This window comes from Nocardia sp. bgisy118, assembly GCF_057708605.1.
Genome location: NZ_JBYISM010000003.1, coordinates 1 through 57239, shown reverse-complemented (window position 1 = coordinate 57239; position 57239 = coordinate 1). Strand labels below are relative to the sequence as shown.

The following is a 57239-nucleotide window of genomic DNA, read 5'->3' as shown; positions in this document are numbered from 1 at the left end:
CGCGCCTGGTGAGCCACAGTCCGGCGAGCACCAGCAGCATCGAGCCCGCGGCGAGACCGATCATGGCGCGGAACGACCAGTAGGTGACGAAGAGGTTGGGCCGGTAGTCGCCGGGGCCGAACTTCTCGATGTAGGCCTTCTGCAGATCTTGCACGCCGTCGAGGGTGACGTCGGTGAACTCGCCCTCGGCCAGGTACGGCAGCACGTACGGCACCTCGATCACATGGGTGACGCTGTCGCAGTTGTTGTGCGTGCCGACGGTGAGCACCGAGAAATGCGGATCGGTCGCGGTGTGGCAGAGCGATTCGGCCGAGGCCATCTTCATCGGCTGCTGCTCGAACATCAGCTTGCCCTGGACGTCGCCGGTGAGCACCAGCGCGATGCCGGAGACCACGATCACCCACATGCCCGCGCGTCCGCCGGAGCGCCACATGGTGCGCGCCTCGGCGACCTTGGCCGGATCCCCGCTGCGCGCGTTGCGCACCATCCACCAGCCCGCGATGCCCGCCACGAAGGTGCCCGCGGTGAGGAACGCGCCCGCGACCACGTGGGGGAACGCCGCCAGCGTCGTGTTGTTGGTCAGCACCTCCCAGATGCTGGTGAGCTCGGCGCGCCCGCGCTCCGGGTTGTACCTCGCACCGACCGGGTGCTGCATGAACGAATTGGCGGCGACGATGAAGTAGGCGGAGGCGTTCACGCCGATCGCGACCATCCAGATCGCGCCCAGGTGAAGCAGTTTCGGCAATCGCGTCCAGCCGAAGATCCACAGGCCGATGAAGGTCGACTCGAGGAAGAAGGCGACCAGCGCCTCCAGCGCCAGCGGCGCGCCGAACACGTCGCCGACGAAGCGGGAGTACTCGCTCCAGTTCATGCCGAACTGGAATTCCTGCACGATGCCGGTGGCGACGCCGAGGGCGAAATTGATCAGGAACAATTTGCCGAAGAACTTCGTCAGCCGGTACCAATGGTCCTTGCCGGTGATCACCCACGCGGTCTGCATGCCCGCTACGAGCGGGGCGAGACCGATGGTGAGCGGGACGAACACGAAGTGGTAGACGGTCGTGATGCCGAACTGCCAACGTGAGATGTCCAGAACACTCATCCGACCCTCCAGCCTTACTACGACGTGTCGTAGTAAATGCTACGCGGCAAGGTCTGGCAATCAACGTGCGTTAGGACACGACACGCATGGGGAACCGGCGGGTGTCCGCCCCGAAGAGGCGGACGTCACGTCACCAATCGCCGATGGCGCCTGCCCGATCGATACCGCGGTCTACCAGTTCGATGATCTCCTGCGCGTTGTCCGGCGCGGACATACGCAAACCGTCCAGCGAATTCACCCGCGCGGCAAGGCTGATGCTGGAGACCAGCCAGATGCTGTCGCACGTCAGCAAATCCGCGGTGAAGAGCAGTTCGTAGCTGCACGTCCACCCGGCCTTCTGCGCCTCGCTGAACAGCGCGCGCTGGGTGACGCCGGGCAGCACACCGTTCTTCGCGGGCGGCGTGATCAGCTTCTTGTCGCGCGCGATCACCACCGTGGAGCGCGGACCCTCCAGCACCCGGTTCTCGGTGCTGGTGAAGATCACGTCGTCGGCGCCCATCCGGTGCGCGAAACGCAGTGCGGCCATGTTCGTCGCGTAGGAGAGCGTCTTGGCGCCGAGCAGCTGCCACGGCGCGGCCTGGGCCAGATCGATCGAGATGCCGCGCGGCAGCGTCACCACCGAGATGCCCTCGGTGCGCGCCTTGGCCACCCGATCGGGCACCGGCACCACCAGCACGTAGCAGGTCGGCACCGGCACCGCCGCGGCCAGATCGCCCGAGGTGACACTGGATCGCGCGCCGGATAGTTCGGAGTCCCGGCCGCGGGTCAGCACCAGGCGCATCATGCCCTCGCGCTCGCTGCCCCACTCCTTCGCGGCGGTCTCGACGGCCTCGCGCCAGCGGCCCAGCTCGGGCTCCGGTAGTTCGAGCGCCTGCGCCGAGCGCCGTAGCCTGCCGAGGTGGAATTCGAGGGCGGCCGCGGTCCCACCGCGCACCAGCACCGTTTCGAAGACGCCGTCGCCGCGCAGCACCCCGATGTCGTCGGCGAACAACAACGGCGCGTCCGCATCCTGGACGACGCCGTCGAGTGTGACAAGAACCCGATCTACCATGCGTCGAGCGTAGGCGGTATGCACTGCCCTTGCCTATGTTTGCCACGCCGCCCCGCACGCGTCCGCGAGTCATCGGCGGCTTGCCCGCGCGCCGCGTCGTTCCGGCGTCGCCGCGGCGGCCGCGAGCGGGCTCTCGGCGGACCGTGTCCGGCACTGCCACTACAGTGGAAGACGTGTCCGTGGTCGATGCACCCAGCCCCCTGCTTTCCGTTCCGGGCGCCGTCGCGGGTCCGCCCGGCGCTCCGGACGCCACCGTGGCGTGGCATTACGGCAATCCCTTCGGCGAGCAACGCGCCGCGGCGGAACGCGTCGCGGTCATCGATCGCTCGCACCGCTTCGTCCTGAGCATCACCGGAGCCGAGCGGCTGAGCTGGCTGCACACCATCTCCAGCCAGCACGTGGCCGACCTCGCCGACGGGCGGTCCGCGGAGAATCTGGATCTCGATCTCAACGGCCGCGTGCAGCACCACTTCGTGCTCACCGACCTGGACGGCACGGTCTGGGCCGACACCGAGGCCGACCATGGTCCGGCCCTGCTCGATTTCCTGCGCAAGATGGTGTTCTGGGCCGACGCCCAACCACGTGAGGCCACCGACCACGCGGTGCTGAGCCTGCTCGGACCTCGGGTGCGCGAACTGACCGCCGTGCTCGGCGTGGCCGATCTGCCCGACATCTACGCGGCCGTGCCGCTGCCCGGCGGCGGCTTCCTGCGCCGCATGCCATGGCCGACCGCCGACTCCTTCGACCTGGTGATACCCCGCGAGCGGCTGTCCGAGTGGTGGTCCAAGATCACCGAAGCGGGCGCCGAACCCGCGGGCATGTGGGCTTTCGAGGCGCTGCGGGTGGCCGCGCTGCGCCCGCGCATCGGCCTCGACACCGACGAACGCACCATCCCGCACGAGGCCCGCTGGATCGGCGGCGTCGACGAACACGGCGCCGTGCACCTGGACAAGGGCTGCTATCGCGGCCAGGAGACCGTGGCCAGGGTGCACAACCTGGGCAAGCCACCGCGCCACCTGGTCCTCCTGCACTTGGACGGTTCCGCCGACGAGCGCCCCACACCGGGCGAGGACGTCACCGCGGGCGGTCGCACCGTGGGCAGGCTCGGCACCGTCATCGACCACTACGAGCTCGGCCCGATCGCGCTTGCCCTGATCAAGCGCACGATTCCGGCCGACACCGCGCTCGTCGCCGGACCGTGCGCCGCCGCCATCGATCCCGACTCGGTCCCCGCCGACGACGAGCCGCAAGCAGGCCGTCTCGCCGTCGACCGGCTGCGCGGACGGTGATCCACCCGACCTCGCTCGACGCCGAGTCTCGCGATTCCCACCCACTCGACGAAGGGAGCGGCGCCGATGCGCAGCGATGACACCGCCCGCGTGCTTGCGGTCTGCGTGGTGCACGCCGATCTGGAAGTGCCGACCAGGGTCGGCCGCACCGCCATCGACAAGCGACCTGTCGCGGGTCGAGTCGGCGTGCGCGCCCTCGGACTCGACGGCGACCACGTCTGCGACACCAAGCACCACGGCGGCGTGCACCAAGCGGTCTACGCCTACGCCGAGCACGACGCGCAGCACTGGGCCGACGAACTCGGCAGGGAGCTGCCCGCGGGCTGGTTCGGCGAGAACCTGCGCATCAGCGGCCTCGAGGTGAGCGACGCCGTGGTCGGCGCCCGCTGGGCGATCGGCGACACCCTGCTCGAGGTGAGCGCGCCGCGGGTGCCGTGCGCGACCTTCCAGCACTGGTCCGGCGAGGCGCAGTGGGTCAAGCGCTTCACGCTGCGTAGCAATACCGGCGCCTACCTGCGCGTCCTCACCGAGGGAACGATCGGCGCGGGCGATGCCGTCGAAGTGGTGCACGTCCCTGACCACGGCGTCACCGTGCGCGATGTGTTCACCGGCGCCGACGCGGATCGCCTGGCCACCCTGCTCGAGCACGAGTCGACCATCTCCGACGACATCCGGATGCAGATCGACCGGCACGCCCGCCGGTCCGCCAACGCCGCCCGCGCAGCCGAACGCCGCGGGGATCTCCCGGCGGGAGCCGCGCGATGAGTGAGCGGAGCGAGCGAATCATGTGCCAGCGTGCATCGCGCATGCCGGAGCCGAGCGTCAGCGAGGTGCAGGCATGAGTGAGCGGAGCGAGCGAATCATGTGCCAGCGTGCATCGCGCATGCCGGAGCCGAGCGTCAGCGAGGCGCAGGCATGAGTGTCGAACTGGTCGAGGTCGTCCGCTCCGGATTCCGCGAATGCGTGCACCGCGGTTCCCTGGTGATCCTCGGCGCCGACGGCGAGCCGACGCATCAGCTCGGCGAAGTACACGTGCCGATCTTCCCGCGTTCGACCAACAAACCCCTGCAGGCGATCACGCTGTTGCGCAACGGTTTCGAGCCGGTCGACGACGCCGAGCTGGCCATCGCAACCGCCTCGCACTTCGGCGAACCCGACCACGTCGCTCTGGTCGAGCGGCTGCTCGCGCGGTTCGGTTTCCCCGAGAAGGCGCTGGAGTGCCCGCCCGATCTGCCCTTCGAGGAGCGGGCTCGCGCCGCCGCGCTGACCGGTGACGAACCGCGCCGGATCTACATGAATTGCTCCGGCAAGCACGCCGCCATGCTGGCGACCTGCGCGATCAACGGCTGGCCGACCGAGGGCTACCTCGACGAGGCGCACCCCTTGCAACGGGCGGTGGTCACGAACGTCACCGAGTTCACCGGCGAACCGGAGACCGACCTGGGCATCGACGGCTGCGGCCTGCCCATTGTTCCTGTCTCGCTGATGAACCTGGCCCGCGCCTTCGCGACCATGGCCACCGGCGAGCCCGGTACCCCGCCGCGCCGGGTCGCCGACGCGATTCGCGCGAACCCGCGAGTGATTTCGGGCACGAACGCACCCGATTTGCTGGCCATGGCCGCGGCTCCCGGCCTGGTGTGCAAGATCGGCGCCGACGGTGTGCACGCGGGTGCGTTGCCCGACGGGAGGGCTTTCGCGTACAAGATCGACGACGGGCACGACCGCGCGCGGATGCCCCTGACGCTGGCGATTCTGCAACGGATGGGCGTCGAGTGGACCGAGGCGCATACCGACCTCGCGGCCCAGCCGGTGCTCGGCGGCGGCACCCGAGTCGGGGTGATCCGGACAATTCCCGGCGTACTCTAAGAGCCAGGACACACGGCGACAACCGGGCAAACGGGCTCCGTTCGGGAGTTCTTCCCCCACTCCTGGAAGCGCGACCGCCGGACACACGCTAAAGTGTCTGTCAGGAAGAGTATTAATTCGAACGGGGCCGCCAACAAACCCCAGGCCGCCCCGCAGTGACGCGAGGGGGTCAGCCATGGGCCGTGGCCGGGCTAAGGCAAAGCAGACCAAGGTCGCACGCGAGCTGAAGTACAGCTCAGCGCCGACCGACTTCGCGAGCCTTCAGCGCGAGCTCTCGGGAAGCCCCACCACCCAACAACGCAGTGGCGGTGTGCTGTCCGATGAGCATGACGCGGACGCGTCCTCATCCCGCTGGGACGAGGACGACGACTACGACGACTGGCGCCGCTGACTCGGATAAAACATGACGAAGGGGGAGGCCATCCGGGCCTCCCCCTTCGAACGTTGACACCGGGGCAGGGACATCGCCTTAGAGGCTTGCCATACAACGAGATCAGCGTCCCGCATCCGATGATGCGGGACGCTGATGTCGTGTGAGCGGGTACTACCGACCGCCGACCCGAGGACGGCGCCGGCGACCCGAGCCGGCTGCCGAAGCCACGGAGAGACGCGCGTTCTGGCGACAGTCGGCGGCTACGGTCAGAAGCGCGGGTGCTCGCCGAGCAGCACGGCGCGGGCGGCGTCGGACTCCTTGGCCTTCTTCACGGTGCCGAGGGTCCAGCATTCGATGTGCCGGGCGGTGAGCACCGCGAGGGCGCGATCGACGTCTTCCGGAGCGACCACGGCGACCATGCCGACGCCCATGTTGAACGTCTTCTCCATCTCGGCCCGCTCCACCCGGCCGCGCTGGGCGATCATCTTGAACACCGGCGCCGGATTCCAGGTGCCTCGGTCCAGCTCGGCCACCATGCCCGCCGGGATGACGCGGGCCAGGTTGGCCGCCAGTCCGCCGCCGGTGACGTGCGAGAAGGTGCGCACATCGGTCTCGGCGATCAGCGCGAGGCAATCCTTGGCGTAGATGCGGGTCGGCTCGAGCAGTTCCTCGCCGAGGGTCCGGCCGAACTCCTCGACGTGCCCGGTCAGCGACATCCGGTCGATGTCGAGCAGCACCTTGCGCGCCAGGCTGTAGCCGTTGGAGTGCAGACCCGAGGAACCCATCGCGATCACCACGTCGCCGGGACGCACCCGGTCGGGGCCGAGCACCGCGTCGGCCTCGACCACGCCGACACCGGTCGCGGACAGGTCGTAGTCGTCGGGATCCATCAGGCCGGGGTGTTCCGCGGTCTCGCCGCCGAGCAGCGCGCAGCCCGCCCGCACGCAGCCCTCGGCGATGCCGGACACCAGCTCGGCGACCTTCTCCGGGACGACCTTGCCGATGGCGATGTAGTCCTGGAGGAACAGCGGCTCCGCGCCGCAGACGACGAGGTCGTCGACGACCATCGCGACCAGGTCGAGGCCGACGGTGTCGTGCTTGTCCAACGCCTGCGCGACCGCGATCTTGGTGCCGACGCCGTCGGTGGAGGCAGCGAGCAGGGGCTCGCGGTAGCCGCCCTTGAGCGCGAACAACCCGGCGAAGCCGCCGAGCCCACCCTGGACCTCGGGTCGGGTGGCCTTCTTCGCCAATGGCCCGAACAACTCGACTGCGCGGTCACCGGCCTCGATGTCCACGCCTGCCGCGGCGTACGAGGCACCACCAGTGGGGGTCTGTTCAGTCATTTTCGGGGAAAGCTCCAAACCGAATCGGCGGATAGATGCCTGCTCACGCTAGCTCATCCGCCTCTCCGCGTTTCTTGCCGGTCGTAAGTGCCGCGAGACTGTGACGCCGGGCCGACGGTTGGTCGAGTGGCCGAGTTCTGGGCGTGCCCGAGGAGTTACCCGGATCCTTGCGAGATCAGTTGTCGCGTTTTCGTTGCTGTTCACCGCTGATCATTGTGCCCGGTCTTCGGGAAAAAGGGGGGTGTGTTGGGCACGGATCGGCGTCAGGTGGCCGACTCGACAGGGCCCGCGGCGAACCGTGCGTCCGAGATAGGTCCGATGACGGGCAGTCCGTCCCATCGGGTCGGGGCGAGCAGCCTGTCGGGGGCGCGTCCTGAGAGTCCGACGGGCGCGCCATCGGGGTGGCGCGGTTCAGTCCGGCGGCCCCTGGGCGAACAGCGCGGCGGTCTCGGCCCTGCGTCGGCGTTGCTCGACCGGATCGGGCACCGGAACGGCGGCGACCAACCGCCGGGTGTACTCCTGCCGCGGGGATCGCAGGATCGCGTCCCGGTCGCCCTGTTCGACCACCGCACCGTCGCGCAGCACCACGATGCGGTCGGCGAGCTGGTCGACCACGGCCAGATCGTGACTGATGAACAGGCATGCCCACCCGCACTCGCGCTGGAGCTGGGCGAAGAGCTCCAGCACCGCGGCCTGCACCGAGACGTCCAGCGCGCTCGTCGGTTCGTCGGCGACGAGCAGGTCGGGGTCGAGCGCCAGCGCACGCGCCAGGCTGGCCCGCTGACGCTGGCCGCCGGACAGTTCGTGCGGGTAGCGCCGTTCCACGCCCGCGGGCAGGCGCACGTCGTCGAGCAGCGTGCGCACTCTGGCGCGGATCACCGCCGAGGTGCCGATCTTGTGCACGATCATCGGTTCGGCGACGCAATCGCCCACGGTCATCCGGGGATTCAGCGAACTGGCCGGATCCTGGAACACGAAACCGAACCGCCGCCGAATCGGGCGCAGCCGCCGCTGCGAGAGGCCCGCGATGTCCTGGCCCCGCACCCGCACCACTCCCGACGTGGGCCGCTGCAATGCCGCGACGCACCGGCCGATGGTGGACTTACCGGAACCCGACTCCCCCACCAGGCCCAACGTCTCCCCGGCGGCGATGGACAGATTCACCCCGTCCACCGCCCGGAATCGCGGACGACCGAAGGGGCCTGGGAACTCCACCACCAGATCGGAGACCTCGAGCACCGGCAGGTTTGCACCGGCGCTGGTTGCCCCGGCCCCGGCACCCGCGCCGTGCCTTGCGTCCGCGACCGCTTCCGACGAATGCCGTTCCGTACCGACCTGCGTATCGGTACTTTTCACCCGCCGCGCGCCCAAATGCGGCACCGCCGCGAGCAACGCGCGGGTGTAGTCCGCCTTCGGCTCGGCGAACAGTTCGTGCACCGAAGCCTGTTCCACGACCCGTCCCTCGCGCATCACCACCACCCGGTCCGCGAGATCCGCCACCACGCCCATGTTGTGCGTGATGAGGACGATCGCGCTGCCGATGCGGTCGCGCAGATCGCGCAGCAGGTTCAGGATCTCGGCCTGCACGGTGACGTCGAGCGCCGTGGTCGGCTCGTCGGCGATGATCACCTTGGGCTCGCAGGCGATGGCGATGGCGATCACCACGCGCTGCTTCTGCCCGCCGGAGAGTTGGTGCGGGTAGTAGTCGACGCGGTGCTCGGGATCGGGCAGACCGACCAGCCGCAGCAACTCCACGGCCCGCGCCTTGGCCGCCTTCCGCGACAGCTCGGTGTGCGCCCGCAGCGCCTCGGCGATCTGGAAGCCCACCGTGAACAGCGGGTCCAGCGCCAACCCCGGCTCCTGGAACACCATGGCGATCGCCCCGCCGCGCAGCGCGGTGAGCTGGCGTTCGGACATCGCGGTGACCTGCTGCGCGCCGAGGGTCACCAGTCCGCGCACGTGCGCGGTCGACGGCAGCAGTCCCATGGCGGTGCGCGAGCTCACCGACTTGCCCGACCCCGACTCCCCCACGATGGCGAGCACCTCGCCGGGGAACACTTCGTAGGACACGTCGGTCACCGCGTGCACCGGACCCGCGTCGGTGGCGAAGGTGACCGACAGCGCCTCGATGGACAGCGCGGGTCGCCGCTCCTCGGTCACGTCAGGCATGGCCGCCCTCCCGTCTGTTCGAATCATCTATCACAGCAACGGATTCCGCGCCGCCGTCCGAGATCGCCGCAGCCGGACCGTCATCGTCCGCCGCGGGTTCGCCTCCACCGTCCGGCTTCGTCCGACCGCCTGCACCGGTCGACCGCTCGGCACCGGCGCCGTCCTCCTCGACCGGCATCTCCGGTTCTCCGGTCGCGCCGATCACCACGTCGCTGCCCACCGCCACCGGCACGGCGGTACGCCGGGTGCGCAACAGTGGGTTGAGCACCTCGTTGAGGCTCTCGCCGACGAGCGTCATCCCGAGCACGACCAGCACGATGGCGGTGCCGGGAAACACCGCCGTCCACCAGATCCCGTTGGACACCGCGGCCAGCGACTTGTTCAGGTCGAATCCCCACTCCGCGGCCTGGGTGGACTCGATGCCGAAGCCGAGGAAGCCGAGCCCGGCCAGCGTCAGGATGGCCTCGGCCCCGTTGAGGGTGACGATCACCGGCAGCGACTGGGTGACGTTGGCGAGGATGTGCCGGAACAGAATCCGCGCCGTCGACGCGCCGGTGACCCGCGCGGCGTCCACATAAGGCTCCTGCTTCACCGCCACGGTCGCGTTGCGCACCACCCGGAAGTACTGCGGCACGAAGATGGTCGTGATCGCCACGGCCGCGGAGAGCACGCCGCCGAACCCGCTGGACTCCCCGCCCGACACCACGATGGACACCACGATCGCCAGCAGCAGCGTCGGGAACGCGTACAGCGCGTCCATGACGGTCACCAGCACCCGGTCCACCCAGCGCCCCACGTACCCGGACACCAGGCCCAGCGGCACACCGACGAACAGCGAGAGCACGAGCGACACCACGATCACCCACAGCGCCGTCCGCGCGCCGTAGAGCACCCTGGAGTACACGTCCTCCTGCGCGACGGTGGTACCGAACCAGTGCTGCGCCGAAGGCGGCTGGTACTGGCCGAAACTCACGCCGTCCTGGGCGGTCTGCGCCAACCCGTAGGGCGCGAGCAGCGGCGCGAAGACCGCGACGAAGAGGAATCCCGCGATCGACACCAGGCCCATGATCAGCGTGACGCGCTGCATGCCCGCGGTCATCGAGAACAATCGAAGGCCGGGCAGACCCCGCCGCCCCGGCGGGAGCGCGGCGACCGGTTCGGTCACCAGTTCCGGAGCGGTCATCAGAACCTCACCCTCGGATCGATCAGCGCGACAAGGGCATCCACCACGAAGCTCATCACGGCGACGACCAGCGCGATGAACGCGACGATGCCCTGCACCGCCATGAAGTCGCGAGCCTTGAGGTACTCGGCGAGCTCGAAGCCGAGTCCCTTCCATTCGAAGGTCATCTCGGTGAGCACCGCGCCGCCGAGCATCATGGCGATGTACATGCCCATCACCGTGACGATCGGGATCATGGCGTTGCGCACAGCATGCCGGCCGGTGACCACCCGGGCGGACAGGCCGCGGGCCCGTGCCGCGTCCACGTAGTCGCTGCGCAGGGTCTGGATCAAGTTGATCCGCACCAGCCGCAGGAACACGCCCGCGGTCAGCAAGCCGAGTGCGATGGCGGGCAGCACGGCGTGTTTCAGCACGTCGATCAGATAGGCGTTGTCGCCGTAGAGGATCGCGTCGACCACCATGATGTTGGTCTTCGGCGAGACGTGCTGCAGCCGCAATTCCACGTCGGCGCTGGCCCGTCCGGAGACCGGCAGCCAGCCGAGCCGTACCGCGAACAACAGCTTGAGCAGCAGCCCGACGAAGAACACCGGCGCCGCGTAGGCCAGGATCGCGAACAGCCGCAGGGTGGCGTCGCGCGCCGAATCCCGGTGTGTCGCGGCGTATCTACCGAGCGGGACGCCGATCGCGAAGGCGACGAGCAGCGCCCAGCAGACCAGCTCGAGTGTCGCCGCGCCGCGGGTGGCGATGATGTCGGCGACCATCCGGTGGTCCTGGGTCTGCCCGAAATCACCGCGAGCCAGGCCGGACAGATACTCCCAGTACTGCACCAGGATCGGCCGGTTCAGGCCCGCCGCCGCCCGCCGCTGCTCGATCTGGTCCGGCGGGAGCCGCCCGCCCAGCGATGCCTCGATGGGATCGCCGATCACCCGCATCAGGAAGAACACCGCGGTCACCAGGATCCAGGCCGTCACCGGGATCAGCAGCAACCGCACTCCCAGGTACCTGGCCAGGGCGAGCCCGCGGGAATCCCCGCCCGCCGCCCGGCGCGGCAGCGCGAACCGCCGGGCCCGCGGCGCGATCGCCGCGGGCCCGGTCCCCTCCGAAGTCACTTGCTGAGCACCGTGTAGCGGAACTTGAACGACAGATCCAGCGTCTGCTCCATCCCCTGCACGCCGCTGGCCGCCACGCCGATCTGCTTGCCGGACAACAGCGGAACGATCGGCAAGAAGTTCTGCGCCAGATCGCGCTGCACCTGCTGAATCTGCTGGAGCCTGCGATCCCGGTCCGGCTGGGTCGCCTCACCGACCAGTTGCGCGGTGATGCCGGGATTCTCGAAATGCGATTGCAGGAAGTTGTTGGGCCCGAAGAACGGCGAGAGGTAGTTGTCCGGGTCCGGGAAGTCGGGGAACCAGCCGAACTGGAACAGCGGATACGCGTCGCGCGCCCGTTCCCGTTGGTAGCTGACCCATTCCGTGGACTGGAGGTTCACCCGGAACAGGCCGGTGCCCTCCAGCTGCGCCTTGATCGCTTTGTATTCCTCGGTGCTGCTGGAGCCGTAGTGGTCGGGGTTGTACTGGAGGTTGAGCTCCACCGGTGTCGCCACGCCCGCGTCGGCGAGCAACTTCGCGGCCGCGTCCTTGTTCGGGCCCGCGCCGTAGATCTCCTTGAACGGTTCGGCCGCGCCCGGAATGCCCTGCGGTACGGACGAATACGCCGGGAGATAGGTGTCCTTGTAGACGTCGCGCGCCAGCGCGGCCCGGTCGACCGACGACGCGACGGCCTTACGCACCGCCAGCTTCTGCTCCGGCGTACCGCCGGGCATGGTGTTCATGTTGAAGACGATGTAGCGCAACTCGCCGCCGGGACCGTCCAGCACCTTGACCTTGTCCGAGGCACGCAAGCCCTCGATGTCGGTGGGCGTCAGCGAGCGGTACCCCGCGTCGATCGCGCCGCTCTGCAGGTCCAGCTTCAGGTTGTCGGTGGTGGCGTAGTACTTCGCCGAGATGCGCGGGGTCTTCGGGGTGCCGAGGATGCCGCGGTAATCCGGATTCGCCTGGTATTCCACCAGTTTGTTCTTGTCGTAGCTGGTGATCGTGAACGGGCCGGAGTAGCCCTTGGCGCGCACCACGTCCTCGTCGGCCATCACCTTGTCGGCCGGGAAGACCTGCTCGTCCACGATCGGCCCCGCCTGGGTGGGCAGAATGGCCGGGAAGGTCTGGTCGTTGGGGACCCTCAGCGTGAAAGCGACGGTGCGGTCGTCGACCACGTCCGTCTTCTCCAGGTTGCCCAGCAACGAGGCGGGGCCGTTCGGGTCGTTGATGCCGAGCATGCGGTCGAAGGAGAACTTGACGCTCTTGGCGGTCAACGGGTTTCCGCTGGCGAACTTCAGCCCGGCCTGCAACGTGCAGGTGTACACCGTCGGCGTGGTGAACTCGCACTTCTCGGCCGCGTCCGGTCTCGGGGTGGGATCGCCCGGCGCGAAATTCAGCAGGTACTGGTAGATCTGCGTCTCCGCGACCAGCGATCCGTTGTCGTAGGCGGCGGCCGGATCGAGCGAGAAGATCTTGTCCGTGGTGCCGACGATCAGCCCGGCGCCGTCGCCTCCCTCTCCCGTCCGTCCGGACCCGCAGCCCGCCAGCAGCGACGCCACCAGCGCCGCGAGCCCGACCGCCGCAACGCCTTTCGCTCGTCTCCGCCCGCCCGGCGTCCTCGAAACCCTCATCATCCGGCCCCACTTCTTCGAGCGCGCCGCACCGCGATACCTGGATCACAGGCCCGGTCCGGACGCGGTGAACTTCCGATATAGCTGGCGACCGTACCCACGAACCATTTCCGGCACATTGCGTTTTCAAAGAAAAATCACCGGGCTGCCATCGCGCGTTGCGAGTCGTGCACGGCGACACCGGCAACGACCGGTCAAATGTCCAGAAAAGCGGGGAAACCGAGGTCACAGCGTCTCGAGGAGGCCACGACACGAGCACGGACAGCGTTGCGCCGCTACCCATTTCGGATGTTCGCCAAACCGGCGGGCGCACCGGACATCCGCCGCTATGCTCCCCGGCATGGGGATGGCGGAGGACGCACGGGAACTACGTCGCGCCGAGGCCGAGCGGGCGGCGGGCAGGCAGCGCGGGCTCGCGGAGAACCTCGCCGCCGTCACCGCGCTGATCGACGCTCGCATCCCGGACTTCATCGCAGCCGTCGCGGAACTCCGGATCGCCGCCGAGGGCACCCTCCTCGATCGGTACTGGCTGGTCGAGCTGCCGCTCGTGAGCTCGATGCCCGCCGTGCTGAAGGTGCGCAAGAACGGCGCCTGGCAGTTCGTTCGCTACGTCTACGACCACCTGGCACGGATGGACATCCCGACGGTGGACCGCGCACCGGTCTTCACCGCCGTCCCCACCGGCACGGAGCTGGACGCCGCCTTCGCGCGGTGGCTCGCCGACCACCTCCCGCGCTGAACCGGCCTCAGGGCCTGCTCAGCGCGCTCGCGTTCGCGTTCTCGCCGAGCAGCACCGACTCCGGCTGACCGGTCAGCATGCCCTCGAGCAGGTTCTTGCCGATCGAGGCCTCCTGCGGCAGCGGGATCGGGTAGTTGCCGTCGAAGCACGCGCTGCACAGACGGGTGCGCGGCTGCTCGGTCGCGGCGATCATGCCCTCGGTGGAGATGTAGCCGAGGCTGTCGGCGCCGATCGAGCGGCGCACGTTCTCGACCATGTCGTCGTAGCTGTCGTCGGAGCCCGCGCCGTTGGCGATCAGCTCCGCGCGCGAGGCGAAGTCGATGCCGTAGAAGCAGGGCCACTTCACCGGCGGCGAGGCGATCCGCACGTGGATCTCCACCGCGCCCGCCTCGCGCAGCATCCGCACCAGGGCGCGCTGGGTGTTGCCGCGCACGATCGAGTCGTCCACCACGATCAGCCGCTTGCCGCGGATCACCTCACGCAGCGGGTTCAGCTTGAGCCGGATGCCGAGCTGACGAATGGTCTGGCTCGGCTGGATGAAGGTACGGCCCACGTAGGCGTTCTTCATCAGACCCTGCCCGTAAGGCACGCCCGAACCCTGTGCGTAACCGACAGCGGCCGGGGTGCCCGATTCCGGCACCGGGATCACCAGGTCGGCCTCGACCGGATGCTCCTTGGCCAGCCTGCGGCCGATCTCGACACGGGTCGCGTGCACCGAACGGCCCGCGATGGTGGAGTCGGGCCTGGCCAGGTACACGTACTCGAAAACGCAGCCCTTGGGCTCGGGGTTGGCGAAGCGCATCGAACGCACGCCGTCGGCGTCGATCGCCAGCAGTTCGCCCGGTTCGATCTCACGGACGAAGGCCGCGCCGACGATGTCCAGCGCCGCCGTCTCGCTGGCAACGACCCAGCCACGCTCGAGCCTGCCGAGGCAGAGCGGACGCACGCCGTGCGGGTCGCGGGCGGCGTAGAGGGTGTGCTCGTCCATGAAGGTCAGGCAGAAGGCGCCCTTCAGCGTGGGCAGCAGCTTCATGGCCGCCTGCTCGATGCTGGAGTCCGCGGCGGCGTGCGCCAGCAGCGCGGTCATCACGTCGGAGTCGGAGGTCGCGCCGACCGGCTGCGGGCGGCCACCGGAGACCGGGTTGCCGATCAGCCCGAGTTCCCGTGCGCGGCTTGCCAGTTCGGCGGTGTTGACCAGATTGCCGTTGTGTCCCAGCGCGAGTCCGGAACCGACCGCGGTGGTGCGGAAGATCGGCTGCGCGTTCTCCCAGGTCACACCGCCGGTGGTGGAGTAGCGACAGTGGCCGACGGCGATGTGGCCCGGCATGGCGGCCAGCGTCTGCTCGTCGAACACCTGCGACACCAGCCCGAGGTCCTTGAAGACCAAGATCTGCTGACCGTCCGAGACCGCTATGCCCGCCGCCTCCTGGCCACGGTGTTGCAGGGCATAAAGTCCGTAATACGTGAGCTTCGCCACGTCCTCGCTCGGCGCCCAGACACCGAAGACACCACACTCCTCGCGCGGCTCGTTCTCGTCCTCATCGGGGGTGGCTGCGAGGTTGTCGACCGATACTTCGGCGTTGGTCACCGTTTGCTCCCTGTTCGGGCGGGCTGGGGGCACCAGTCATTCTACGGGTGAAAGTTGGAGGGCGATCACGGCCACCGCACCCCGGCAGCAATTCCCGTGTCGATCACCCGAAATCCCAGGGTGACGGCGGTACCGTCCATTCGTGGCGACCACGGACAGCACCAGCGGGACGGATCCGAACGCTCGGCGGCTCGACCGTCGTTCAGTACTGCGCATGGTGGCCTCGCCTGTGGTGGTACTCACTCTGCTGACCACCCTGCTCGGGATCATGTACCTGGACTACGTCATCGATCCCGTGGACAACCTGCACGACTTCCCCATCGCGCTGGTCAACCAGGACGTCGGCGAGACGATGGGCACACCGGGGCAGCAACGACAGGTGAATTTCGGCGAGCAGGTGGCCGACGGGCTGCGCGAGTCCGTGCCCGCCGACCAGATCGATCTGCGGGTCCTCGGGATCACCGAGGCCGAGCGGCAGATGCAGTCCGGCAAGGTCTACGGCGCGATCATCATTCCGAGCGACTTCAGTAAGCGACTCGGCATTCTCGGCGTCGGCAGCGTGGTGCCCGGCGACATCGAACAACCCATCATCACGTTGCAGACCAACCCACGCATGGGCGCGTACGCCTCCTCGATCGTCGTCCGCGTCGGCGACCAGGCGTTCCCGCAGGTGAACAAGCAGGTCGGCGAGCAGCTGACCCGGCAGGTGCAGTCCCAGCTCACGCCGCCGGAGGGCGGGCAGGCGCCGGAGCTCAGCGGAGCGACCCGCATCGCGCTGGCCAGTCCGCTCCAGCTGATCAGCGAGCAGTACCACCCGCTACCCGGCAACACCGGACAGGGACTGACCGCGTTCTTCTACGCGCTGTTGCTGCTGCTCGCGGGCGTGATCGGTTCCATGACCATCCACACCATGGTCGACGCCGCCCTCGGTTTCGTGCCCACCGAGTACGGCCCGTGGTACGTCCACTTCCCGCCCACCCCGATCTCGCGATTCAAGACCCTGCTGATCAAGTGGGGCGTGATGGTCCTCATGGCGAACGTCGTCTCGCTGATCTATCTGCTGGTGGCCAAGGGGCTCGGCATGCCGATCGACGATCCGCTACCGCTGTTCCTCTACGGCGCGTTCGCGATCATCGCGGTCGGCATCACCGGCCTGTCGATCCTCGCGGCCATCGGCTCGGCGGGACTGCTGGTGAACCTGATCTTGTTCATCGTGCTCGGCCTGCCGTCCTCGGGCGGCACGGTCCCGATCGAGGCGACGCCCAAGTACTTCGGCTGGCTGGCCCATTTCGAGCCGATGCACCAGGTGTTCCTCGCCGTCCGATCGATCCTGTACTTCGACGCCAACTGGGCGACGGGGCTGGGGCGTGGTGCCTGGATGACGCTGATCGGCCTGATCGTCGGACTCGTTCTCGGGGCGGTCATCACCCGCTACTACGACTACAAGGGCCTACATCGCGGCAGTTCAGCGGCGGTCGCCCAGTAATCGGTCCGGCAGGTGATCAATCGGTCCGGCGGCAATCGTCCGGTCGAAGGCGCGCCCGGCCGCCTGAACGGCTGTTCTCACTCGTCTGGTCGCAGGATGGGCAGCCAGTGCGCCACCTCGGGCGCTCTGCTCCCGGAGGCCGTGAGTGCGCCGGAATGCCGCGCGGTCTCGAAGTCGAGCAGGCCGGTGGCGAGCAGCAGCCAGGTGCGCGGGTCGGTCTCCACGACATTGGGCGGAGTGCCGCGGGTGTGGCGGGGGCCCTCGATGCACTGCACCGCGACGAACGGCGGGACCCGCACCTCGACGGAATGGCCCGGCGCGTTGGCGGCCAGCGTGCGCACCGTGGTCCGCACGGCCGCCGCCAGCTCGGGGCGCGCGGGCGCGGCGGCCGTCTCGTCGCGCAGCCAAGCGCTCACCGCGGCCACCGCCGACCGAGTCTCCGCCGGGTCCACCGCCGTTCGTCGTCCCACAGCGCCGAGATTACCGATCGGCGCCGACAGGCTCGCGCTTCAGGAACCCTCGTCGAGGACAGACAGACCATGAGTCACTGATCCGCGTCCGACCGCGAGTCCCGGGCTGCCGCGCGCCGCGACCGGTTCGGATCAGGCCCAAGGTCCGATGCCGCCGACCTTCTCGATGCGGATGCGGGTGAGGACCCCGTCCGGTGCGCCCTCGGGCGGGAAGGGGACTCCGGGCGCCATCGTCTGCGCGAGTTCCTTCAGCAGTTCCGGCGCACCGCCCTCGACGATGCGAGCCGTGCCGGTGACGGTCAGGTACGGCGTCATGACTTCGCCGCGTTCCCTGGAGACGATGGTGAGCGCGACACGGCCGTCACGACGCACGTTGCGGACTTTCTTGTACTCGCCGAGGTGTGCGGTGACGAGCTCGTCGCCCTCGGGAGTCGATTGCAGGGCGACCCAGACCAGGCTGACCTGCGGGCTGCCGTCGGGATTGAGCGTGACCAGCGTGGCGTCGGCACCGGATCCGATCAGTGCGCGCGCGGCGTCATCGAGTTTCACGTGTCGATCCAACACCAATTCGCCTCGTTCATTCCCGTTTTCGCCGTGTGGACGCGCGGCCGATTCGGGGACTTACGGAATAGGCTCGGGGAGCGCTAGGCGGGTCGCGAGCACCCCGCCCGCGTTCATCGCCCAGTGCAGCAGTGCCGGGGCCGTGGTGCTGCCGGTCTTTCGGCGCAGCAGGCCGAGAATCGCGCCGCCCCCGGCGGTGGCCAGAACCGTGGGGGCGATGGGCTGCCCGCCCGCGCGGGCCGGGTGGATGTGCCACAGGCCGAAGGCGGCGGCGCCGAGCACGTGGCCGAGGCGCGCGCCGAAAGTGTTGTCCAGCAGCGGTTCCAGAGTGGAACGGAAGATCAGCTCCTCGCTGTAGACCGTGCCGACCGGGATGTGCACGGCGACCCACTCGAGGTCCGACACCTCCTGCCCTACCGGAGCGACGTCGCGCAGCACCTCGCGCAGCGCCGGAATCGCCACGGCCGCACCGTAACCGGCGAGAACCAGCGCTCCGGCGGACGCGCCGACCGCCAGCCCCCGGCCCGACCACCAGTGGGATCGCCCGCCGAACGCGAGTCCGTACCCGGTCGCGAAGCACGCGTTGGCCGCGGTGCGCCCGCGCTGATCGAGCCCGAGCCCTGGCAGCACCCGATTACTCCACAACAGCGCAAATCCGGTGCCGACAATCGCCTTCGACACCGGTCCGAGACTCACTTGGTCTCCCGCTCGAATTCCTCCGCCGCCTCCAGCTGGAACCGAATCCGTTCTTCCAGCTGATCATTCCAACCCGGCGGTGCCGCGACGGCGGCCCAGCCGTCCAGCACCAGGCTGCCGTAGCGATGCCCGTGCCCGTCCGAAACGCCTTGGGCGTTGGTGAGATCCGCGGCGACCTGCCAGAAGGTGACGAACGGCGCCCAGCGCATCTGCGAGGACACGTCGGCGCCGCGCGGCTCGGAGAGCCAATCCGGTTGGGAGAAGATCAGATCCGGCGACCACCAGACGATGGGGTCCGAGGGGTGCATGAGGTAGGCGATGCGCGGCGCCCGCCATTCGGTGTCTGGACGCCCCAGATCGGCGGCGTCGTCGGCGAATCGGACCACCAGCCCGTCGGCGTACACCGGCTCCACCTCCCTCGACCCCGGGTCGCGCCGCTGCACGAGCTGCTGCCACAGGCGGTTCGAATTCGGCGGACCGACCCACAGCGCGCCGTCCACCTTGGCGCGCAGATCGGCGAGTCCGTCGAACGCGGCCTCCGACCCCTGTGAACCGAGGCTCTCGCCGTACACGAGCAGCTTGGGCCGCGACTGCGGCGGACGCGCCGACCAGTGCTCGTACACCGCGTCGAAGAGCCCCTTGCCCGCCGCGGCCGCCTTGCCGCGGTCCGCGAGGAACGACAGCGGGCTGGGCAGATACGAGTACTGGGTCGCGACAATGGCGGTGTCGCCGCCGTACATGTACTCGATCGCCCCCACCGCCATCGAATTGACCCAGCCGGTGCCCGTGGTGGTGACCACCACGAGCGCCTTCCGGTCGAAGGCCCCGGTGCGCTCCAGTTCCTGCACCGCGAGCGCGTCCTGGTCCGCCTCGCCGTCGGTCGACTCCAGCCCGACGTAGACCCGGATCGGCTCGCGGGCGGGCTGCCCGGTAACGGCCGCGATGCGGCTCTGCGTCGGCCCGTGCGAGACGAACCAGCGTCCCTCGAAGCCGAGCGTCTCCCATTTCGCCAGCGATGCCGGACTTCCCGAGCGCTCGGGTTGCTGCGGCTGCACCGCATTGGCCGAGGTGTGGTCGTTGCGCACGCTGAAGGCCGAGTTGGCGACCGCGAAGAATGCCTCGGTGGCGACACCGTTGAACAGTGTCACCACGAGCACCACGAGCACCAGCGCCCCCGCGGCCGGTGCCAGTTCGCGCGGCACCCGGACCCACCGGTTGAGCTGCCTGGCCAGGAACAGGATGATCTCGCGCACGGTCCGATAGACGGCGACCACCGCGACGCCCACCGCCACGCTCAGCAGTCCGGTGCGCAGGTAGGCCGGGGTCGTGGTGCCCTCCATGCCCATCAGCGCGGTGATCTCGCGCTGCCAGCGGGCCGACTGCACCAGCATCAGGGCGGCCGCCACCGCGGAGGAGAACAGCACCGCGGTCTTCAGCGCGTAGCGCACCCAGATGGGCGGCCCCGGAATCTTCAGCCGCGGCCGCACCCAGAGCCGGAACAGCCACTCGAGCAGGCAGCCGAGGCCGTAGCCGAGCGCCGCGTTGACGCCCGAGATCAGGCCCTGGAACAGCCAGTCCCTCGGTACCAGCGAGGGCGTCACCGACAGTGCGAAGAAGACGGTGGCGACGATCAGGCCGACGTAGTTGAGGTCGATGATGTCCTCGGCGCGCTGCACCACGACGACGCCGCGGGCACGCAGCTTCGTCAGGGTGTCGGCCTTCTCGAGCACTCGAACAGTATGGCTGTCGGCACCGACGGCGGTGCGCGTTGCCCAGGTCACCGCGCGACAATTACCCACCGCGCTCGAGTAGTTGTACGCGGTCGCGCCGGCCGTCCTCCGAGCAGACTCGATATCCATGAGCACACCAAACGCAGCGCCGAAAGCCAGTTCGGCCTACGTCGCGCAGGCCGCGATCGCGTTCGGCATCAGTTTGTTCGGGGCGGGCGTCGGCATCTTCTACCTTCCGCTGGACATCTGGCAGCGCGGCTTCCTCGGAATGACCGTGCTGTTCCTGGTGACCAGCACCTTCACCCTGGCCAAGGTGGTCCGCGACCAGCACGAGGCCAACTCCACCACCAACCGCATCGACGCCGCGCGGATGGAAAAGCTGATGGCCGAACACGATCCGTTCAAGACCATCTGACCGACGACAGACGCCCACCTGGGCGAGCCCGGCAACGAGGGGTCCGGGCTCGCTCGGGTGGGCGTTCGTCGGTCTACTTCAGCTCGCGCTCGCGGTCGGCGGATTCCTCCAGGTACCGGCGGATCCGGTCGGAGAGTTCCGCCGTCCCGTCCGGTGGTTCGGCGATGGCGACCCAGGCGTCGAGCACCAGCGTGCCGTAGCGATGCCCATGACCGTCGCTGACCCGCTGCCCGTTCGGCAGGTCGGCGGCGACCTGCCAGAACGTGACGATCGGATACCAGCCCGAGGCCGACCACTCGACCGACCCCGTCGCGTAGCTCAGAGGTAACTACCCGAGCCTCCCGGTGGGGTCAGATCGCGCTGGCTCCGAACAGTTTCGGCAGCGTGCCTTCGTAGGCTTCGCGCAGTTCCGCCATGGTAACCGAGAATTGGCCCTGAACCTCGACGGAATCCGAGCCCTGGTCCACGACACCGATGCGCACCCACGGCAGCTCGCGCGCGTCGCACATCTTGGTGAACCGGGTCTCCTCGGAGCGCGGCACCGCGACGAGCACCCGGCCCGCCGATTCGGAGAACAACGTGACGAACGGGTCCGCGCCCTCGGGAAGCAGGATGCGGCAACCGGTTTCGCCCGCCAGCGCGGCCTCTACCACGGCCTGCGCCAGACCGCCCTCGGACAGGTCGTGCGCGGCGCTGATCATGCCGTCGCGCGAGCCGGAGGTCAGCACCTCGGCGAGCAGCTGCTCGCGGGCGAAGTCGACCTTGGGCGGCTCGCCGCCGAGGTGATCGTGGGCGACCTGCGACCAGATGGAACCGCCGAACTCGTCGCGGGTCTCGCCGAGCAGGATCAGCGTCTCTCCCGGCTCGAGGCCGAGGCCGGTCGGAATGCGCCGGTGCACGTCGTCGATGACGCCGAGCACGCCGACCACCGGCGTCGGCAGGATGGCGTCCTGGCCGGTCTGGTTGTAGAAGCTGACGTTGCCGCCGGTGACCGGAATGCCAAGCGCCACACAGCCGTCCGCGAGACCGCGCACGGCCTGCTGGAACTGCCACATCACGCCAGGGTCCTCCGGCGAGCCGAAGTTGAGGCAGTTGGTGACGGCCTTCGGGGTCGCGCCGGTGGTGGCGACGTTGCGGAAGGCCTCGGCCAGCGCGAGCTGCGCGCCGGTGTACGGGTCCAGCTTGGTGTAGCGGCCGGAGGCATCGGTGGCCAGCGCGATGCCGCGGCCGGTCTCCTCGTCGATCCGGATGACGCCCGCGTCGGCGTGCTCGGCGAGCACGGTGTTGCCGCGCACGTAGCGGTCGTACTGCTCGGTGATCCACTTGCGGCTGCACAGCTGCGGGCTGGAGATCATCTGCAGCAGGGTCGCGCGCAGTTCCTCCGCGGTCTTGGGACGCGACAGCTTGTCCGGGGTGTCGGCGATCAGCGCGTCCTGGTAGTCCGGGCGCTGCACCGGGCGCTCGTACACCGGGCCCTCGTGCGCGACCGTGCGCGGCGGCACGTCGACCACGGTCTCGCCGTGCCAGGTGACCACGAGGCGGTCGCCGTCGGTGACCTCACCGATGACGGTGGCGAGCACGTCCCACTTGTGGCACACCGCCATGAACGCTTCCACGTTCTCGGGGGTGACCACGGCGCACATGCGCTCCTGGGATTCGCTGGAGAGGATCTCCGCAGGCGTCATGTTGGCCGCGCGCAGCGGCACCTTGGTCAGGTCGATGTGCATGCCGCCGTCGCCCGCGGCCGCGAGTTCGGAGGTGGCGCAGGACAGCCCGGCGCCGCCGAGGTCCTGGATGCCGACGACCAGCTTGGCCGCGTACAGCTCGAGACAGCACTCGATGAGCACCTTCTCGGTGAACGGGTCGCCCACCTGCACGCTGGGCAGCTTCTTGCGACCCGCGCCGGACTCGTCACCGGAGAAGGTGTCGGAGGCCAGCACGGACACGCCGCCGATGCCGTCCAGGCCGGTGCGCGCGCCGAAGAGGATGATCTTGTTGCCGGTGCCGGAGGCGAAGGCCAGGTGCAGGTCCTCGACCCGCATCACGCCGGCGCACAGCGCGTTGACCAGTGGGTTGCCCTGGTAGGAGGCGTCGAAGACGGTCTCGCCGCCGACATTGGGCAGGCCGAGCGAGTTGCCGTAGCCGCCGACGCCGCGCACCACGCCGTCCACCACGCGCCGGGTGTCCGCCGCGTCCGCCGCGCCGAACCGCAGCTGGTCCATCACCGCGATCGGGCGCGCGCCCATCGCCATGATGTCGCGCACGATGCCGCCGACGCCGGTGGCCGCGCCCTGGTACGGCTCGACGTAGGAGGGGTGGTTGTGGCTCTCCACCTTGAAGGTGACCGCCCAGCCGTCGCCCACGTCGACGACGCCCGCGTTCTCGCCGATGCCCGCGAGCATGGACTCGCGCATCTGGTCGGTGGTGGTCTGGCCGAAGTAGCGCAGGTGCACCTTGGACGATTTGTAGGAGCAGTGCTCGCTCCACATCACCGAGTACATCGCCAGCTCGGCGTCGGTGGGCCGACGGCCGAGGATCTCCTTGATGCGGGCGTACTCGTCGTCCTTGAGACCAAGCTCTTTGTACGGTTGCGCCACATCGGGGGTTGCTGCGGCTGCACTGACGGTGTCGACCTGCGGAGTCACGGAGTACCAGGGTCCTTTCGGCCGGGCCTTGGGGGTCGGCGAGCCGGCGGAGCCGGCGGGGTGGGTGAGCACGGGCGTCGGCAGCGACGAGCGTTGTCACTGGTTGCGGCGAGATGCCTGGCACTCAGTCTAGAGGGCGGGTGGCGCGGTCACGCAGGTGAGGGGCGCGGCCGCGGTGACGGCGCGGATTGCCGACGGTGACGCCGTGCAGCGCTCCGATCCGAGTGTGGTCTCGATCATGGTCGCTGGGTCGTTGCCCGAGACCGTCGCGTCTCGATCCGAGCCGCCGATTCCCCTGTCAGCGGGCGAGATCGGCGGGCGGTCCTCGCGGGTTGCGGCGTCCGGGGCGACCCGGAGACCGCCCCACCCCCCGGATACTCTGTCGGAGTGAGTGAACGATCGGGGGTCGCGAATTCGGCCGAGCAGCAGGCTGCCACGGAGGATGTGCGCCCCGGCGTCGCGAATGTCGCGACCGAGTCGTCGCCGCGGTCGCCGATGTCGTCCACGCAGATGCGCTGGCTGGCCGCCGCGTTCGGACTGTTCCTGATCTCGGCGGTGGTCTCGCTGCTCGTCCACTGGTGGAACGGGTACATCGATCTCCAGGTCTATCGCAACGGCGCGCGGGTGTGGCTGGACGGTGGCGAGCTGTACGGCCCGATGCCGCCGGTGTTCGGCATCGGCCTTCCGTTCACCTATCCCCCGCTGGCCGCGCTGTTCTTCGCGCCGCTGGCGCTGATGCCGTTGGTGCTGGCCGAGGTGCTGGTGCTCGCCACCTCGATCGCCGCCCTCGGCATCACGCTGTGGCTGGTACTGGCCAGGATCCGGCCGGAACTCGACCGGTTGGCCGTGCTGCCCTTGGTGATCGCCGCCGTCGCGGCGGTGGGCTTCCTCGAGCCGGTGCGTCAGACCTACGGCTTCGGCCAGATCAATCTGGTGCTGATGGCCGCCATCGCGCTGGACTGCCTGGTGCGCAAGCCATTCTGGCCGCGCGGCATGCTCATCGGAATCGCGGTGTCGGTCAAGCTGATTCCCGCGGGCTATCTGTTGTACTTCCTGCTGCGCAAGGATTGGAAAGCGGCGGGCACGCTGGTGGTGTCGGCGATCGGCGCGGTCGGCCTCGGATTCCTGCTGTTCCCGCGCGATTCCGTGGAGTACTGGTTCAACACGCTGGCCGACACCGGCCGCATCGGCCCGCCCTACTTCGCGGGCAACCAGTCGCTCAAGGGCATGGCCTTCCGGCTCGGCGTCTCCGATTCGGCGGCCACGCTGATCTGGATCACGCTCTCGCTGGTGACGATCGCGCTGGCCGCGATCTGGATGCACCGGCTCATCGAGGCGGGGGCCACCGTGGCGGCGCTGCTGGTGAATGCTGCTGCGGTGCTGCTGGTCTCACCGGTCTCGTGGTCGCACCACTGGGTCTGGGTGGCGCCCGCGCTCGTCGTGGCCGCCGACGCCATCGTGCGAGTTCGCGAGGGCCGCGCGCGAACTCCGCGCGGACGGTTGTTCGTCGCGACGGTCGTCGGCTTCACCGTGCTGTTCCTGATCGGCCCGCACTGGCTGCTGCCGCATTCGAAGGACCGGGAACTCGACTGGGACTGGTGGCAGCAGATCATCGGAAGCAGCTACGTCCTCGCGACGTTCGCGGTGTTCGTCGTCGCGGTCGCCACCTACCGCCCCGTCACGAAACCCTCGCCCGAACCCGCTCCGGTCACAGCCTGACCCACCTCACGCGGCGCGGAGTCGGCCGAGGTGCAACAGCCCGCCGCCAGTCGATTCCCGACCGGTCCGAACGCTTGCGCAACGCCCCTTCTCACGGTTCCAGATAGAGACGTTCGTTCGGCAGCCGCGGGTACTGCCCGGCGTGACCACACGGACCACCGACACGACTCCCGGCCGTTGGGCGAAGCACCATAACTGTCACTTCAGCAGTTTTCCTGTCGTTCATCGGTGTCTCCGCCGGCAACGTCCACCACAAGCGCTGATGACATCAGCCGGTCAGTCGGTCAATGGAGGGCTCGATCGCAGGCGTGCCGGCAACCGTGCCGCGAAGACAGGTAGTGGACTACCCGCGATATCCGGTGCCGCCCGGGTCACGCTCAAACGGTCTAGTTCATGTCTCGATCTGGAGGCGTGGTGATAGTCCATGTGTGCTCAGGCTCCGGGGAACCTAGAGCAGCCGACTCTCGGGAACGACGAGTCGCTCGATTACGACGCGTTCATCTCCTATACCCACGATGATCGGCAGGTCGCCGCGGGGATCCAGAAGGCCTTGCACCGCATCGGCCGACGCATGGGCCACTTACATGCCGTGCGAGTGTTCCGTGACGCCACCGACCTCACCGCGAGCCCCGATCTGTGGGGCAAGGTCACCGACGCGATCAACCACGCCCGCTTTTTCATCGTGGTGCTGTCCCCCGACGCGGTCGCCTCGAAATGGGTCAACAAAGAAGTCGCCCACTGGCTGCGGCGCCGCGGCCCGGACCGGTTGCTCTTCGTTGTGGCCGGTGGGTCCCTGACCTGGGACGAAGACACCGGGCGGTTCGATCCTGAGCGGTCGGATGTGGCTTTGCCGGTACTCACCGAGCCGGGAGTCCTCCCCACCGAGCCGTTCCATGTCGACGTCAGCGCGGATGCACCATGGGATCCTCGCGCACCGATGTTCCGGGAGAAGGTCACCGACCTGGCTGCACCGATCCACGGCAAACCCAAATACGAACTGGCCAGCGAGGACTTGCACGAGCAACGTCGCTTCCGACGGCTACGACGCGCCGCGATCACGGCCCTGGTCCTGCTGACCGTTCTCGCGGTGGCCTGTGCCGCGATCGCGGCCGTCAAATGGCAACAGGAAGCCATCCAACGGCGTGAGGCGGTGGCTCTCGCCCTGGCTGCAACCTCCCGCGACACCGCCACCAGCAATTCCGCTCTGGCTCTCGCCCTCGCCGCCGAGAGCAGCCGGACGACACCGACCCCGCTGCGGCAGGCCACCAATGCAGTGGTCAACGCCCGCGTCGGCTTCGGTCAGCGCGTCGCTCAGCAGGTTCGCGACCCGCTCGCAGGTCACACCGACATAGTGAACGACGTGGCGTTCAGCCCCGATGGCACCCGACTGGCTTCCGCAGGCAAAGACGGCACCCTGCGGCTGTGGGACCCCGCCACCGGCAAGCAGGTCGGCGAACCACTCACCGGCCACACCGGCCCGGTGACCGCGGTGGCGTTCAGCCCGGACGGCACCCGGCTCGCCTCGGCCGGCGCCGATCGCACCGTGCGGCTGTGGGACCCCGCCACCGGCAAGCAGGTCGGCGAACCGCTCACCGACCACACCGACATAGTGAACGACGTGGCGTTCAGCCCCGACGGCACCCGGCTGGCCTCCGCAGGCGGAGACGGCACCCTGCGGCTGTGGGACCCCACCACGGGACGGAGGGTCGGCGAACCGCTCCGCGGCCACGACGGCGCAGTGCTGGCGGTGAAGTTCAGCCCGGACGGCACCCGACTGGCTTCCGGCGGCAAAGACCACACCCTGCGGCTGTGGGACCCCGCCACCGGTGAGCAGGTCGGCGAACCGCTCACCGGCCACACCTACTGGGTGACCGGGGTGGCGTTCAGCCCGGACGGCACCCGGCTCGCCTCGGCTGGCGCCGATCGCACCGTGCGGCTGTGGGACCCCGCCACCAGGCGGCAGGTCGGCGAACCACTCACCGGCCATATCGGTGCGGTGACCGCGGTGGCGTTCAGCCCGGACGGTACCCGGCTGGCTTCTTCCGGCATCGACCACACCCTGCGGTTGTGGGACCCGGCCAGAAGCCGACAGATCGCTTCCCTGCTCACCGGCCACACCAGCGAGGTGAACGCGGTGGCGTTCAACCGGGCCGGCACTCAGCTGGCCACCGCCAGCGCAGACAAAACGGTGCGGCTGTGGGATCTGACCCCCGGCCGACCGATAGGCGCGACGCTCACCGGCCACACCGACGAGGTGTACGCGGTGGCATTCAGTCCGGACGGCACCCGACTGGCCACCGCCGGCGCCGATCACACTGTGCGCCTGTGGGACCCCGCCACCGGCAAACAGGTCGGCGAACCACTCACCGGCCACACCGGCCCAGTGGCCGCGGTGGCATTCAGCCCGGACGGCACCCTACTGGCCACCCCCAGCGCCGATCACACCGTGCGCCTGTGGGACCCCGCCACCGGCAAACAGGTCGGCGAACCACTCACCGGCCACACCGGCCCAGTGGCCGCGGTGGCATTCAGCCCGGACGGCACCCTACTGGCCACCGCCGGCGCCGATCACGCCGTGCGACTGTGGGACCGCGCCACCGGCAAGCAGGTCGGCGAACCACTCACCGGCCACACCGACGAGTGGTACGCGGCGACGTTCAGCCCGAATGGCACCCGACTGGCCTCCACCGGCATGGACGGGACAGTGCGCCTGTGGGACCCCGCCACCGGAAAGCAGGTCGGCGAACCACTTACCGGCCACACCGAAATGGTGTTTGCGGTGAAGTTCAGCCCGGACGGCACCCGACTGGCCACCGCCGGCGCCGATCACGCTGTGCGACTGTGGGACCCCGCCACCGGCAAACAGGTCGGCGAACCACTCACCGGTCACACCGGCCCGGTGGCCGCGGTGGCGTTCAGCCCGGACGGCACCCGACTGGCCACCGGCGGCGGCGATGACACCCTGCGGCTGTGGGATCCCGCCACCGGTGAGCAGGTCGGCGAACCACTCACCGGCCACACTCAAATGGTGATTGCGGTGGCATTCAGCCCGGACGGCAGCCGACTGGCCTCCGCTGGACGGGACGGCACTGTGCGGCTGTGGGACAGCCCCTGGGACGTGGACGAGGCATGTGAACTCGCCGCCCGATACGTGACCCGAGCCCAAGTGCAGGAGTACATGCCCTCAGGCATGGCACCGAAGTGTCGATACGCGCAGTGATCCAGGTTGCCGCGAACCGCGTCCGGGTGTTCGAGGAAAGGTCGACAGCATGACCCTCCGATGGGAAACCCGCAGCTCAGCACACTGACATCGGGGCGGGCACTCTCACACCAGTGCAAGGTATCGCGCACTCAGTATGCTCGGCACGCTCACGAACGAATCCGACAGTGCCCTACTCGGCGGGCGTGAGAAACGCCGCGAGCGCCGCCGCATAAGCCGGAACGTCGTTCGCCCCCATCAACTCTCGGGCCGAGTGCATCGCCAGCTGGGGTGCGCCGACGTCGACCGTGGGCATGCCGGTGCGGGCCGCCGTCATCGGGCCGATGGTCGAGCCGCAGGGCAGGTCGGCGCGATGCACGTAGCGCTGCAACGGGACGGCCGCTTGGTCGCACGCCAGGGCGAACGCGCCCGCGCCGGTGGCGTCGGTGGCGTAGCGCAGGTTCTGGTTGACCTTGAGCACCGGCCCGCCGTTGATCTCGATGCGGTGCGCGGGCTCGTGCCGCTCCGGGTAGTTCGGGTGGGTCGCGTGCGCCATGTCGCCGGACGCGCAGATCGAACCGGCCAGCGCCGCCAGGTATTCGGCGCGACCACCGCCGCGCGCCAGCACGATCCGCTCCAGCACGGCGGGCAGCAGATCGGACTGGGCGCCACGGTCGGACTGGCTGCCGACCTCCTCGTGATCGAACATGGCCAGCACCGGCACCGCCGCACCCGGATCCTCGACGGCGGCCAGGAACGCGCGCAACCCGGCGTAGCAGGTGCCCTGGTTGTCCAGCCGGGGCGCGCTGACCAGGTCGTTGTCCCGGCCCACCAGGCCGCTCGGGGCCAGCACGTGCGTCATCAGCTCCCAGCCGAGCACCGCGGCCGGATCCACCTCGATGCTTTCGGCGACGAAGGCGAGGAACGAGCGCGGCAGGTCACCGACGCCCCACACCGCGTTCACGTGCCGCTGCGGGTCCAGCGTGACGCCGCGCCGGTCCTCGGAGAGGTGGATGGCCAGCTGCGGCACCCGCAGGATCGGCTCCTCGATGCGAATGAGCTCCTCGCGCAACGCGTTTCCGTCGCGCACCGTCAGCCTGCCGGAAATGCCGAGCTCGCGGTCCAGCCACGAGTTCAGCCACGCGCCGCCGTACGGTTCGAGCCCGACCAGCTGCCACCCCGCGGACGCCAGATCCGGGTGCTGCTTCACCCGCAGGTTCGGGCTGTCGGTGTGCGCGCCGACGACGCGAAACGGGGCCGCGGCGTCGCCGGTCCCGGCCCAGGCGACCAGCGAACCGCCGCGCACCACATAGCGGCGGCCGGTCGACTCGGCGGGCCATGCCGCCGTTTCCGCGAGGCGGGTGAAGCCGTGTGCGTCCAGCTCCTGCGCGACCGTGCGGACCACGTGGAACGGCGAGGGCGAGTCATCGATGAACGCGCACAGACCTTCGGCCGTGGCGGCGGTGGTGGAAACGGGCATGGACCGATCCTAGAGAGCCGCCGCCGCGCCGGTCGTGATGCCGCGATTTCTCGCACCGGGGCGAGCCCCGCGGCAACTTGTTCCGATATCGGACGTATCGGGCAATTAACGGCAACGGTAATACCGCGGTAGCCCTGCGGTAATCCCGCCGCCGCGCCGAAACGAAAAAGCGCGAAAACGCCGCTAGACTGGCTCGCGACGCGGCGAACGAGAACATCCAGCAAATCTCGCGCGCAGAACGGGGGTTCGCATGACATTGTCGAGCGGGCGGCACCACGATGTCGTCGAGATCGTCAACATCGCACCCCTGCGCGGCGCGGGCGCCCTCATCGGACCGTCCTGTGTCGCGGCCGCGAACCTGGCCATGGCCGAAATCAACAGCGGGACTGGCATTCTCGGCCGGGAGGTCTGCGTCACCACGATCGACGGCGGCGGCCCGCCGCAGCGCGTGCACGACGAGGTGTCGGCTCTGCTGGCGACCGGCATGGTGCACGCCGTCACCGGAATTCCGATGCCGGAGAATCGCTGCGCGATCATGCGCGCCGCGGCCGGTCGGGCGCCCTGCCTGTTCGGCGTCGGCCACGACGGGCTCGCCGCCGAAGAGCCGGGCGTCTTCATGATCGGCGAGCACCCCGGCATCCAGACCATGGTCGCGGTGGATTGGCTCTATCGGGAGTTCGGCGCCCGGCGCTGGGCGGTGGTGGCCAGCGACTACCTCTGGTCCCGCCGTATCGCGCCGACGCTGCGCGAGATCCTCGCGCCGCGGCACACGGTGGTCGCCGAGCACTTCGTGCCGTTGGGCGCCGAGGATTTCGGCGCGGTGCTCGACGATCCCCGGCTCGACGCGGCCGACGGAGTGATCCTGCTGCTGGTCGGCGCCGACGCCGCCCGATTCAACCGGGCATTCACCGCGGCGGGACGCGCCGACCGGCAGTTCCGTACCGGCCCGACGATCGACGAAAACGTGCTGCTGGCAGGCGGACTCGACGCGAACCGCAATATCTACGTGCCCTCGGGCGTGATTCCCGACCGGCGCAGCGCCGACGATCGCGATCTGCTCGACCGATACCTGCGGCTGCACCACGGATTCGCCCCCACCTTCAGCCGATTCGCCAACGGCGCCTACCGCTCCCTGCACGCACTGCGCACCGTGGTCGACGCCGCGGGCTCGTTCGAGACGGCGCGCATCCACGGCGCGCTCGCGGACCGCGCGGTGCTCGAAGGTCCCTCGGGCGCGTTCACCTTTCGCGGCGATCAGGTCGTGCGACCGACCTTCGTGGCGCGCGCGGCGGGCGTCGACTTCGAGACGCTCACCGTGACCTAGGCCTCGGCCACCAGCTCCAGCAGCCGCTTCAGCTCGGCGTAGCGCCGCGCGCCGATCTTCGCCTGGAGCTGCCGCTCGGCGAGTTCCTCCTCGGCGCGCACCGACGCGACCAGCTCGGTTCCCAGCCTGCTCAGCCCGATCAGGATGCGCCGCCGATCCTCCTCCGCGGCGACACGGAAGATGAGGCCGCGCTCGGCGAGACCGTCGGCGTGCCGGGTGGCCGACGACGGCGCCAACTGCGAACGGTTGGCCAATTCGCTCATGGTGATACCGGTTTCGCTCGACAGGTTGCACAGCATCGACCACTGATCCGGCGAAAGCTGCCTGGCGCACAGCGCCGCGTCGAGATGCCGTAGCCAACGGCGTTCGGCGGCACGCAGCGCCCCATGCAGCGTGGCATATCCGTTTACAATGGTCGACATTGATTTCCCCGCCTGCTTTTGAATTTCGCTCGAACCAGAAGAAGAGTACCGAATGTCAGCGGTCGGCGAGAGCCCAGACGGCACAATAGAGATACTGAACATCGTTCCCATGCAAGGACCTGGCGGGATCTTCGCGCCGTCCTGCGACGCTGCCATTTCGCTCGCCGTATCCGAAATCAACCGTGGCGCCGGAATTCTGGGACGCGAAATTCGTACCACGAATATCGATGGCGGCCGACCGCCGGACGAGGTCGCCACCGAGGTGTCCGCGCTGCTGGCCACCGGTATGGTGCACGCCATCACCGGCTGGCACACCTCGGCGGTGCGGCGGGCTGTGGCCAAGACGAACGACGGGCGCGTCCCCTATCTGTTCGCGGTCAGCCACGAGGGCCTGTCCGACGAGTTGCCCGGTGTGCTGCTGGTCGGCGAGCATCCGGCGGGCCACACCGTGGCCGCGGTGCGGTGGCTCGGCAGGGAACTCGGCGTGCGCCGCTGGGCCATCATCGGCAACGACTACATCTGGCCGCGCGAGACGGCGAAAGCGGTGCGGCGCAGCCTGATCGATCCCGGCGCCGTCGTGCTGGAGCGGTACGTCCCGCTCGGCACACCCAGTTTCCTCGACTTCCTCACCCATCCCGATCTGGACCGGGCCGATGGCGTCATCATCCTGATGGTCGGCGCGGACGTCTCGCGCTTCAACCGTCAGTTCTACGCCACGGGCCGGGCCGCCGATCAGGTGCGAGTCAGCCCGGCCGCCGACGAGAACGTGCTGCTCACGGGCGGCGCCAAGGCGAACCACAATCTCTATGTGCCGTCCAGCTTCTTCTTGAACGACAAGCTCGCCGACGGCTTGGACCGCAAGACCCGCTACCGGCGAATGCACGGCAGTTTCGCGCCCGCGCTCACCACCTTCAGCAACGCCACCTACGAGGCCATCCACGCCCTGCGCGGGCTGGCCGAGTCCGTCGGCTCGCTGGACGTGCCGAGCTTGCAGGGCGCGCTGGCCGACGGCGTGCACTTTCAAACCCCTGGCGGCCCACGCGGTTTCCTCGGCAACCAGGCGATCCAGCCCGGCTATCTGGCGCGGGCCGAAGGCGTCGAATTCGAGCTCATCGACCGCATCTGGTGAACAGAATGCGAAACGGCCCGAGCCGACCCGCTTCGGGTCGGCTCGGGCCGAAGTATTACGTCAGGCCGAGACCAGGGTGTCGAGCACCGAGAGGAACAGTCCGAGACCGTCGTCGCTCGGACCGGTCAGCGGCTCGGTGGCGTGCTCGGGGTGCGGCATCAGGCCGACCACCCGGCCGTTGGCCGAGGCGATGCCCGCGATGCCGCGCTGCGAGCCGTTCGGGTTGTCGCCCGAGTAGCGGAAGACCACCCGGCCCTCGCCCTCCAGCTCGTCGAGCACGGCGGCCGAGGCCTGGTAGCGGCCCTCACCGGACTTGAGCGGGACCAGGATCTGCGCGCCTGGCTCGTAGCGGGAGGTCCACGCGGTGGACACCGACTCGACGGTGAGCCATTCGTCGCGGCAGACGAAGTGCAGACCCTCGTTGCGGGTCAGCGCGCCCGGCAGCAGCCCGGCCTCGCACAGCACCTGGAAGCCGTTGCAGATGCCGAGCACCGGCATGCCCTTGCCCGCGGCCTGCACGACCTTGCCCATCACCGGCGCGAACCGGGCGATGGCGCCCGCACGCAGGTAGTCGCCGTAGGAGAAGCCGCCGGGCACGACCACCGCGTCGACCTCCTTCAGGTCGGCGTCGGCGTGCCACAGGCTGACCGCCTCGGCGCCGGCGAGACGCACCGCGCGCGCCGCGTCGACGTCGTCGAGCGTGCCGGGAAACGTGATGACCCCGATGCGCGCCGTCATGGGAGGCGAACCACCTTCCACTCCTCGATCACGGTGTTGGCGAGCAGGCCTTCGGCGATCTGCTCGAGCTCGGCGTCGCTGACGCTGTCGTCCACGTCGAGCTCGAATCGCTTGCCCTGCCGCACATCAGCGATCCCGGCGAATCCCAGGCGCGGGAGCGCGCCGACAATGGCCTGCCCCTGCGGATCCAGGATTTCGGCCTTCGGCATCACCTCGACCACGACTCGTGCCACGCGTTGCTCCTCAGATGGGTATGCGGGGGTTACCTGAGCAGCGTAGTTGCTCAGGTCGCGCGAGCTACCTGCGGGGTCGGGTGAAAATCGACACCATGCCAATAGCATGGCGGCATGCGCATAGCCCATTTCGGCCACTCCTGCATCCTCGTCGAACTGCACGGCACGAAGGTGCTCTTCGATCCGGGCACCTTTTCGCACGGTTTCGAGGGCATCACCGGCCTGGACGCCATCGCGATCACCCACCAGCACCCCGACCACATCGACCCGAACCGCATCGACGCCTTGATCGAGGCCAACCCGAACGCCCGCCTGCTGTCGGATCCGCAGACCGCGGCCCAGCGCGGCGACCGCTGGGAAGCCGTGCACGCGGGCAACGTGCTGCGACTCGGTGATCTGCAGATCACCGGCGGTGGCGGCAGGCACGCGGTCATCCATCCGGATATCCCGGTCATCGACAACACCGTCTTCCAGCTCGGCACCGCCGAGGACCCCGCCCAGCTCGTGCACCCCGGCGACTCGCTCTGGGTCCCGCCGGTGCAGGTCGGCGTGCTGGCCATCCCGGCCGCGGCGCCGTGGATGCGGATCAGCGAGGCGGTCGACTACCTCCGCGCGGTCGCCCCGCGCACCGCCCTGCCCATCCACTTCGGCATCATCCAGCCCGAGGCGCGTGGCATCTACTTCGGCAGGCTCGCCGAAATGGGCCCGAAGGGAACGGAATTCACCGTGCTCGAACCGGAGAACCAGCGCGAATTCTGACCCTTCGGTTCCGGTCAGCGGCCGTAGGTGGTGAGGAAGAGCGCTTCCGCCAAAGCCATGTGCTCGATTTCGGAGGGGTCCACGCTCTCGTTGGGGGCGTGGATCAGGCACTTCGGCTCCTCGACGCCGATGAGCATGATCTCCGCGTCGGGATAGGTGTCGGCGAAGACGTTGCACAGCGGGATAGAACCACCCTGCCCCTGGGTGGTGGTCGGCTTGCCGTAGGAGGCGGCGAGGGCCGCGTCCATGGCGGCGCGGGCGGGGCCGCCGCTGGCGGAGCGAAACGGCGCTCCCACGCTCTCCAGCTCGATGGTCAGCTTGGCGTGCAGCGGAGTGTTGGCCGCCAAGTGAGCGACCAGCGCCCGGTGCGCGTCCTCCGGCACGATGCCCGGCGGAATGCGCAGGTTCAGCCGGGCGCGGGCCGTGGGCTGGATCGCCGCGGAGGAGCCGACCACCCGCGGCGCGTCGATGCCGAGCACGGTGAGAGTCGGCCGGGCCCAGAGCATTTCGGCGACCGTGCCATCGCCCGCCAGATCCACGCCGCCGAGCACACCGGCGTCGATGCGGAAGCGGTCGGGATCGTACTGCACGCCGTCCCAGGGCTGCCGGTTGTCCAGCCCGGCCACGGTGGTGTTGCCCTCGGCGTCGCGCAGCGTGGCGAGCACGTGGATCAGCGTGGCGAGCGCGTCCGGCGCCGCTCCGCCGAACATGCCCGAATGCAGCGGTCCGGCAAGGGTTTCCACGGTGACCACCACGTTCACGTTGCCGCGCAACGTCTCGGTGAAGGTCGGCACGCCGACCGCGAAGTTGCCGCAGTCGCCGATCACGATGGCGTCGGCGCGCAGCAGATCCGGGTTGTCGACGACGAATTTCTCCAGTCCGCCGGTGCCCTGCTCCTCGGAGCCTTCGGCGACCAGCGTGACCCCGACGGGTAGCTCGGATCCGATGGCGCGCAAGGCCGTCAGGTGCATGACGATGTTGCCCTTGCAGTCCGCCGCGCCGCGCCCGTACCAGCGGCCTTCCTTCTCGGTGAGCTCCCAGACCGGCGTGCGCCACGCCGCCTCGTCCAGCGGCGGCTGCACGTCGTAGTGGCAGTAGAGCAGCACCGTCGGCGCACCGGGCGGCGCGGGACGCGAGGCGATGACGGCCTTGCTGCCGTCCACCGTCTCGTGCAACCCCACCCTGGTCAGCCCGACCGCGGCGAACGCGTCGGCCACCCACTGCGCGGCACGCTCGCACTCCTCCGCGGGGAACTGCCGAGGGTCGGCCACCGACTTGAACGAAACCAGTTGGGCCAGATCGCGTTCGGCCTGCGCCATCAGTCCCGCGACGCGCGAGCGCAGGTCGGCGGTATGCGGATCGTCGGAAGTCATGGGCAGCTCACTTCGTCGTGTCGTCCAGCTCGGATGCACACCTCGTGGAGGTGGGTGCCGAGCCGGTCCGCACGGCGCTGGCCGATTCGACGGCGATCACCGTATCGCGCCCGCCCCGCACCGACCGGTTGCCGGGGCCGGGCGTGCCGTTCGCGATGCCATCCGATCCGGCCGCGAGAACGGCGCGTTCGCGCCCAACCACCGCCGCGTCGGCCCAGATCCGCCGCAGCCGAAGCACCGTTCGCGCCCACCCGCTGCTATGGTCGCAGTAGGGAGACCCCCACTCGACCGCAGCGATTCGACTGCTGAAAAGACAGTGGCAGATCAGCTCGAGATTCCGTCCCCTGCGAGGTCAGGACACGTGCGAACGCGGTGGGCATACCGCCATCGACGGAACGCCGGACCGCGCGGCAGACATACACAGCACCGGAGTGTCGCACGCCAGCAGCCGCTCAGCATTCGCCGCGTCAGCTCGAATTGGCCACTTGTACAGGCCATTCATTGCAGAATGAGGTCATCAACCGATCCGTGGCAATCGATGAGCAGCCTTGCTGGGAGGCCCCTGATGCCCGCTGAACCGGACTTCGACGATCTGTTCGCGCTGCCTGCTATCGACCACCCCGCACCCAAGGAGCGATTCCCGGCGAAGGAGACGATTCCGGACGCCGCCTACCAGATCGTGCACGACGAGCTGCTGCTCGACGGCGTCTCGCGGATGAACCTCGCCACCTTCTGCACCACCTGGGTCGACGACCAGGCGCGCAGGCTGATGAACGAGTCGCTGGACAAGAACATCGTCGACAAGGACGAGTACCCGCAGACCGCGGAGCTGGAGCGCCGCTGCGCGTGCATGCTCGCCGACCTCTGGCACGCCCCCGATCCCGCGACCACGCTCGGCACCTCCACCACCGGGTCCAGCGAGGCCGCGATGCTGGGCGGGCTCGCCGCCAAGTTCCGCTGGCGCAAGCGCGGTGGCTCGGGCACGCCGAACTTCGTCTGCGGTCCCGTGCAGGTCTGCTGGGAGAAGTTCGCCCGCTACTTCGACGTCGAGATCCGTCAGGTGCCGCTGCGCGGCGACCGGCTCACCATGCACCCCGACGACGTGGCCGCGCACTGCGACGCGAACACCATCATGGTGGTCGCCAACTTCGGACAGACCTACACGGGATTGTTCGAGGACGTCGCGGGCATCGCGCAAGCGCTCGACGACCTGCAAGCCACGAGCGGCCTGGACATTCCGCTGCACGTCGACGCGGCGAGCGGCGGCTTCCTCGCCCCGTTCACCGCACCCGACCTGGTGTGGGATTTCCGCCTGGAACGGGTGAAATCGATCAACTCCTCCGGCCACAAGACCGGGCTCGCCCCGCTGGGCGCGGGCTGGGCGATCTGGCGCACGGCCGACGATCTACCCCAGGAGCTGATCTTCGACGTCGACTATCTCGGCGGCAGCATGGCCACCTTCAATCTGAACTTCTCCCGGCCGGGCGGCCAGGTGATCACGCAGTACTACGACTTCATCCGGCTCGGCAGACTGGGCTACACCCGATTGCAGGAGGCGATCTACCGGGTCGCCCGGCATCTGGCGGACGGCCTGACCGCGTTCGACGGATTCGAGCTGATCCACGACGGCGACCCGAATCGCGGCATCGCCGCGGTGTGCTGGCGGCTCACCGGCACGCCGGGCTTCAATCTCTACGACCTGTCCGACCGGCTGCGCACCCGCGGCTGGCTGATCGCCGCGTATCCGCTGCCGCCCGACCGCGGTTCGGAGACGGTCATGCGCGCTGTCATCCGGCACGGCTTCACCCACGACATGGTCGATCTGCTGCTCGCCGACGTCGACCGCTGCGTGCGACAGCTGGCCAGCCATCCGCTCAAGGTCTCGCTGACCAGGGCCGAGGCGGGCGGCTTCACGCACAACGCGAAAGCCAAGGTGCCCGGCACGACGCCCGCCGCGACAACCCCGCATACGGAACCTACCGGTTAGGCATCCGAGCGAAGGTACGCCCGCCGCCTTCGATCGCCAGACCCGGCGGCGGGCGTACCGAGGCCCGCGGCCGTCAGGCCGCGCGCACCAGGTCGACCGGCTCCCAGCGGTACACCTCGCTGACCGCGCCGTGGAACAGCGCCAGATCCACCGCGTCCAGCATCGCCTGGCGCGGACCCGAGCGCTGCAACTGCGCCGCGGAAACGGCCAAGCGCAGCACGCCGCCACGCCGCGCGGTACGCGCAGCGCCCATGACCAGGGCCCGGCACCACCACGGCTCGGCACGGAAACCCTCGCCGATGCCATAGACGCGCGCCTTCTGCGCCGCGTTGCGCTCCAGGTCGAGGATCGAGGTCAGACCCAGCGCCACCCGGAAACCCGTCTCCGGCAGCGCGGCGATGGCGCCGGCCGAGGCGTCCCAGCGCGGCGCGGCGAAGAGCCTGGTGCGCAGCTCCACCTGCTCCAGCACCCGATCCGCCGCGGTGAGCCGCAGCTTCGCCTCGTGCTTGGGCAACGTGGCGAACTCGGCCCTGCGCCGCTTGGTCGCCGCCTGGTCGTAGCCGTGCAGCACGATGGCGTCGCCGCGGGCCCGCCTGCCCCGCAGCCACGCCTGCGTGGCCGGGTCGTCGACCAGCCGGTACTTGCCCTTCAACCGCGGCGCCACCAGCAGTGACAACCGCACGTCGCGATGATCCATCTCGGCGGCGAATTCGATCGCGGCGTCTCGAGTGGTGTCCCGAATCCCCGACACGGACACGATCAGCTCAGCGTTCATGAACCTACGATGCCGGACGCAAGTGTCATCGACGTGCAGCGAGCGTGACCGCAGAACGAACACTCACCGCATTCGCGGCCGGCGGCCCGCCGAGATCGGGAGGCCGCCGGAACGGTCCTATGCCAGCCCGACCGTGTCGAGCACCCAGGCGTGCTCGAAGGCCACTTCCTTCCACTTCTCGTAGCGGCCGCTGACGCCGCCGTGGCCTGCGCTCATCTCGGTCTTGAGCAGCAGCGGCGCGTCACCGGTCTTGGTCGCGCGCAGCTTGGCCACCCACTTGGCGGGCTCGACATAGAGCACCCTGGTGTCGTTCAGGCTCGTGACGGCCAGGATCGCCGGGTAGTCCTTGGCCTCGACGTTCTCGTACGGCGAGTAGGACTTCATGTACTCGTAGACGTCCTTGTCCGCCAACGGATTACCCCACTCGTCCCACTCGATGACGGTGAGCGGCAGCGAGGGATCGAGGATCGAGGTCAGCGGGTCGACGAAGGGCACGTTCGCGAGAACACCGCGGAACAGCTCCGGCGCCAGGTTCGCCACGGCGCCTACCAGCAGCCCACCCGCGCTGCCACCGTCGGCGACCATCCGATCGGCGGTGGTCACCCCGGTGTCGATCAGCTGCCGAGCGCAGGCCACGAAGTCGGTGAAGGTGTTCTTCTTGGTGAGCGTCTTGCCGTTCTCGTACCAGAGCCTGCCCATCTCGCCGCCGCCGCGCACGTGCGCGACCGCGAACAGCATGCCGCGGTCGAGCAGCGACAACCGCGCCACCGAGAAGGACGGATCCATGCTCGCCTCGTAGGACCCGTAGCCGTAGAGCAGCAGCGGCTTCGGCTCGCCCTCGGCCACCGCGCCCTTCTTCCACACCAGCGAGATCGGGACCCGGGTGCCGTCCGCGGCGACCGCCCAATCCCGGCGCTGCTCGTAGTCGTTCGCGTCGTAGCCGCCGAGCACCGGCTGCTCCTTGCGCAGCAGCAACGCGCCGGTGGCAGGCACGTAGTCGAACACCTGCATCGGGGTGATGAACGAGGTCAGACCGATGCGCAGGGTCGGCTGGGCCCATTCCGGGTTGGCGCCCGCGCCGACCGCGAAGAGCTCCAGATCGAATTCGAGTTCGCGCCGCTCGCCGTAGCCGGACGCGGTGAGCGGCCATACCGCCACCCTGGTCAGGGCCTCGCGCCGGTAGCTCAGCACCAGGTGATCGGCGAAAGCGTCGACGTCCTCGAGCCGCACGTCGTCGCGGTGGCCGATGAGCAGCGTCAGGTTCGACGGGTCGTCGACCGGCGCCTCGGCGAGCACGAAGTTCTCCGCCTTGACGCCGTCCACGACGTCGTTGTGCAGGATCAGGAAGCGGTCCTCGCCGCCGATCACGGCGTGCTCGGCCGAGTACTCGACGCCCTCGCGCCGCGGCATGACGATCCGGAATTCGCCCTCGGGGTTGTCGGATTCGAGCACCCAACCCTCGGTGGTGATCTTGGAGCCGACCCAGATCATCAGGTACTTCTCCGAGCGGGTCGAGCCGATGCTCACCCAGTAGCGCTCGTCGGGCTCGTGGAAGACCTTCACGTCGGTATCGGTCGCCGCGCCGAGCCGGTGCCGCCACACGGTGTCGGGCCGCCAGGACTCGTCCACCGTCTGATAGAAGACGTGGCTGCCGTCCAGCGACCAGGTCGCGCCCGGCGCGGTGCCCACGATCTCGTCGGCCAGCGACTCACCGCTGCGCAGGTCCTGGAATCGCAGGGTGTAGCGCTCGTCGCCGACAGTGTCGACCGAATAGGCGAGCAGGTGACCGTCGTGGCTCACCGAGAACGCGCCGAGGGCGAAGTAGGCGTGGCCCGCGGCCAGCTCGTTGCTGTCCAGCAGCACCTGTTCGCCGGGGATCTCGCTGTCGGCCTCGAGCCGCGGCGGGGTCCAGGCATCAATGCCCTCGGCCTGCTCGTCGATCGGGCAGCGGCAGTGTACGCCGTACTGTTTGCCCTCGTAGCTGCGCGAGTAGTACCAGAACTCGCCCATCCTGGTCGGCACCGAGAGGTCGGTCTCCTGGGTGCGCGATTTGATCTCCTCGAAGATCTTCTCGCGCAGGCCCTGCAGGTGGGCGGTCTGCGCCTCGGTGTAGGCGTTCTCCGCCTGGAGGTGGGAGATGACCTCGGGATCCTCCTTGTCCCGCAGCCACTCGTACTCGTCGACGAAGACGTCGCCGTGATGCACCCGCTCGGCAGGCACCGTCTTGGCGATCGGCGCCGCCACCACACTTTCGACAGACATGGGATCCACCCTACTTGCGGGTCGTCGAATCCTCGGCGCGATGGAACTCCGGCGGCGGCGCCTCACCACCCGCGGCCCGGAGGACGCCGTCGAGCACCTCGCAGGTGCTGTGCAGGTCCCGCAGCGCCCGGTCGATCCTGGCTCGCTCCTCGGTCAGCTTCTGCACCAGGAACGGGGTGGCCGCAGCGCTCGGCGTGCCGTCCGTGTCGTGGATGCACGGGAGCAGTTCGGCGATGGTGTCGCTGGTCAGCCCGGCCGCGAACATCTCTTGAATCCGGTTGACCCGGTCCACGGCGGCCTCCGGGTATTCGCGCTGCCCGCCGGAGCTGCGCGCCGCGGCGAGCATGCCCTTGTCCTCGTAGTACCGCAGCGACCGGACGCTGACGCCGGTCCGCTCGGCCAGTTCCCCGATGCGCATCCTCGACTCCTCGCACCAACTGCTCTTGACCTGACATTGATGTCAGGTCCTAGCGTACGCGTCATGCAGCTTCTGACGCCCTACCGCAACCACGAACTGGCCCTGCCGAACCGGATCGTCATGTCACCGATGACCCGGTTGCGCTCGCTGCCGGACGGCTCCCCCACCTCCGATGTCGTCGACTACTACGCGCAGCGCGCCGCCGCCGGATTGATCGTCACCGAGGGAATCTGGCCGCATTCGACCGGCCAGAGCGAGGCGTGGGCGCCCGGCTTGGAGACCGAAGCCCACGTCGACGCCTGGCGCCGGGTCACCGCCGCCGTGCACGCCAACGGCGGACGGATCTTCGCCCAGCTGATGCACGGCGGCCGCAAGAACCATCCGCGCGGCCGCATCGACGGATCATGGCCCGCGGGCCCCTCCGCGGTGATCGATCCGGATCGCGTGCACCTGATCGAGGGCGGCAAGGCCGATCCGATCACACCGGGTGTCTTGAGCCGGGACGACATCACCGCGATCATCGGCCAGTACGCCGCGTCCGCCCGCAATGCCGTGGCCGCGGGCTTCGACGGCGTCGAAATCCACGGCGCCAACAGCTATCTGGTGCACCAGTTCCTCGCCGACAACACCAACCTGCGCACGGACGAATACGGCGGTTCGAACGTCAACCGGATGCGGGCGCCGCTGGCCATCCTGGACGCGGTGGCCGAGGCGATCGGATCGCGCCGCACCGCGATCCGGCTCTCGCCCGGCAACCCGCAATTCGACATGCGCGAAGACGATCCGGCGCCCCTGTACCGAAAGCTGGTGGACGAGTTGGATTCTCGCGAGCTGGCCTACCTGCATCTCATCGACAACGACGACTATCCCGCGCTCGCCGATCTGCGACCGCGCTGGCGTGGCACGCTGATCGCGAACATCGGCGAGAACCGCCAGCCGACCGCCGCCGAAGGCGCGGAAGCGGTGCTGCGGGACGGCGTCGCCGATCTCGTCTCCTTCGGGCGGGCTTTCATCGCCAATCCCGATCTGGTGGAACGGATCACGCGCGGCCTGCCGCTGGCTTCGGTTCGCGAGGAAGGGTTGTACGGGCGAGATGCGAAGGGCTACACCGACTATCCGGCGTGGTCGGAGAGCGAACTGTCCCGGCTGTGATCGCGCGACGCCCGGCGCGATCGGATTCGCGCCGGGCGGTTGCCGGATCAGGCGCCGATGGCCGGGGCCAGGGTGGGCCAGGAGGCGTGCAGCGTGTCCTGCCAGTAGGACCAGGAGTGGGTGCCGACCGGGCTGTAGTCGATGCGCGCCGGAATGGCCATGCCGCGCAGCCGCCGCTCGAAGGTGATCACGCAGGTGTTGATGCCGACCTCGACCGGACCGCCGAGGAAGATGTTCTCGGCCAGCTGCGGCTTGAACTCGGCCTCGTGCGGGCCAGGCACGCCGGTGCCCGTGGACAGGTAGATCGTCTTGCCGCGCAAGCGATCCGCCATCAGCGAGGGATCGTGCTCGGCCCAGGCCGGGCTGCCCGGCGCGCCCCACATGTTGACCGGGTTGCCGCCGCGGTTGGCGATGGAGAACATCACTCCGCCGGTGGCGAGTCCGGTGTCGGGGCAGGCGCTGTAGCCCGCGATCGCGCGATACAGGTGCGGGTGGCGGGCGGCCAGGATGAAGGCCGCGCTGCCGCCCATCGAGAGGCCGCCGATCGCGTTCACGCCGTTGCCGTCGAAGGTCTCCTCGATCAACGGCGGCAGTTCCTGGGTGAGGAAGGTCTCCCACTTGTAGCGGCCGAAGCGCGGGTCGTCCCGCTGCCAGTCCGTGTAGTAGCTGGCCTGGCCGCCGACGGGCAGCACCACGTTGACGTTCTTGCCGCGGAAGAACGCCTCGGCGTCGGTCGCGTTGGTCCAGGTGCTCTGGCCGACGCCGGGGTCGAGGCCGTCCAGCAGGTAGTAGGCGGGCCTGGAGCCGCCGTCCGCCGGGTGCAGCACGTCGACCTGGACCGTTCGGCCCATCGCGGGGGAATCGATGAACACCGAGGAGCGGGTCGGGCCCAGCTCGGAGATTCGCACGATCCGAGCGGCCGAGGCGGACGCGGGTTCGACCGCCCATGGCCCGAGCATCGCGATCGCGCAGGAGAGCACTGCAACAGCAACTTTGGTACGCCGCATGTCCCGCCCTCCAACACTGCACGACAATGGCATCCAACGTAACCCACTCCATGGAGTTGCGGGAGGGATTCGAGATCTTGGCGCTATCGCAGCAAACTGCCCAGTACGTAAGGGCTTTCACGTCCCGCTCGAGCGTTCACCGGCCCCCTGCGGGCTCCGTCCGCGCCAGCGCCCCGCGAATGGATCCGGCCAGATAGTCCAGGTCAGCGCGGTGTGGACTGGTCGGCCGCCCGCGCAATCCGAAGCCGTCGCCCGGGATGCGCGGGATGACGTGCAGGTGCACGTGGAACACCTCCTGCCCCGCCGTCACGCCGTCCGCGAGAAAGAAGTTGACCCCGTCACACCCCACTTCACTCTCCCGCAAAGCCCCCGCCAGCCGCTGCCCCACCTGAAACAGCTTCCCACCGACCACCGGATCCAACTCCGCGAGACTCCGCGCCGCCACCCGCGGCACCACCAACAAATGCCCCGGCGTCATCGGCCGAATATCCATGAACGCGACCACATCGTCGTCCTCGTACACCTTGGAAGCAGGCGCCCGCCCGGCAATGATGTCAGCGAAAATCGTGTACGGATCCACACCGCACCCTAACCGCCACAGCCGAAGCGAAGGGACGGTGGCAGCCGGGTTTCGCGTGTGCGGCTAGAGGATCGGGGATGGGGTGTAGCGGGCGGCTTCGGGGTAGGCGTCGACCAGTTTTTGGACCTGGGCGACCACGTCGGCGGCCTGGGCGCCTGCGGCGCCGATGAAGGCGGACTTGTCGGCGAGGGCGGCGTCGAGGGCCGGGCGGTCGAGGGGGAGGCGGTGGTCGGCGGCGAGGCGGTCCAGCAGGTCGGGCTCGCGGCCCTGTTCGCGCATGGCGAGGGCGACGGCGACGGCGTGCTCCTTGATGACCTCGTGCGCGGTCTCCCGTCCGACGCCCGCGCGGACCGCGGCCATCAGGATGCGGGTGGTGGCGAGGAACGGCAGGTAGCGGTCGAGCTCGCGGGCGATCACGGCCGGGTAGGCGCCGAACTCGGCGAGCACGGTGAGGAAGGTCTCCATCATGCCGTCGATGGCGAAGAACGCGTCCGGCAGCGCGACGCGGCGCACCACGGAACAGAACACGTCGCCCTCGTTCCACTGCGCGCCCGCGAGTTCGGCGGCCATCGAGGCATAGCCGCGCAGCACCACCTGCAGGCCGTTGACCCGCTCGCACGAGCGCGTGTTCATCTTGTGCGGCATGGCCGAGCTGCCCACCTGCCCGGGCTGGAAGCCCTCGGTGACCAGCTCGTGGCCCGCCATCAGCCGGATGGTGTGCGCGAACGACGACGGGCCCGCACCCACCTGCACCAGCGCGGAGAGCACGTCGTGGTCGAGCGAGCGCGGGTAGACCTGGCCCACGCTGGTGAACACGGTCGCGAATCCGAGGTGCCTCGCCACCTGCTGCTCCAGCGTGGCCAGCTTGGCCGGGTCGCCGTCGAGCAGGTCGAGCATGTCCTGCGCGGTGCCCATCGGGCCCTTGATACCGCGCAGCGGATAACGGTCGATGAGCTCGCGCAGCCGGGTCAGCGCGATCAGCAGTTCGTCGGCGGCCGAGGCGAAGCGCTTGCCGAGGGTGGTGGCCTGCGCCGCCACGTTGTGCGAGCGGCCCGCCATGACCACGGTTTGGTACTCGGCCGCGCGCTCGGCCAGCCGCGCCGCGATCGCCACGCCGTGCGCGTGCACGTGCTCGAGCGAGAGCCGGATCTGCAGCTGCTCGACGTTTTCGGTGAGGTCGCGGCTGGTCATACCCTTGTGCACGTGCTCGTGCCCGGCCAGCGCGTTGAACTCCTCGATACGCGCCTTCACGTCGTGCCGGGTGACCCGCTCGCGCTCGGCGATGGACGCGAGGTCGACGCGGTCGATCACCCGCTCGTAGTCGGCGATCACGCCGGCCGGGATGTCGATGCCGAGCTCCGACTGTGCCCGCAGCACCTCCAGCCACAGCCGCCGTTCCAGCACGATCTTGTGCTCGGGCGACCACAGGTGCACCAGTTCGGGGCTGGCGTAACGGGTGGCGAGGACATTCGGGACGAGACTCACGTCTGGTCAGTCTAGTGCTCGGAACCTGTCCACTTGCTGCGGCGTCGCCGGGGCGACGATATCGATCACCTCGAGCAGCGCGCCGCGCGCCATTCGCCGGGGTTCCGGGTTGCTTTCGCTGAGTGCCGCGACCACCGCGCCGTCGACCACCGCGATCAGCCTGCGCAGCTGTTCGTGCCGCACCAACCGGTCCGAACGCCGCAGTACGTCGGAGAGCAGCTCGTCGAGCTGGGCCCGTAGCCGTAGCTGGACCTCACGTAGCTCGGGATGCCGCGCCGAGGCCACCGAACGCTCGTAGCGGGCGATCAGCTGGCCGCGCGCTCCCTCGTCCTGCCCGTCGGCGCCGACCAGTAGGTCGAGCACCAAGTCGACGGTCGCCTCGGCTCCGCGGCGGCGGTGACTCACCTCGCCGACCCTGCGGCGCATCGCGTCCAGCTCCGCGTTCCCGCTGAACTCGACCGCGCGGGCGATCAGGTCCTCCAGGGATTCGAAGTAGTACGTGGTCGACGCGAGCGGTAGGTCCGCGCGCGTGGCAACCGAGCGATGCCGCACTGCATCGAATCCGCCTTCGAGTAACAACTCGGCGGCGGCCGCTACCAGGGCCTGGCGACGCCGTTCGCCTTTCGGGGTCGTCGCGGTTATCACCGTGCCATCGTGCCAGTCGTCATCAGTTCATCCGTGCGAAATCGATTGTCGAAACCCAGCCAACGTTGTTTTACCTCATCTGGGCGTTTCCGGTGCCGAACTGTGGAAACTTGTTGTCGGACATAAGGATCAGGCGCGCAGATAGTACCCGAGCCGGAGCAGCGCCGCCTCGATGTCCGCGGTAGCACCCGCGAACGAGAAGCGAACGGTGCGGCGCCCGGCCACGGTATCGAAGTCGATGCCGGGCGCCAGCGCGACCCCGGTGTGCTCGAGCACCTCGGCACACCACACGCGCGAATCGTCGGTGAGATGGCCGATGTCGGCGTAAGCGTAGAAGGCGCCGTCCGCGGGCGCGAGATCGGTGATCCCGAGTTTCGGCAGCCCGTCGAGCAGCAGCCGCCGGTTGACCGCGTAACGCCGGACGTGTCCGTCGAGCTCCGTCTTGGCCTCGGCCCCGAAGGCGTGCAGCGCCGCGTACTGGGAGACCGCGGGCGGGCACACCGTCATATTGGAGGCCAGCCGTTGCAGCGCGGGTCGCAGCCTGCTCGGCGCGAGCATCCAGCCGAGCCGCCAGCCGGTCATGGAGAAGTACTTGGAAACCGAGCCGATAACCACGGATTCGCGGGAGGTCTCCCACGCGGAGGAGGTCTGTGCGTCCGAGCCTGTGCTCTCGTAGGTGATGCCGTGGTAGATCTCGTCGGAGATCAGCAGTGTCCCGTGCGCGGCGCACCACCGGGCCAGCGCGGCGAGTTCGGCCGGGGCGATCATGGTTCCGGTCGGATTGGCCGGGCTGGCGACCACGAGTCCCGCGGGCGGTTCGGGCAACGCGTCGAGCATGGCCACGGTCGGCTGGAACCGAGTTTCGGGGCCGCAGTCCAGTTCGACCACCCGGCAGCCGAGCGCGGTGAGGGTGTTGCGGTAGGCCGGATAGCCGGGCCGCGCCACCACCACGGTGTCCCCCGCGTCGAAGGCGGCCAGGAAGATGAGGGTGAACGCGCCGGACGAGCCGGTCGTCACCACTACCTCGTCGGGGTCGACGTGGTAGCCGTAGGTGTCCCTGTGGTGCTCGGCGATCGCCTCGCGCAGCTGAAGGATGCCGAAAGTCTCTGTGTAGCCGAGCAATTCGGCGTCGATCGCGGCTTTGGTCGCGCGCAGCACCGGAGCAGGGGCGGGCGTCGACGGCTGGCCGGCCGCGAGCACCAGCACGTCGCCGTGGGTTCGGGCGCGCTCCGCGGCGGCTTTCCAGACATCCATCACGTAGAAAGGTGGAATGGTCGACCGGCGAGATTCTCCAGACACCCGACAGACGGTAGACCCTCGCACACGACGCCATGTCGGCAACGCTCGGCTTTCGCCGGAGAGCTTTCCCGGCCGACATCTACCCGCATCCGCCCGTTCGTTCCGCACGCACCACTAAGGTCGGCGTAATGCTTGAAAAGGCTCGCCGCGCGGGGCTCGATCGGGTACGCGGAGTGGGTGGCATCGGCGTCATTCCGCCCGATTGGCGTGCCGAAAAGCGGGAGCGGTCCGGCCCACGTGAGCTGCTGCGGCGTGCCCGCACCGAGTTCGACGGACTACGCCGCCGTCCCCGCCCCGATCTGCGCGAACTCTGGACCGAGCAGAAACGGCAGGACTATCGAGCCCTGTTGCGCAAGCACCGGGTGCTGATCGCCGGGCTGATCGCGACCCTGCTCCTTGCGGGCGCCGACACGCCTTTCGACTGGGGCGTCAGTGAACGCACCCCCGGCCCGAACGAGGCGATGCGCGTCTTCTTCGCCCACCCGCAGGAGATGCAGTCGACCCCGCCCTCGGTGCGCCGCTACCTCAACGCCATCGCCAACGGTGAGCGCCGCCGCGAGCAGGCCGTGGTCGCGGCGGCGGCGCGGGCGACACTGGAACGCGCGAAGGCCGAGGCCGCCGCGGCCGCCGCGGGCGAATGGCAGCCGTGGATGGGCGGCACCGCGCCGCTGCCGCCCGGCTCGATCCTGCCCGGAATCGGCGGCTTCGTGCTGCCGACCCGGGGCACGTTCACCTCCGGATTCGGTTCTCGCTGGGGCACTTTCCACAACGGCATCGATATCGCGGCCCCCATCGGCACCCCGATCTACGCGGTCGCCAACGGCACCGTGATCGACGCGGGCCCCGCCCAGGGCTTCGGCCTGTGGGTGCGCATCCGCCACGACGACGGATCCATCACCGTCTACGGGCACATGTACGACTTCTTCGTCTCCGTCGGCGAGCGCGTGCCCGCGGGCATGCAGATCGCCCGCATGGGCAACCGCGGCGATTCCACCGGCCCGCACCTGCACTTCGAGGTGATCGTCGGCGGACAGCACGTCGACCCGCGCGCCTGGCTGGCCCTGCACGGACTCAGCTTCTGACCCCACAGACCATGTCGCCGCACAGCGTCACGGTCTTTGTGCGGAAAGGGGGCTACCGGGTGGGGAGGGCGATGCGGTTCTCGACGGCGGCGAGGCCGATGTCGGTGCGGTAGTGGCTGCCGGGGAGTTTGATCGAGGCGATGCGGTCGTAGGCCTTGGTGCGGGCCTCGGAGAGGTCGCCGCCGACGCCGACGACGCTCAGCACCCGGCCGCCCGCGGAGACCAGCGCGCCGTCTTCACGCAGCGCGGTGCCCGCGTGCAGCACGGCGGCGTCGTCCTGCGCGGCCTCGCCGATGCCGGTGATCACGTCGCCGAGACGCGGACGGCCCGGGTAGTTCTCGGCGGCGATCACGACGGTGACGGCCGAGCCGTCTCGCCAGCGCGGCGCCGCGACCTCGGCGAGAGTGCCGGTCGCGGTGGCGTTCAGCAGTTCGCCGAGCGGGCTCTCCAGCAGGGCGAGCACCGCCTGGGTCTCGGGATCGCCGAAGCGGCAATTGAATTCGACCACCGCGGGCCCGGCGGCGCCGATCGCGAGCCCGGCGTAGAGGAGGCCGGAGAACGGGCAGCCGCGGCGCACCATCTCGGCGGCGACCGGCTTCACCACGTCCTCGACGATCGCGGTGAGAGTTTCCTCCGGCAGCCACGGCAGCGGCGTGTACGCGCCCATGCCGCCGGTGTTGGGGCCGGTGTCGCCGTCGCCGACGCGCTTGTGATCCTGCGCGGGCAGCAGCGGCACCACCGTCTCGCCGTCGACCAGGCAGAACAGCGAGACCTCCGGGCCGTCGAGGAACGACTCCAGCAGCACCGGGTGGCCCTGCTCGAGCAGTTCGGCCCCGTGATCGCGGGCCGCGAGGCGGTCGGCGGTGACCACGACGCCCTTGCCCGCGGCGAGGCCGTCGTCCTTCACGACCCAGGTGGGGCCGAAACGATCGAGCGCGGCGTCCAACTCGGCGGGGTTGTCGACGACCTCGCTGTGCGCGGTGCGCACCCCGGCCGCCGCCATCACGTCCTTGGCGAAAGCCTTCGAGCCCTCGATCCTGGCGGCCGCGCCCGACGGGCCGAAACAGGCGATACCCGCGGCGCGCACCGCGTCGGCGACGCCGAGCACCAGCGGCACCTCGGGCCCGATGATCACCAGGTCAGCGGACAGTTCGGTGGCCAGCGCGACGACGGCCTCGGCCGAGGACGGGTCCACCGGACGCACCTGCGCGTGCTGCGCGATGCCCGCGTTGCCCGGCGCGGCGTAGAGCGCGCTCACCGCGGGGTCGCGGCGCAGGCTGAGGACGAGGGCATGTTCACGGGCTCCGGAACCGATGACGAGTACGCGCACGGGCAACAGCTTAGGTGAAGCGACTATCGGCCTCGCCGGGCATCGGCCTTCTGGACGTCCCGCGTTCGGCGGCCGTTCGCCCACCGTTCGACCACCGACAGCCGACCGATCGCGAATTCGATTGCCGCCTTTCATCCGTCGCGGCCGCGGCCCGTGGATCATGGGTGGGGAGGGTTCGGACGATCCGCCGGACCGTCTCCCGCCACCGCGAAGGACGTGCAGATCATGGGTCTGATCGACGGACTGATGGGCAACGCCGGGCGCATCGATCCCGGCCAGGCGCAGCAGGAGTACGCGAAGCTGCTCGGCAACGGCGAGCAGATCTATTCCGCCTACCTCCTGGTGCGCGACGCCATCCTCTTCACCAACCGCCGCCTGATCCTGGTGGACAAGCAGGGCCTGTCCGGCAGGAAGGTGAGTTATCACAGCATCCCCTACCGCTCGATCACGCATTTCGCGGTGGAGACGGCGGGCACCTTCGATCTGGACGCCGAGCTCGTCATCTGGATCGCGGGCACGCACGAGCCGCTGCAGAAGCGGTTCAACCGGCAGGTCGACATCTACGAGGTACAGGGCCTGCTCTCGCACTTCGTGGCGGTGTAGCGCGCGGCCGTCCGCGGACTACGCTGCGGATATGGCTTCCGTCTTCAGTGCGATCATCGCCGGTCAGATCCCTGGTCGATTCGTCTGGGAGGACGACGAATTCGTCGCCTTCCTGACCATCGCGCCGGTCACCCAGGGGCACACGCTCGTGGTGCCGCGCAAGGAAATCGACCAGTGGCAGGACATCGATGCCGACACCTTCGCGCGCCTCAACGGCGTCGCGCAGCAGATCGGCAAGGCCGTGCGGGCCGCGTTCGACGCGCCGCGCGCCGGTCTGCTCATCGCCGGGCTCGAGGTGCCGCACCTGCACGTGCACGTCTTCCCTGCCTACAGCCTCGGAAACTTCGACATCTCCGGCGCCGACCCGAACCCCTCGCCCGAGTCGCTGGACGAGGCGCAGGCCAAGATCAAGCAGGCGCTGCGGGATCTCGGCCACGGCGCCAACGTGCCGGACTGAGCGAGTCGCGCGACGCGTTCCCCAAAGCCGAAGGGCGCTCGGTGGCGAACCGAGCGCCCTTTTCCGTTCGGCCGACCCGACCTGGATCGCACCGGCTTTCATGACTGTTCGATGAACGCTCTTGTCCAGCGCGCGCGCTGCTCTACACTTTTATCAGTTAGCGGTGCCGTTGCACGAAGACGGCTTTCAGACGTTGCAGCTCCGCACGAAACGAGTGGTGTCATGGTTGATAGCCACGTTCAGTTCCCTTCTCCGGCAACAGTATCGAAGAACCGAGCGCCGTCGTCGAAGGACCCCGCGCCGTTGCCGAAGGACCCAGCGCCGCTGCGGAGACCTCTGCTCCCCGATCATCCGGATTGCCTCGCCGCCGACCGACTACCCGCCGTCGGCGAAGCGCGCACTGCCTGACGGTGCTCGGCCCGGCGGACCGCATGTCGACCGGATCGACGTGAACGCCGGTGGCACTCAGGCATACCGCGCCGTTCGAAGTTCTCGACGGCGACGCCGTCACCTTCCTGCGGAATTTCGGCCGCGATATCTCGAGGCGGCCGACCCTCAGGCTCTTCGGCGTCGTCGGCCCGGGCTCGGCCGTGAGTAACGGCCGGGGGGAATCGGCACCAACGCAAACGAAGGGGCAACGATGGTCACAGCAGTGGATTACGCGGCGCGGCAGATCGATCCGCGAGCCATCCGGGACGCCGGGCACATCGCGGTGCTCGCCTACGTCTCGACGTCGCGGCCTGGCTCGAACTTCGGGGCCAAGCCGCTCACGCGCGAATACGCCGACCGCATTCGCGCCGCCGGTCTGGACATCGTCTCGATCTGGCAGTACGGCAAAACCGGCAACGCGAGCGCTCCTTCGGATTACACCCTCGGCTACGAGGGCGGCGCCCGGATGGGACAGGAGGCGAAGCAACGCCATTTCGCGGCGGGCGGGCCCGGCTACTGCCCGATCTACTTCGCCGTCGACGAGGACATCGACGAGGACACCTGGAACACCAAGGCCGTGCATTTCTTCCGCGGCGTGAACAACGCGATCGGCCAGGAGTGGACCGGCGTCTACGGCCACGACGAGGTGTGCCTGTGGGCCATCCGCGACGGCGTCGTCGGCCGGTCGACCACGCCGGGCCGGCACTGGGCCTGGCAGACCAAGGCGTGGTCGGAAGGCGATATCGCCGAAGGCATTTCGCTGTATCAGCGCATCGTCGACACCCCGACGAACCCCGGCCCGATCATCGACGGCTCGTCCGTCGACGTGAACGACGTCTACGCCGCGGACTACGGGCAGTGGTCGCTCGACCGCGCGCCGCGGCCCGTGACCCAACCCGAGTACATCGAGCTCGACCGCATGGGCAATTCACGCAGCAGCCGCCACGGCGCGCGCGTCACCAACTTCCTGCTGCACACGCAGGAGGGCAACGGCACCGCCGAGTCGCTGGCGAACTATCTGAACAATCCCGCGAACAGCGTCTCCTACCACTACACGCTGCGCGACGGGATCGTCTGCGACGTGGTCGATACCGACTACGCCAGCTGGAGCGTCCTCGACGCCAACCCCTTCACCATCAATCTGTGCTTCGCCGGGTCCCGCGCCGGATGGAGCCGCGCGCAGTGGCTGGAGCGCGAGGACGATGTCCGGATCGCGGCCTGGCTCGCGGTCCAGGACGCGCGCAAGTACGGCTTCGAGCCGGTCGTCATCCCGCCGCCGTACTGGCGCGGGGAGGGCATCTCGGACCACAAGTACGTCACCGAGGAGCTGGGGATCGGCACGCACACCGATGTCGGCTACAACTTCATCTGGGATCGGCTGGAGACGTTCGTCAACGAGTACGCGGGCGGCGGGCCGCCGCCCGGGCAGGGCAACGCCATCGACGACGCCGCCGCGGCCGCGCCGTGGCTCGGCCGCAGGATCACCGTGGGCGAGATCGCGACTCCGGACGGCGTCGGCCGCCGGGCAGAGTTCGAGAACGGTCAGGTGTACTGGCATCCGGACACCGGCGCGCACGCCATTTCCACGGAGCTGTACGTCAAGTTCGCCGAACTCGGCTGGGAGGGAGGCCCGCTCGGCTGGCCGATCACCGACCGGACCGTGCTGACCGCCGCGGACGGCGTGCGACTCGGCGAGGTGCAGGGTTTCCAGGGCGGCGCGCTGTACCTGCGCTACGGAGCGGGCCGTCCGCCGGTGTGGGTGCACGGCGCGATCCGCGATCGGTGGAATCGATCCGGTTTCGAGAACGGCGATCTCGGCTGGCCCGTCGCCGACGAGCAGGAATTCGACGGCGGCGCGTATCAACGCTTCGAGCACGGGACCATCTACTGGCCCGGGCGCAGGAGCACGCTCGCGCTGCTCCACAACGATGGTCCCGATACGCCCATCGCGGACCGCGACTGAGTGGCAGAGCGAACGAGCCCCCTGTCAGGATTGAACTGACGACCTTTCGCTTACAAAAACGGCAGAGCCTCTACCACTGAGCTCAGCCGCGAAGCGGCTGCAAAAGGGCGCCCGGCTCCAAGAACCGAGCGCCCTCTCACGAACGAGCCCCCTGTCAGGATTGAACTGACGACCTTTCGCTTACAAGGCGAGTGCTCTACCACTGAGCTAAGGAGGCGAGAAGCGGACCAATCATAGCCGGGCCTGCCCGCCGCGTGACACCGGCTTTACGGTGCCACGCGGTGGCGGCTCAGCGAGAGTCCCCGGCGCAGTATCGAATACCGCGGTTCAGGACTGGGCGCCCTGTCGGGCCGCGTCGTCGGCGGCCATCGCGTCACGCAGACTCTTCGGACGCATGTCGGTCCAGTTCTTCTCGACGTACTCGACGCAGGCAGCGCGGCTGTCCTCACCGAAGACGACGCGCCAACCGGCCGGAACCTCGGCGAAGGCGGGCCACAGGGAATGCTGTTCCTCGTCGTTGACCAGGACGAAGAAGCGGCCGTCTTCGTCATCGAAGGGGTTGGTGCTCAATTTCACCTCACTGGATACTGGCGCTATGTACGGGATCGGCTGCAGGGTCTGTCCGGCGCGGCGCCCGTGCGAATCACGGGCCGTCCGCCGGAAGACTCCCGAGCGTTGTGTCGACCCTAGCAAGGGAGACGTTACGCGTAGGCGGTTACCTCAGGCGGCGAAGAAATCCAGGAGGAACTTGTTGACCGCCTCCGGGCGCTCCAGGTAGCCGAAATGTCCGGCGTCGGGGATCTCCTGGTAGCCGGCGCCGGGGATGGCCTCGGCCACCTCCCTGGTGAGGTGCGGGGGGATCATCCGGTCATCGGCGAATCCGACGGCGAGGCAGGGCACCGAGATCGCACGGTAGGCCTGAACACGGTCGAAATCGTGGTCCATCTTGCGCTGCGCGCGGATGCCGGGGGTGACCGGACCGCCGGTGAATTCGAACAGGTCGAGCCAGTCGCGCGCGGCGTTGGTTTCGGCCATGGTGGCGGGCGACAGGTTCATCACCGCGGTCACCGCGGCCTCGTACTTCGGCGGTAGCTTGACCCCGCTCGCGTCCAGTTCGTGCTCGCCGAGCGAAAGCGTCTTCTGGAACTGGTCGAGCCGGCCGTGCCCGGCCATGAACACGGCCTTGCGCACCAGGTCGGGCCTGGCCAGCGCTAGCTCCTGGGCGACACGCGCGCCCATCGAGGTGCCGACCACCAGCGCGGGTCCCTCGTCGAGCAGTTCGATGAGCCCGGCGGTGTCGGCAACCAGGTCATCGATGGTCATGCCGGAGGGCGCCTCGAAGGAGGGCGCGATGCCGCGGTTGTCGAAGGTGCAGACCCGGTATCCGGCGGCGAGCAGCGCAGGCACCTGGTGCAGCTCCCATACCCGGCCGGGGCTCCCGGTGCCCATGATCATCACGACGAGCGGCCCGCCGCCCTTGACGTCGGTGCCCTTCGACCGGTCGCCCTTGACCTGGTAATTGAGGGAGATTCCGTTCACCGTCGCCAGCGGCATTGTCGACCCTTTCGTGGAGTTGATGCTGCGCCACCACGGTATAGGCACCGGAGTGCGGGTGCACCAGGCACTCTGGATTCGCGGGATACTGGTGCGGCGGCGCCGATTCGATACCGTGAACTGGCTCCGAGGCCTTGGGGGCAAGGGCGTCGCTTAACATTGACTATTCACACGCACGAGCGTATGAGCCGGGAGGACGAGAAGATGGCCGCGAAGGGCAGCGCGAACGATATCGCGGACGACGAACTGGAACCACTTGCCGACGAGACCGCGCGTCAGGCGCAGCGGGTCGTCGCGGCCTACGCCGAGGACGCCGACGAGTGCCGGATGCTGCTGTCGATGCTCGGCATCGGCCCGAACAACCGCGGCGAGTAACACCCGACCACTCGCTCGACGACAACGGCGCCGTCGACTCGACAGACAAACTCCAACGCCGAATCAGCGACGCGTGACCGAGGCGAGCGACGGGCCAGGCGACAGCAACCCCGCGTGACCGCGAAGGACACCGCGAGCGCCGCCAACCAAATAAGGATGCGTGAGTGGACCAGATGACCGAACAGCCGTCCGAGGACTCCCAGCACGCCCGGTCCGAACTACCCGAATCCGATCCACCGGAGCCCGGCGCCTTGCGCGCCGGATCGATCGCTCCGGAAGGCGCGGGTTCGGGTTTCGTCGTTGTGGCCAACCGACTGCCTGTCGACCTGGAGAAACTCCCCGACGGCAGCACCCGCTGGAAGCGCAGCCCCGGCGGCCTGGTGACCGCTTTGGAGCCGGTGTTGCGCAGCAACAAGGGCGCGTGGGTCGGCTGGGCGGGCGTGCCCGACGTCGACGTCGATCCGATCATCGAGGACGGCCTCGAGCTGCATCCGGTCCCGTTGTCGGCGCAGGAGGTCATCGATTACTACGAGGGCTTCTCCAACGGCACGCTGTGGCCGCTGTATCACGACGTGATCGTCCGGCCGATCTACGACCGCAGGTGGTGGTCCGCCTACGTCAACGTGAACCGCCGGTTCGCCGAGGAGACCGCGAAGGTGGCCGCCGAGGGCGCGACGGTGTGGGTGCAGGACTATCAGCTGCAGCTGGTGCCCAAGATGCTGCGCATGCTGCGGCCGGATCTGACCATCGGCTTCTTCCTGCACATCCCGTTCCCGCCGGTCGAGCTGTTCATGCAGATGCCGTGGCGGACCGAGATCATCGAGGGCTTGCTCGGCGCCGATCTGATCGGTTTCCACCTGCCCGGCGGCGCGCAGAACTTCCTGTACCTGGCGCGGCGACTGGCCGGACAGCCGACCTCGCGCGGCACCGTGGGCGTGCGTTCCAAGCTCGGCGTGGTGCAGGTGGGTTTCCGCACCGTGCGGGTCGGCGCGTTCCCGATCTCGATCGCCTCGGCCGAGCTGGACGAGCACTCGCGGCGTCGCTCGATCCGGGAGCGGGCGGCCAAGATCCGCGCCGAGCTGGGCAACCCGAAGAACATCCTGCTCGGCGTCGACCGGCTCGACTACACCAAGGGCATCGACATCCGGCTCAACGCGCTGGAGGAGCTGCTGATCGACGGCCGCGTCGACCCTTCCGAGACCGTCATGGTGCAGCTGGCCACCCCGAGCCGCGAGCGCGTCGAGAGCTACATCCAGATGCGCGGCGACATCGAGCGCCAGGTCGGCCGGATCAACGGCGAGTTCGCCCAGGTCGGCCACCCGGTGGTGCACTACCTGCACCGCCCCATCCCGCGTGACGAGCTGATCGCCTTCTTCGTCGCCGCCGACGTCATGCTGGTGACCCCGCTGCGCGACGGCATGAACCTGGTGGCCAAGGAGTACGTCGCCTGTCACAGCGGCCTCAACGGAGCCCTGGTGCTCAGCGAGTTCACCGGCGCCGCCGCCGAGCTCCGCCAGGCATACCTGTGCAACCCGCACGACCTGGACAGCGTGAAGGACGCCATCGTCTCCGCCCTGGAAGACAACCGCGACACCAAACGCCGCCGCATGCGCTCCCTGCGCCGCCAGGTCCTCGCCCACGACGTGGACCGCTGGGCCCGCGCCTTCCTGGAAGCTCTGGCCCAAGACCAAGTCGCGGGCAGCGCCCTGCTCACCGACGAAGATGTCTACCCGGAATCGGAAGCCCCCAGCCGCTGACTCCGAGCGCGTTTGCCCCCGGGCACGGCAAACCCCAGCGCAAACGCACCGTCCCCACCTCCAACCACCCGGGGGCGAGTCTTAGGAGCCCGTTCGTGACCCGTCCCGTCTCGCCTCCGATCACCCCCGCCACAGCCACAAGGATCCACTCACTCACCACCCGCCCCGCAGCCGCAAGACCCGCCCACCCGGAACCTCCAAACAACCGAACGCACCATCCCCACCCTCCCAACCACCCCTAGGGCGAGTCTTACGAGCCCGTTCGCGGCCCGGTT

At 69.0% G+C, this 57239-nt stretch carries 50 protein-coding genes, 1 tRNA gene and 1 pseudogene (1 of these 52 running past the window's edge); 20 read left to right on the top strand and 32 right to left on the bottom strand.

Annotation, left to right across the window (positions count from 1 at the left end; translation table 11 throughout):
• Together AC3EO7_RS04470 and AC3EO7_RS04465 are read right to left on the bottom strand one after the other, a co-directional pair.
• Positions 1–1102, bottom strand: partial view of a cytochrome ubiquinol oxidase subunit I gene (locus AC3EO7_RS04470; protein ID WP_431963701.1) — the 5' portion only. The gene continues 389 nt to the left of window position 1, outside the view; only the first 1102 of its 1491 coding nucleotides appear in the window; the start codon lies at positions 1100–1102; its stop codon lies beyond the left edge, outside the window.
• Positions 1103–1232: 130 nt separating this feature from the next.
• Positions 1233–2153 (bottom strand): aminodeoxychorismate lyase, encoded by a 921-nt coding sequence (locus AC3EO7_RS04465; RefSeq protein ID WP_431963699.1) that lies wholly within the window; start codon positions 2151–2153, stop codon positions 1233–1235.
• 173 nt (positions 2154–2326) lie between these two features.
• On the opposite strand from AC3EO7_RS04465, the gene ygfZ reads away from it, so the two are divergent.
• The 4 genes from ygfZ to AC3EO7_RS04445 all read left to right on the top strand — a co-directional run bounded on the left by ygfZ (position 2327) and on the right by AC3EO7_RS04445 (position 5699).
• On the top strand, positions 2327–3442 hold the full coding sequence (gene ygfZ, locus AC3EO7_RS04460; protein ID WP_431963697.1) for a CAF17-like 4Fe-4S cluster assembly/insertion protein YgfZ: 1116 nt from the start codon (positions 2327–2329) through the stop codon (positions 3440–3442).
• 66 nt (positions 3443–3508) lie between these two features.
• Positions 3509–4207: an MOSC domain-containing protein gene (locus AC3EO7_RS04455; protein ID WP_435590514.1), complete on the top strand. Its 699-nt coding sequence runs from the start codon at positions 3509–3511 to the stop codon at positions 4205–4207.
• A gap of 150 nt (positions 4208–4357) precedes the next feature.
• Positions 4358–5308, top strand: coding sequence for an asparaginase (locus AC3EO7_RS04450; RefSeq protein ID WP_431963693.1), 951 nt, complete (start codon positions 4358–4360; stop codon positions 5306–5308).
• 175 nt (positions 5309–5483) lie between these two features.
• Positions 5484–5699, top strand: a complete 216-nt coding sequence (locus AC3EO7_RS04445; protein ID WP_431963691.1) for a DUF3073 domain-containing protein — start codon at positions 5484–5486, stop codon at positions 5697–5699.
• A gap of 248 nt (positions 5700–5947) precedes the next feature.
• On the opposite strand, the gene purM is transcribed toward AC3EO7_RS04445, so the two are convergent.
• The 5 genes and pseudogenes from purM to AC3EO7_RS04420 form a co-directional block, all read right to left on the bottom strand.
• Positions 5948–7024 carry a phosphoribosylformylglycinamidine cyclo-ligase gene (gene purM, locus AC3EO7_RS04440; RefSeq protein ID WP_431963689.1) on the bottom strand — a complete coding sequence of 359 codons (1077 nt, stop codon included), beginning with the start codon at positions 7022–7024 and terminating at the stop codon, positions 5948–5950.
• A 411-nt stretch (positions 7025–7435) separates the two neighbouring features.
• Positions 7436–9193, bottom strand: coding sequence for an ABC transporter ATP-binding protein (locus tag AC3EO7_RS04435; RefSeq protein WP_435590513.1), 1758 nt, complete (start codon positions 9191–9193; stop codon positions 7436–7438).
• Between the two features lie 238 nt (positions 9194–9431).
• Positions 9432–10376, bottom strand: a pseudogene (locus AC3EO7_RS04430) (ABC transporter permease); the annotation flags it as partial.
• Positions 10376–11386 (bottom strand): ABC transporter permease, encoded by a 1011-nt coding sequence (locus tag AC3EO7_RS04425; RefSeq protein ID WP_431964511.1) that lies wholly within the window; start codon positions 11384–11386, stop codon positions 10376–10378. The pseudogene AC3EO7_RS04430 and the gene AC3EO7_RS04425, both read right to left, overlap by 1 nt.
• Positions 11387–11481: 95 nt before the next feature.
• A complete protein-coding gene (locus AC3EO7_RS04420) occupies positions 11482–13098 on the bottom strand; it encodes an ABC transporter substrate-binding protein (protein WP_435590616.1) in 1617 nt (538 codons plus the stop codon).
• Positions 13099–13438: 340 nt separating this feature from the next.
• On the opposite strand from AC3EO7_RS04420, the gene AC3EO7_RS04415 reads away from it, so the two are divergent.
• Complete coding sequence (locus AC3EO7_RS04415) at positions 13439–13837, top strand: hypothetical protein (protein ID WP_435590512.1); 399 nt, start codon at positions 13439–13441, stop codon at positions 13835–13837.
• A 7-nt stretch (positions 13838–13844) separates the two neighbouring features.
• Here AC3EO7_RS04415 and purF read toward each other — a convergent pair whose 3' ends face one another.
• On the bottom strand, positions 13845–15425 hold the full coding sequence (gene purF / locus AC3EO7_RS04410) for an amidophosphoribosyltransferase (RefSeq protein ID WP_431963683.1): 1581 nt from the start codon (positions 15423–15425) through the stop codon (positions 13845–13847).
• A gap of 142 nt (positions 15426–15567) precedes the next feature.
• On the opposite strand from purF, the gene AC3EO7_RS04405 reads away from it, so the two are divergent.
• Positions 15568–16911: a YhgE/Pip domain-containing protein gene (locus AC3EO7_RS04405; protein ID WP_435590511.1), complete on the top strand. Its 1344-nt coding sequence runs from the start codon at positions 15568–15570 to the stop codon at positions 16909–16911.
• Positions 16912–16988: 77 nt separating this feature from the next.
• On the opposite strand, the gene AC3EO7_RS04400 is transcribed toward AC3EO7_RS04405, so the two are convergent.
• The 4 genes from AC3EO7_RS04400 to AC3EO7_RS04385 all read right to left on the bottom strand — a co-directional run bounded on the left by AC3EO7_RS04400 (position 16989) and on the right by AC3EO7_RS04385 (position 20368).
• Positions 16989–17381 carry a sterol carrier family protein gene (locus tag AC3EO7_RS04400; protein ID WP_435590510.1) on the bottom strand — a complete coding sequence of 131 codons (393 nt, stop codon included), beginning with the start codon at positions 17379–17381 and terminating at the stop codon, positions 16989–16991.
• Between the two features lie 132 nt (positions 17382–17513).
• Positions 17514–17930 (bottom strand): PPOX class F420-dependent oxidoreductase, encoded by a 417-nt coding sequence (locus AC3EO7_RS04395; RefSeq protein WP_431963677.1) that lies wholly within the window; start codon positions 17928–17930, stop codon positions 17514–17516.
• A 72-nt stretch (positions 17931–18002) separates the two neighbouring features.
• Positions 18003–18623: a CPBP family intramembrane glutamic endopeptidase gene (locus AC3EO7_RS04390; RefSeq protein ID WP_431963675.1), complete on the bottom strand. Its 621-nt coding sequence runs from the start codon at positions 18621–18623 to the stop codon at positions 18003–18005.
• Positions 18624–18634: 11 nt separating this feature from the next.
• Entirely contained in the window at positions 18635–20368 is a 1734-nt protein-coding gene (locus tag AC3EO7_RS04385; protein WP_435590509.1) for an alpha/beta hydrolase, read from the bottom strand.
• 127 nt (positions 20369–20495) lie between these two features.
• On the opposite strand from AC3EO7_RS04385, the gene AC3EO7_RS04380 reads away from it, so the two are divergent.
• A complete protein-coding gene (locus AC3EO7_RS04380) occupies positions 20496–20783 on the top strand; it encodes a YiaA/YiaB family inner membrane protein (RefSeq protein ID WP_435590508.1) in 288 nt (95 codons plus the stop codon).
• Positions 20784–20856: 73 nt separating this feature from the next.
• On the opposite strand, the gene AC3EO7_RS04375 is transcribed toward AC3EO7_RS04380, so the two are convergent.
• Both AC3EO7_RS04375 and purL read right to left on the bottom strand, forming a co-directional pair.
• Positions 20857–21054 carry an alpha/beta-hydrolase family protein gene (locus AC3EO7_RS04375; RefSeq protein ID WP_435590615.1) on the bottom strand — a complete coding sequence of 66 codons (198 nt, stop codon included), beginning with the start codon at positions 21052–21054 and terminating at the stop codon, positions 20857–20859.
• Between the two features lie 79 nt (positions 21055–21133).
• Positions 21134–23428, bottom strand: a complete 2295-nt coding sequence (purL, locus tag AC3EO7_RS04370; protein ID WP_431963669.1) for a phosphoribosylformylglycinamidine synthase subunit PurL — start codon at positions 23426–23428, stop codon at positions 21134–21136.
• A 387-nt stretch (positions 23429–23815) separates the two neighbouring features.
• On the opposite strand from purL, the gene AC3EO7_RS04365 reads away from it, so the two are divergent.
• A complete protein-coding gene (locus AC3EO7_RS04365) occupies positions 23816–25147 on the top strand; it encodes a glycosyltransferase 87 family protein (protein ID WP_431963667.1) in 1332 nt (443 codons plus the stop codon).
• 424 nt (positions 25148–25571) lie between these two features.
• Positions 25572–28367, top strand: coding sequence for a toll/interleukin-1 receptor domain-containing protein (locus AC3EO7_RS04360; protein ID WP_435590507.1), 2796 nt, complete (start codon positions 25572–25574; stop codon positions 28365–28367).
• 172 nt (positions 28368–28539) lie between these two features.
• Here the strand turns inward: AC3EO7_RS04360 and AC3EO7_RS04355 are convergent, their stop codons facing one another.
• Entirely contained in the window at positions 28540–29826 is a 1287-nt protein-coding gene (locus tag AC3EO7_RS04355) for a M18 family aminopeptidase (RefSeq protein WP_431963663.1), read from the bottom strand.
• A 250-nt stretch (positions 29827–30076) separates the two neighbouring features.
• Between AC3EO7_RS04355 and AC3EO7_RS04350 the strand changes: the two genes are divergently transcribed.
• Positions 30077–31150 carry an ABC transporter substrate-binding protein gene (locus AC3EO7_RS04350; RefSeq protein WP_431963661.1) on the top strand — a complete coding sequence of 358 codons (1074 nt, stop codon included), beginning with the start codon at positions 30077–30079 and terminating at the stop codon, positions 31148–31150.
• Here AC3EO7_RS04350 and AC3EO7_RS04345 read toward each other — a convergent pair.
• Complete coding sequence (locus AC3EO7_RS04345; protein ID WP_488186255.1) at positions 31147–31683, bottom strand: MarR family winged helix-turn-helix transcriptional regulator; 537 nt, start codon at positions 31681–31683, stop codon at positions 31147–31149. The two genes, AC3EO7_RS04350 and AC3EO7_RS04345, sit on opposite strands and share 4 nt — an antisense overlap.
• Between AC3EO7_RS04345 and AC3EO7_RS04340 the strand changes: the two genes are divergently transcribed.
• Complete coding sequence (locus AC3EO7_RS04340) at positions 31682–32701, top strand: substrate-binding domain-containing protein (RefSeq protein WP_431963658.1); 1020 nt, start codon at positions 31682–31684, stop codon at positions 32699–32701. The genes AC3EO7_RS04345 and AC3EO7_RS04340 overlap by 2 nt on opposite strands.
• A 60-nt stretch (positions 32702–32761) precedes the next feature.
• Here AC3EO7_RS04340 and purQ read toward each other — a convergent pair whose 3' ends face one another.
• Both purQ and purS read right to left on the bottom strand, forming a co-directional pair.
• Positions 32762–33439, bottom strand: coding sequence for a phosphoribosylformylglycinamidine synthase subunit PurQ (gene purQ, locus AC3EO7_RS04335; protein ID WP_431963656.1), 678 nt, complete (start codon positions 33437–33439; stop codon positions 32762–32764).
• Positions 33436–33672 (bottom strand): phosphoribosylformylglycinamidine synthase subunit PurS, encoded by a 237-nt coding sequence (gene purS / locus AC3EO7_RS04330; protein ID WP_067841963.1) that lies wholly within the window; start codon positions 33670–33672, stop codon positions 33436–33438. The genes purQ and purS overlap by 4 nt, the downstream gene beginning before the upstream one ends.
• A 114-nt stretch (positions 33673–33786) precedes the next feature.
• Here purS and AC3EO7_RS04325 point away from each other — a divergent pair, with 114 nt between their 5' ends.
• Positions 33787–34431: an MBL fold metallo-hydrolase gene (locus AC3EO7_RS04325; protein ID WP_431963654.1), complete on the top strand. Its 645-nt coding sequence runs from the start codon at positions 33787–33789 to the stop codon at positions 34429–34431.
• Between the two features lie 14 nt (positions 34432–34445).
• Here the strand turns inward: AC3EO7_RS04325 and AC3EO7_RS04320 are convergent, their stop codons facing one another.
• Together AC3EO7_RS04320 and AC3EO7_RS04315 are read right to left on the bottom strand one after the other, a co-directional pair.
• Positions 34446–35804: a dipeptidase gene (locus AC3EO7_RS04320; RefSeq protein WP_435590504.1), complete on the bottom strand. Its 1359-nt coding sequence runs from the start codon at positions 35802–35804 to the stop codon at positions 34446–34448.
• Between the two features lie 7 nt (positions 35805–35811).
• Complete coding sequence (locus tag AC3EO7_RS04315) at positions 35812–36042, bottom strand: hypothetical protein (RefSeq protein WP_435590503.1); 231 nt, start codon at positions 36040–36042, stop codon at positions 35812–35814.
• Positions 36043–36369: 327 nt separating this feature from the next.
• Here AC3EO7_RS04315 and gad point away from each other — a divergent pair, with 327 nt between their 5' ends.
• Positions 36370–37791 carry a glutamate decarboxylase gene (gad, locus tag AC3EO7_RS04310; protein ID WP_431963650.1) on the top strand — a complete coding sequence of 474 codons (1422 nt, stop codon included), beginning with the start codon at positions 36370–36372 and terminating at the stop codon, positions 37789–37791.
• 73 nt (positions 37792–37864) lie between these two features.
• On the opposite strand, the gene AC3EO7_RS04305 is transcribed toward gad, so the two are convergent.
• The 3 genes from AC3EO7_RS04305 to AC3EO7_RS04295 all read right to left on the bottom strand — a co-directional run bounded on the left by AC3EO7_RS04305 (position 37865) and on the right by AC3EO7_RS04295 (position 41246).
• Positions 37865–38566 (bottom strand): DUF2334 domain-containing protein, encoded by a 702-nt coding sequence (locus tag AC3EO7_RS04305; protein WP_431963648.1) that lies wholly within the window; start codon positions 38564–38566, stop codon positions 37865–37867.
• Between the two features lie 117 nt (positions 38567–38683).
• Positions 38684–40828: a S9 family peptidase gene (locus AC3EO7_RS04300; RefSeq protein WP_435590502.1), complete on the bottom strand. Its 2145-nt coding sequence runs from the start codon at positions 40826–40828 to the stop codon at positions 38684–38686.
• A 10-nt stretch (positions 40829–40838) separates the two neighbouring features.
• On the bottom strand, positions 40839–41246 hold the full coding sequence (locus AC3EO7_RS04295) for a MerR family transcriptional regulator (RefSeq protein WP_431963644.1): 408 nt from the start codon (positions 41244–41246) through the stop codon (positions 40839–40841).
• Positions 41247–41309: 63 nt separating this feature from the next.
• Between AC3EO7_RS04295 and AC3EO7_RS04290 the strand changes: the two genes are divergently transcribed.
• On the top strand, positions 41310–42398 hold the full coding sequence (locus AC3EO7_RS04290; RefSeq protein ID WP_435590501.1) for an alkene reductase: 1089 nt from the start codon (positions 41310–41312) through the stop codon (positions 42396–42398).
• A gap of 47 nt (positions 42399–42445) precedes the next feature.
• Here AC3EO7_RS04290 and AC3EO7_RS04285 read toward each other — a convergent pair whose 3' ends face one another.
• From AC3EO7_RS04285 to AC3EO7_RS04265, 5 genes are all read right to left on the bottom strand, one after another.
• On the bottom strand, positions 42446–43405 hold the full coding sequence (locus tag AC3EO7_RS04285) for an alpha/beta hydrolase (RefSeq protein ID WP_435590500.1): 960 nt from the start codon (positions 43403–43405) through the stop codon (positions 42446–42448).
• 136 nt (positions 43406–43541) lie between these two features.
• Positions 43542–43985 (bottom strand): HIT family protein, encoded by a 444-nt coding sequence (locus AC3EO7_RS04280; protein ID WP_431963638.1) that lies wholly within the window; start codon positions 43983–43985, stop codon positions 43542–43544.
• A gap of 63 nt (positions 43986–44048) precedes the next feature.
• Positions 44049–45470: an adenylosuccinate lyase gene (gene purB, locus AC3EO7_RS04275; protein WP_431963636.1), complete on the bottom strand. Its 1422-nt coding sequence runs from the start codon at positions 45468–45470 to the stop codon at positions 44049–44051.
• A gap of 6 nt (positions 45471–45476) precedes the next feature.
• A complete protein-coding gene (locus tag AC3EO7_RS04270; protein WP_431963634.1) occupies positions 45477–46115 on the bottom strand; it encodes a TetR/AcrR family transcriptional regulator in 639 nt (212 codons plus the stop codon).
• A 129-nt stretch (positions 46116–46244) separates the two neighbouring features.
• On the bottom strand, positions 46245–47414 hold the full coding sequence (locus tag AC3EO7_RS04265; protein WP_435590499.1) for a pyridoxal phosphate-dependent aminotransferase: 1170 nt from the start codon (positions 47412–47414) through the stop codon (positions 46245–46247).
• A 128-nt stretch (positions 47415–47542) separates the two neighbouring features.
• Here AC3EO7_RS04265 and AC3EO7_RS04260 point away from each other — a divergent pair, with 128 nt between their 5' ends.
• Positions 47543–48496: a M23 family metallopeptidase gene (locus AC3EO7_RS04260; RefSeq protein ID WP_431963630.1), complete on the top strand. Its 954-nt coding sequence runs from the start codon at positions 47543–47545 to the stop codon at positions 48494–48496.
• Between the two features lie 52 nt (positions 48497–48548).
• Here AC3EO7_RS04260 and purD read toward each other — a convergent pair whose 3' ends face one another.
• Positions 48549–49826, bottom strand: coding sequence for a phosphoribosylamine--glycine ligase (purD, locus tag AC3EO7_RS04255; RefSeq protein WP_435590498.1), 1278 nt, complete (start codon positions 49824–49826; stop codon positions 48549–48551).
• Between the two features lie 225 nt (positions 49827–50051).
• Here purD and AC3EO7_RS04250 point away from each other — a divergent pair, with 225 nt between their 5' ends.
• The 3 genes from AC3EO7_RS04250 (at position 50052) to AC3EO7_RS04240 (ending at position 53278) form a co-directional block, all read left to right on the top strand.
• Positions 50052–50429, top strand: a complete 378-nt coding sequence (locus AC3EO7_RS04250; RefSeq protein ID WP_068055805.1) for a PH domain-containing protein — start codon at positions 50052–50054, stop codon at positions 50427–50429.
• A gap of 31 nt (positions 50430–50460) precedes the next feature.
• Entirely contained in the window at positions 50461–50886 is a 426-nt protein-coding gene (locus AC3EO7_RS04245) for an HIT family protein (RefSeq protein ID WP_435590497.1), read from the top strand.
• Positions 50887–51526: 640 nt separating this feature from the next.
• Positions 51527–53278, top strand: a complete 1752-nt coding sequence (locus AC3EO7_RS04240; RefSeq protein ID WP_435590496.1) for a glycoside hydrolase domain-containing protein — start codon at positions 51527–51529, stop codon at positions 53276–53278.
• 145 nt (positions 53279–53423) lie between these two features.
• Here AC3EO7_RS04240 and AC3EO7_RS04235 read toward each other — a convergent pair.
• The 3 genes from AC3EO7_RS04235 to AC3EO7_RS04225 all read right to left on the bottom strand — a co-directional run bounded on the left by AC3EO7_RS04235 (position 53424) and on the right by AC3EO7_RS04225 (position 54832).
• Positions 53424–53495: transfer RNA gene (locus AC3EO7_RS04235), tRNA-Thr, on the bottom strand.
• 110 nt (positions 53496–53605) lie between these two features.
• On the bottom strand, positions 53606–53848 hold the full coding sequence (locus AC3EO7_RS04230) for an MbtH family protein (protein ID WP_011207082.1): 243 nt from the start codon (positions 53846–53848) through the stop codon (positions 53606–53608).
• 150 nt (positions 53849–53998) lie between these two features.
• The gene (locus AC3EO7_RS04225) at positions 53999–54832 is read right to left on the bottom strand and encodes an alpha/beta fold hydrolase (RefSeq protein WP_431963621.1); all 834 of its coding nucleotides are present in this window, start codon (positions 54830–54832) and stop codon (positions 53999–54001) included.
• A 183-nt stretch (positions 54833–55015) separates the two neighbouring features.
• On the opposite strand from AC3EO7_RS04225, the gene AC3EO7_RS04220 reads away from it, so the two are divergent.
• Positions 55016–55207, top strand: a complete 192-nt coding sequence (locus AC3EO7_RS04220; protein ID WP_431964552.1) for a hypothetical protein — start codon at positions 55016–55018, stop codon at positions 55205–55207.
• A 251-nt stretch (positions 55208–55458) separates the two neighbouring features.
• The gene (locus tag AC3EO7_RS04215; RefSeq protein ID WP_435590614.1) at positions 55459–56964 is read left to right on the top strand and encodes an alpha,alpha-trehalose-phosphate synthase (UDP-forming); all 1506 of its coding nucleotides are present in this window, start codon (positions 55459–55461) and stop codon (positions 56962–56964) included.
• Positions 56965–57239 lie beyond the last annotated feature (275 nt).

What these genes read in the sequence shown, in the direction of transcription:
- AC3EO7_RS04260 (WP_431963630.1), top strand. Translation starts at nt 47,543, where the DNA reads ATGCTTGAAAAGGCTCGCCGCGCGGGGCTCGATCGGGTACGCGGAGTG.
- purM (WP_431963689.1), bottom strand. Translation starts at nt 7,024, where the DNA reads ATGACTGAACAGACCCCCACTGGTGGTGCCTCGTACGCCGCGGCAGGC.
- AC3EO7_RS04245 (WP_435590497.1), top strand. Translation starts at nt 50,461, where the DNA reads ATGGCTTCCGTCTTCAGTGCGATCATCGCCGGTCAGATCCCTGGTCGA.
- AC3EO7_RS04450 (WP_431963693.1), top strand. Translation starts at nt 4,358, where the DNA reads ATGAGTGTCGAACTGGTCGAGGTCGTCCGCTCCGGATTCCGCGAATGC.
- AC3EO7_RS04435 (WP_435590513.1), bottom strand. Translation starts at nt 9,193, where the DNA reads ATGCCTGACGTGACCGAGGAGCGGCGACCCGCGCTGTCCATCGAGGCG.
- AC3EO7_RS04350 (WP_431963661.1), top strand. Translation starts at nt 30,077, where the DNA reads ATGACATTGTCGAGCGGGCGGCACCACGATGTCGTCGAGATCGTCAAC.
- AC3EO7_RS04240 (WP_435590496.1), top strand. Translation starts at nt 51,527, where the DNA reads ATGGTCACAGCAGTGGATTACGCGGCGCGGCAGATCGATCCGCGAGCC.
- purQ (WP_431963656.1), bottom strand. Translation starts at nt 33,439, where the DNA reads ATGACGGCGCGCATCGGGGTCATCACGTTTCCCGGCACGCTCGACGAC.
- AC3EO7_RS04340 (WP_431963658.1), top strand. Translation starts at nt 31,682, where the DNA reads ATGCAAGGACCTGGCGGGATCTTCGCGCCGTCCTGCGACGCTGCCATT.
- AC3EO7_RS04220 (WP_431964552.1), top strand. Translation starts at nt 55,016, where the DNA reads ATGAGCCGGGAGGACGAGAAGATGGCCGCGAAGGGCAGCGCGAACGAT.
- AC3EO7_RS04455 (WP_435590514.1), top strand. Translation starts at nt 3,509, where the DNA reads ATGCGCAGCGATGACACCGCCCGCGTGCTTGCGGTCTGCGTGGTGCAC.
- AC3EO7_RS04225 (WP_431963621.1), bottom strand. Translation starts at nt 54,832, where the DNA reads ATGCCGCTGGCGACGGTGAACGGAATCTCCCTCAATTACCAGGTCAAG.
- AC3EO7_RS04345 (WP_488186255.1), bottom strand. Translation starts at nt 31,683, where the DNA reads ATGGGAACGATGTTCAGTATCTCTATTGTGCCGTCTGGGCTCTCGCCG.
- AC3EO7_RS04360 (WP_435590507.1), top strand. Translation starts at nt 25,572, where the DNA reads ATGTGTGCTCAGGCTCCGGGGAACCTAGAGCAGCCGACTCTCGGGAAC.
- AC3EO7_RS04325 (WP_431963654.1), top strand. Translation starts at nt 33,787, where the DNA reads ATGCGCATAGCCCATTTCGGCCACTCCTGCATCCTCGTCGAACTGCAC.
- AC3EO7_RS04355 (WP_431963663.1), bottom strand. Translation starts at nt 29,826, where the DNA reads ATGCCCGTTTCCACCACCGCCGCCACGGCCGAAGGTCTGTGCGCGTTC.
- AC3EO7_RS04415 (WP_435590512.1), top strand. Translation starts at nt 13,439, where the DNA reads ATGGGGATGGCGGAGGACGCACGGGAACTACGTCGCGCCGAGGCCGAG.
- AC3EO7_RS04305 (WP_431963648.1), bottom strand. Translation starts at nt 38,566, where the DNA reads ATGAACGCTGAGCTGATCGTGTCCGTGTCGGGGATTCGGGACACCACT.
- AC3EO7_RS04285 (WP_435590500.1), bottom strand. Translation starts at nt 43,405, where the DNA reads ATGCGGCGTACCAAAGTTGCTGTTGCAGTGCTCTCCTGCGCGATCGCG.
- AC3EO7_RS04380 (WP_435590508.1), top strand. Translation starts at nt 20,496, where the DNA reads ATGAGCACACCAAACGCAGCGCCGAAAGCCAGTTCGGCCTACGTCGCG.
- AC3EO7_RS04290 (WP_435590501.1), top strand. Translation starts at nt 41,310, where the DNA reads ATGCAGCTTCTGACGCCCTACCGCAACCACGAACTGGCCCTGCCGAAC.
- AC3EO7_RS04320 (WP_435590504.1), bottom strand. Translation starts at nt 35,804, where the DNA reads ATGACTTCCGACGATCCGCATACCGCCGACCTGCGCTCGCGCGTCGCG.
- AC3EO7_RS04445 (WP_431963691.1), top strand. Translation starts at nt 5,484, where the DNA reads ATGGGCCGTGGCCGGGCTAAGGCAAAGCAGACCAAGGTCGCACGCGAG.
- AC3EO7_RS04295 (WP_431963644.1), bottom strand. Translation starts at nt 41,246, where the DNA reads ATGCGCATCGGGGAACTGGCCGAGCGGACCGGCGTCAGCGTCCGGTCG.
- AC3EO7_RS04250 (WP_068055805.1), top strand. Translation starts at nt 50,052, where the DNA reads ATGGGTCTGATCGACGGACTGATGGGCAACGCCGGGCGCATCGATCCC.
- gad (WP_431963650.1), top strand. Translation starts at nt 36,370, where the DNA reads ATGCCCGCTGAACCGGACTTCGACGATCTGTTCGCGCTGCCTGCTATC.
- AC3EO7_RS04300 (WP_435590502.1), bottom strand. Translation starts at nt 40,828, where the DNA reads ATGTCTGTCGAAAGTGTGGTGGCGGCGCCGATCGCCAAGACGGTGCCT.
- AC3EO7_RS04465 (WP_431963699.1), bottom strand. Translation starts at nt 2,153, where the DNA reads ATGGTAGATCGGGTTCTTGTCACACTCGACGGCGTCGTCCAGGATGCG.
- AC3EO7_RS04420 (WP_435590616.1), bottom strand. Translation starts at nt 13,098, where the DNA reads ATGAGGGTTTCGAGGACGCCGGGCGGGCGGAGACGAGCGAAAGGCGTT.